The 57671-nt window shown below is 71.8% G+C and carries 44 protein-coding genes and 1 pseudogene (2 of these 45 cut by a window edge); 18 read left to right on the top strand and 27 right to left on the bottom strand.

The genetic code is table 11. From position 1 onward, the window contains the following. Positions 1–31 carry the end of a hypothetical protein gene (locus GA0070564_RS25150; RefSeq protein WP_091614003.1) on the top strand. The gene continues 356 nt to the left of window position 1, outside the view, so the window shows 31 of its 387 coding nt (coding positions 357–387); its start codon lies beyond the left edge, outside the window; it ends in the stop codon at positions 29–31. Between the two features lie 64 nt (positions 32–95). Here the strand turns inward: GA0070564_RS25150 and GA0070564_RS25145 are convergent, their stop codons facing one another. Together GA0070564_RS25145 and GA0070564_RS25140 are read right to left on the bottom strand one after the other, a co-directional pair. Next, the gene (locus GA0070564_RS25145; protein WP_091614000.1) at positions 96–1175 is read right to left on the bottom strand and encodes an inositol-3-phosphate synthase; all 1080 of its coding nucleotides are present in this window, start codon (positions 1173–1175) and stop codon (positions 96–98) included. A gap of 23 nt (positions 1176–1198) precedes the next feature. Next, a complete protein-coding gene (locus GA0070564_RS25140; RefSeq protein WP_088969018.1) occupies positions 1199–1837 on the bottom strand; it encodes a PadR family transcriptional regulator in 639 nt (212 codons plus the stop codon). A gap of 176 nt (positions 1838–2013) precedes the next feature. On the opposite strand from GA0070564_RS25140, the gene GA0070564_RS25135 reads away from it, so the two are divergent. Together GA0070564_RS25135 and GA0070564_RS25130 are read left to right on the top strand one after the other, a co-directional pair. Further along, positions 2014–2463, top strand: a complete 450-nt coding sequence (locus GA0070564_RS25135; protein WP_091613996.1) for a DUF5318 domain-containing protein — start codon at positions 2014–2016, stop codon at positions 2461–2463. Between the two features lie 197 nt (positions 2464–2660). Continuing rightward, on the top strand, positions 2661–5486 hold the full coding sequence (locus GA0070564_RS25130; protein ID WP_091613992.1) for a transglycosylase domain-containing protein: 2826 nt from the start codon (positions 2661–2663) through the stop codon (positions 5484–5486). 170 nt (positions 5487–5656) lie between these two features. Here the strand turns inward: GA0070564_RS25130 and GA0070564_RS25125 are convergent, their stop codons facing one another. The 4 genes from GA0070564_RS25125 to GA0070564_RS25110 form a co-directional block, all read right to left on the bottom strand. Continuing rightward, on the bottom strand, positions 5657–5920 hold the full coding sequence (locus GA0070564_RS25125) for a hypothetical protein (protein ID WP_091613989.1): 264 nt from the start codon (positions 5918–5920) through the stop codon (positions 5657–5659). A 14-nt stretch (positions 5921–5934) separates the two neighbouring features. After that, on the bottom strand, positions 5935–10248 hold the full coding sequence (locus GA0070564_RS25120; RefSeq protein WP_091613986.1) for a golvesin C-terminal-like domain-containing protein: 4314 nt from the start codon (positions 10246–10248) through the stop codon (positions 5935–5937). A 316-nt stretch (positions 10249–10564) separates the two neighbouring features. Then, on the bottom strand, positions 10565–13534 hold the full coding sequence (locus GA0070564_RS25115; protein WP_091613982.1) for a golvesin C-terminal-like domain-containing protein: 2970 nt from the start codon (positions 13532–13534) through the stop codon (positions 10565–10567). A gap of 4 nt (positions 13535–13538) precedes the next feature. Then, a complete protein-coding gene (locus GA0070564_RS25110) occupies positions 13539–15104 on the bottom strand; it encodes a chymotrypsin family serine protease (RefSeq protein WP_091613977.1) in 1566 nt (521 codons plus the stop codon). A 267-nt stretch (positions 15105–15371) separates the two neighbouring features. Here GA0070564_RS25110 and GA0070564_RS25105 point away from each other — a divergent pair, with 267 nt between their 5' ends. Further along, positions 15372–16895, top strand: a complete 1524-nt coding sequence (locus tag GA0070564_RS25105) for a glycosyltransferase family 87 protein (RefSeq protein WP_091613974.1) — start codon at positions 15372–15374, stop codon at positions 16893–16895. Positions 16896–16971: 76 nt separating this feature from the next. On the opposite strand, the gene GA0070564_RS25100 is transcribed toward GA0070564_RS25105, so the two are convergent. The 4 genes from GA0070564_RS25100 to GA0070564_RS25085 all read right to left on the bottom strand — a co-directional run bounded on the left by GA0070564_RS25100 (position 16972) and on the right by GA0070564_RS25085 (position 21660). Further along, on the bottom strand, positions 16972–17412 hold the full coding sequence (locus GA0070564_RS25100; RefSeq protein WP_176730833.1) for a DUF2690 domain-containing protein: 441 nt from the start codon (positions 17410–17412) through the stop codon (positions 16972–16974). 315 nt (positions 17413–17727) lie between these two features. Beyond that, entirely contained in the window at positions 17728–18483 is a 756-nt protein-coding gene (locus GA0070564_RS25095; protein ID WP_176730832.1) for an AfsR/SARP family transcriptional regulator, read from the bottom strand. Positions 18484–18787: 304 nt separating this feature from the next. After that, a complete protein-coding gene (locus GA0070564_RS25090; RefSeq protein WP_091613958.1) occupies positions 18788–20872 on the bottom strand; it encodes a hypothetical protein in 2085 nt (694 codons plus the stop codon). Continuing rightward, a complete protein-coding gene (locus tag GA0070564_RS25085) occupies positions 20869–21660 on the bottom strand; it encodes a deoxyribonuclease IV (protein WP_091613954.1) in 792 nt (263 codons plus the stop codon). The genes GA0070564_RS25090 and GA0070564_RS25085 overlap by 4 nt, the downstream gene beginning before the upstream one ends. 582 nt (positions 21661–22242) lie before the next feature. Between GA0070564_RS25085 and rpsF the strand changes: the two genes are divergently transcribed. From rpsF to rplI, 4 genes are all read left to right on the top strand, one after another. Further along, a complete protein-coding gene (gene rpsF, locus GA0070564_RS25080) occupies positions 22243–22533 on the top strand; it encodes a 30S ribosomal protein S6 (protein ID WP_088643630.1) in 291 nt (96 codons plus the stop codon). A 78-nt stretch (positions 22534–22611) separates the two neighbouring features. After that, positions 22612–23145 carry a single-stranded DNA-binding protein gene (locus GA0070564_RS25075; RefSeq protein WP_172880362.1) on the top strand — a complete coding sequence of 178 codons (534 nt, stop codon included), beginning with the start codon at positions 22612–22614 and terminating at the stop codon, positions 23143–23145. Positions 23146–23186: 41 nt separating this feature from the next. Next, complete coding sequence (gene rpsR, locus GA0070564_RS25070; RefSeq protein WP_007073789.1) at positions 23187–23426, top strand: 30S ribosomal protein S18; 240 nt, start codon at positions 23187–23189, stop codon at positions 23424–23426. Positions 23427–23440: 14 nt separating this feature from the next. After that, positions 23441–23887, top strand: a complete 447-nt coding sequence (rplI, locus tag GA0070564_RS25065) for a 50S ribosomal protein L9 (RefSeq protein ID WP_091613952.1) — start codon at positions 23441–23443, stop codon at positions 23885–23887. A gap of 158 nt (positions 23888–24045) precedes the next feature. On the opposite strand, the gene GA0070564_RS25060 is transcribed toward rplI, so the two are convergent. Next, positions 24046–25692, bottom strand: coding sequence for a hypothetical protein (locus GA0070564_RS25060; RefSeq protein ID WP_091613949.1), 1647 nt, complete (start codon positions 25690–25692; stop codon positions 24046–24048). A gap of 415 nt (positions 25693–26107) precedes the next feature. Between GA0070564_RS25060 and GA0070564_RS25055 the strand changes: the two genes are divergently transcribed. Then, positions 26108–28795, top strand: coding sequence for a replicative DNA helicase (locus GA0070564_RS25055; protein WP_141714866.1), 2688 nt, complete (start codon positions 26108–26110; stop codon positions 28793–28795). A gap of 5 nt (positions 28796–28800) precedes the next feature. Here the strand turns inward: GA0070564_RS25055 and GA0070564_RS25050 are convergent, their stop codons facing one another. The 5 genes from GA0070564_RS25050 to GA0070564_RS25030 form a co-directional block, all read right to left on the bottom strand. Further along, complete coding sequence (locus GA0070564_RS25050; RefSeq protein ID WP_091614230.1) at positions 28801–29490, bottom strand: maleylpyruvate isomerase N-terminal domain-containing protein; 690 nt, start codon at positions 29488–29490, stop codon at positions 28801–28803. A gap of 137 nt (positions 29491–29627) precedes the next feature. Further along, positions 29628–30035 (bottom strand): TFIIB-type zinc ribbon-containing protein, encoded by a 408-nt coding sequence (locus GA0070564_RS25045; protein WP_091613940.1) that lies wholly within the window; start codon positions 30033–30035, stop codon positions 29628–29630. 19 nt (positions 30036–30054) lie between these two features. Beyond that, positions 30055–30687 carry a phosphoribosyltransferase gene (locus GA0070564_RS25040; RefSeq protein WP_091613936.1) on the bottom strand — a complete coding sequence of 211 codons (633 nt, stop codon included), beginning with the start codon at positions 30685–30687 and terminating at the stop codon, positions 30055–30057. Between the two features lie 10 nt (positions 30688–30697). Beyond that, positions 30698–32017, bottom strand: a complete 1320-nt coding sequence (locus GA0070564_RS25035) for a glycosyltransferase 87 family protein (protein WP_091613933.1) — start codon at positions 32015–32017, stop codon at positions 30698–30700. Positions 32018–32105: 88 nt separating this feature from the next. After that, positions 32106–34628 carry a putative bifunctional diguanylate cyclase/phosphodiesterase gene (locus tag GA0070564_RS25030; protein WP_176730831.1) on the bottom strand — a complete coding sequence of 841 codons (2523 nt, stop codon included), beginning with the start codon at positions 34626–34628 and terminating at the stop codon, positions 32106–32108. 541 nt (positions 34629–35169) lie between these two features. Here GA0070564_RS25030 and GA0070564_RS25025 point away from each other — a divergent pair. The 5 genes and pseudogenes from GA0070564_RS25025 (at position 35170) to GA0070564_RS25005 (ending at position 41317) form a co-directional block, all read left to right on the top strand. Then, the gene (locus tag GA0070564_RS25025; protein WP_091613925.1) at positions 35170–38214 is read left to right on the top strand and encodes an AfsR/SARP family transcriptional regulator; all 3045 of its coding nucleotides are present in this window, start codon (positions 35170–35172) and stop codon (positions 38212–38214) included. 278 nt (positions 38215–38492) lie between these two features. Then, the gene (gene moaC / locus GA0070564_RS25020; protein ID WP_091613921.1) at positions 38493–38984 is read left to right on the top strand and encodes a cyclic pyranopterin monophosphate synthase MoaC; all 492 of its coding nucleotides are present in this window, start codon (positions 38493–38495) and stop codon (positions 38982–38984) included. Continuing rightward, positions 38981–39448: pseudogene (locus GA0070564_RS25015) on the top strand (MogA/MoaB family molybdenum cofactor biosynthesis protein); the annotation flags it as partial. The gene moaC and the pseudogene GA0070564_RS25015, both read left to right, overlap by 4 nt. A gap of 136 nt (positions 39449–39584) precedes the next feature. Continuing rightward, the gene (locus GA0070564_RS25010; RefSeq protein WP_091613916.1) at positions 39585–40847 is read left to right on the top strand and encodes a molybdopterin molybdotransferase MoeA; all 1263 of its coding nucleotides are present in this window, start codon (positions 39585–39587) and stop codon (positions 40845–40847) included. Positions 40848–40879: 32 nt separating this feature from the next. Beyond that, positions 40880–41317, top strand: a complete 438-nt coding sequence (locus tag GA0070564_RS25005; protein ID WP_091614223.1) for a molybdenum cofactor biosynthesis protein MoaE — start codon at positions 40880–40882, stop codon at positions 41315–41317. A 25-nt stretch (positions 41318–41342) separates the two neighbouring features. Here GA0070564_RS25005 and GA0070564_RS25000 read toward each other — a convergent pair whose 3' ends face one another. Both GA0070564_RS25000 and GA0070564_RS24995 read right to left on the bottom strand, forming a co-directional pair. Then, on the bottom strand, positions 41343–42716 hold the full coding sequence (locus tag GA0070564_RS25000; RefSeq protein WP_091614220.1) for a glycosyltransferase 87 family protein: 1374 nt from the start codon (positions 42714–42716) through the stop codon (positions 41343–41345). Positions 42717–42966: 250 nt separating this feature from the next. Continuing rightward, the gene (locus GA0070564_RS24995; RefSeq protein WP_091613913.1) at positions 42967–43533 is read right to left on the bottom strand and encodes a DoxX family protein; all 567 of its coding nucleotides are present in this window, start codon (positions 43531–43533) and stop codon (positions 42967–42969) included. A 135-nt stretch (positions 43534–43668) separates the two neighbouring features. On the opposite strand from GA0070564_RS24995, the gene GA0070564_RS24990 reads away from it, so the two are divergent. After that, positions 43669–44214, top strand: coding sequence for a GNAT family N-acetyltransferase (locus GA0070564_RS24990; protein ID WP_091613910.1), 546 nt, complete (start codon positions 43669–43671; stop codon positions 44212–44214). 19 nt (positions 44215–44233) lie between these two features. Here GA0070564_RS24990 and GA0070564_RS24985 read toward each other — a convergent pair whose 3' ends face one another. From GA0070564_RS24985 to GA0070564_RS30535, 3 genes are all read right to left on the bottom strand, one after another. Further along, positions 44234–45472 carry an ATP-binding protein gene (locus GA0070564_RS24985; protein WP_091613907.1) on the bottom strand — a complete coding sequence of 413 codons (1239 nt, stop codon included), beginning with the start codon at positions 45470–45472 and terminating at the stop codon, positions 44234–44236. Positions 45473–45614: 142 nt separating this feature from the next. Further along, entirely contained in the window at positions 45615–46490 is an 876-nt protein-coding gene (locus GA0070564_RS30025) for an LppU/SCO3897 family protein (protein WP_245670218.1), read from the bottom strand. A gap of 46 nt (positions 46491–46536) precedes the next feature. Further along, positions 46537–47016 (bottom strand): LppU/SCO3897 family protein, encoded by a 480-nt coding sequence (locus tag GA0070564_RS30535; protein WP_176730837.1) that lies wholly within the window; start codon positions 47014–47016, stop codon positions 46537–46539. Positions 47017–47546: 530 nt separating this feature from the next. On the opposite strand from GA0070564_RS30535, the gene GA0070564_RS24970 reads away from it, so the two are divergent. Beyond that, positions 47547–48401 (top strand): EamA family transporter, encoded by an 855-nt coding sequence (locus GA0070564_RS24970; protein WP_245670216.1) that lies wholly within the window; start codon positions 47547–47549, stop codon positions 48399–48401. 37 nt (positions 48402–48438) lie between these two features. Here GA0070564_RS24970 and GA0070564_RS24965 read toward each other — a convergent pair whose 3' ends face one another. The 5 genes from GA0070564_RS24965 to GA0070564_RS24945 all read right to left on the bottom strand — a co-directional run bounded on the left by GA0070564_RS24965 (position 48439) and on the right by GA0070564_RS24945 (position 55216). After that, on the bottom strand, positions 48439–51630 hold the full coding sequence (locus GA0070564_RS24965; RefSeq protein WP_091613897.1) for a UvrD-helicase domain-containing protein: 3192 nt from the start codon (positions 51628–51630) through the stop codon (positions 48439–48441). Between the two features lie 157 nt (positions 51631–51787). After that, positions 51788–53032 carry a metallophosphoesterase gene (locus GA0070564_RS24960; protein ID WP_091613892.1) on the bottom strand — a complete coding sequence of 415 codons (1245 nt, stop codon included), beginning with the start codon at positions 53030–53032 and terminating at the stop codon, positions 51788–51790. Positions 53033–53045: 13 nt separating this feature from the next. Beyond that, entirely contained in the window at positions 53046–53288 is a 243-nt protein-coding gene (locus GA0070564_RS24955) for a MoaD/ThiS family protein (RefSeq protein WP_091613888.1), read from the bottom strand. Positions 53289–53291: 3 nt separating this feature from the next. Then, positions 53292–54305: a GTP 3',8-cyclase MoaA gene (gene moaA, locus GA0070564_RS24950; protein WP_091613884.1), complete on the bottom strand. Its 1014-nt coding sequence runs from the start codon at positions 54303–54305 to the stop codon at positions 53292–53294. After that, on the bottom strand, positions 54302–55216 hold the full coding sequence (locus GA0070564_RS24945; RefSeq protein ID WP_091613880.1) for a fructosamine kinase family protein: 915 nt from the start codon (positions 55214–55216) through the stop codon (positions 54302–54304). Before GA0070564_RS24945 ends, moaA begins: the two co-directional genes overlap by 4 nt. A gap of 173 nt (positions 55217–55389) precedes the next feature. On the opposite strand from GA0070564_RS24945, the gene GA0070564_RS24940 reads away from it, so the two are divergent. Next, positions 55390–56511 carry a DUF4192 domain-containing protein gene (locus GA0070564_RS24940; RefSeq protein WP_091613877.1) on the top strand — a complete coding sequence of 374 codons (1122 nt, stop codon included), beginning with the start codon at positions 55390–55392 and terminating at the stop codon, positions 56509–56511. An 80-nt stretch (positions 56512–56591) separates the two neighbouring features. Here the strand turns inward: GA0070564_RS24940 and fdhD are convergent, their stop codons facing one another. Then, complete coding sequence (fdhD, locus tag GA0070564_RS24935; RefSeq protein WP_091613873.1) at positions 56592–57452, bottom strand: formate dehydrogenase accessory sulfurtransferase FdhD; 861 nt, start codon at positions 57450–57452, stop codon at positions 56592–56594. Positions 57453–57642: 190 nt separating this feature from the next. Here fdhD and mobA point away from each other — a divergent pair, with 190 nt between their 5' ends. Next, a protein-coding gene (mobA, locus tag GA0070564_RS24930) for a molybdenum cofactor guanylyltransferase (protein ID WP_091613870.1) crosses the window boundary here: on the top strand, positions 57643–57671 show its 5' portion. The gene runs 571 nt beyond the window's last position; the window shows 29 of its 600 coding nt (coding positions 1–29); the start codon lies at positions 57643–57645; its stop codon lies off the right edge, out of view.

Raw genomic sequence — 57671 nt, 5'->3', positions numbered from 1 at the left:
GCTGTCGCCGTACCTGGAGATGTCGGCCTGAATCGATGGCGAGGGCCGGGTCCGTGCGGACCCGGCCCTCGCCGGTGGTGCGGGTGTTCAGCGCGTCAGCGCTCGACCTCGCCGGCGATGAAGGCCTCGACGGCGGCGTGCGCGTCGTGGTCGGCGTACTGCTTCGGCGGGGACTTCATGAAGTACGAGGAGGCCGAGAGGATCGGGCCACCGATCTTGCGGTCCAGCGCGATCTTCGCGGCCCGGACGGCGTCGATGATCACACCGGCCGAGTTCGGCGAGTCCCACACCTCGAGCTTGAGCTCGGCGTTGAGCGGGGTGTCACCGAAGGAGCGGCCCTCCAGGCGGATGTACGCCCACTTGCGGTCGTCGAGCCACGGCACGTGGTCCGACGGGCCGATGTGCACGTCGCTCTTGCTCATCTCGTGCGGGATCTGCGAGGTGACCGACTGGGTCTTCGAGATCTTCTTCGAGACCAGGCGGGTGCGCTCCAGCATGTTCATGAAGTCCATGTTGCCGCCGAAGTTGAGCTGGTACGTGCGCAGCAGCTCGACACCGCGGTCCTCGAAGAGCTTCGCCAGGGCGCGGTGCACGATGGTGGCGCCGACCTGGCTCTTGATGTCGTCACCGACGATCGGCAGGCCCGCGTCCTCGAACTTCTTGGCCCACTCCGGGTCGGAGGCGATGAAGACCGGCAGGGCGTTCACGAACGCGCAACCGGCGTCGATCGCGGCCTGGGCGTAGTACTTGGCGGCCTGCTCGGAGCCGACCGGCAGGTAGCAGACGACCACGTCGACCTGCGCGTCGCGCAGCGCCTGCGCCACGTCGACGGCCTCGGCGTCCGACTCCTCGACGATCTCACGGTAGTACTGGCCCAGACCGTCGAAGGTCGGGCCGCGCTGCACGGTGACGCCGGTCGGCGGCACGTCGCAGAGCTTGATGGTGTTGTTCTCGCTGGCGACGATCGCCTCCGCGAGGTCCATGCCCACCTTCTTGGCGTCCACGTCGAACGCCGCGACGAACTCCACGGAGTTGACGTGGTAGTCGCCGAAGGTGACGTGCATGAGACCCGGGACGCGGTCGTTCGGGTCGGCGTTGCGGTAGTACTCAACGCCCTGCACGAGGGACGAGGCGCAGTTACCCACACCGACGATGGCGACGCGGACGGAGCCCATAGCGTCTGCCTCCTTCTTCTTCATCACGGCCGCTCTGTCCTGGACTCTCCAGGCGGGGGCGGGCTGTTGTCATCTCGTCGGCCGCCGGCCGTCCCTAGTTGCGGGACCGTCGGGGCCCGGCCGGAGCGCTCGTTGGCGATGAGCTCCTCCAGCCAGCGGACCTCGCGCTCACAGGCGTCGAGCCCGTGGCGTTGCAGTTCCAGGGTGTACGCGTCGAGGCGCTCGGCAGCTCGGCCCAGCACGTCGCGTAGCCCTTCGCGACGTTCCTCGATCGTGCGGCGACGCCCCTCCAGAATGCGGAGGCGGGTCGCCTGGTCCGTGCGGGAAAAGAACGCGAAGTGCACGCCGAATCCCGTGTCGTCGTACGTCTCGGGACCGGCCTGCGCGATCAGTTGGGCGAAGCGTTCCTTGCCCTCCGCTGTGATCTTGTAGACCACCCGACCTCGCCGACTGGTCAGCGCGGGAACCTCCTCGGCGGTCGCGGGCGTCTCGGCCGCTTCGGTGATCCAGCCCGCCGCCTGCAACCTGCGCAGGGTCGGGTAGAGCGAGCCGTAGCTGATCGCCGCCCGGATGGCACCGAGTTTGGCGGTCAGCTCCTTGCGCAGCTCATAGCCGTGCATCGGAGACTCCTGCAGGAGGCCCAGGATGGCGAGCTCGAGCACGGGCCACCCCTTCTTTACCCTCCGGCGCGGAGTGGTAACCGCCGCGATGTATCGGACCGATACATCGCAACTTAGTGCCTCTCCTATGATCAGGGCAAACCCTCTTTACGCGACACCGGGGTAACGCATTGTGACCATGGTCGCCTCGCGCGCCGCGACCGCGTACCCTTTCCCGCATGCGTACGTCTCGCCAGGTCGTCGACTACTCGCTCCAGAAGCGAGCAGTGCTGCGTGAGCTGCTCGCCTCCCGGGTGGGCACGTACGACGTCTGCGACGCCTCGCCGTACCTGAAGAACGCCGCCCGCTTCCACGGCGAGCCGACCGATCAGCGGTGCCCGATCTGCCGCAGCGAGAACCTGATCCACGTCCACTACATTTACGGCGACGAACTTAAGCAGTCCGCCGGCCAGGCCCGCAGCCGGGCCGAGCTGTCGGTGCTGGCGATGACGCTGCGTGAGTTCCAGGTCTTCGTGGTGGAGGTGTGCCCCGGTTGTGACTGGAACCATCTCGTCGAGCAGTTCCTGCTCGGCCGGGACGGGCTGGCCGGCGGCGCGGAGGACCATGCCGAGCAGGCTGACGCGGTCGCCGGTGCGACCCATCGACGGAGGCGAGAGGCGCAACGGTGACCCCCGCTGATCCGGTCGATCCCGGTACCGTGCATGTCGGGCGGGGAGATCGACGGGTCCGGTGCCTGATTGGTCCGATTAGTTCAGACAGGACGTCCCGGGTCGGGTGGTCACCGACCAGGGCTTCCGGTGTTTCAACTCACGGCAAACCGGTGGTGGCGCGCCCGCGTCCCACCGCGACCGGCAGGGTGTGAGGAATGAGTTCGTACGGCGATCCCAGTTCGCAGCGTGGGCGGGCGCAGGTTCCCGCTGCCAACGGTGACCAGCGGTCCGGCGGCGGCTGGTCCTCCGGACCGGAGGGCGCGGGACCCAGCGGCCGTGCCTCGGTGGGAGCACGTGCCTCCGTCGGCGGTGCCGCCGGCCGTGCCGGCGGTGGCCGGGCGACCGTTCCGGTCTCCCCGGCGCCCGGTGCGACCCCGGGCCGAGCCTCGGTGCCGGTCTCGCCGGCCCCCGGTGGGCGCGCCTCGGTCCCCGCGCAGCCCGGCGGCCGGGCCTCCGTGCCGGTCTCGCCGGCGCCCGCGGGCCGGGCCTCGGTCGGCGTCGGCTCCGCCGGTCGCGCCTCGGTCGGTGTCGGCTCGGCGGGCCGGGCGAGCGTCGGTTCGGCGGCGGTGGGTGGCCCCGCAGGTCGGGCGACCGTCGGTCGGGCCGGGGTCTCCCCGCTCGGTGGCAGTCCCGGCGGACCTGGCGGGCCGGACGGTCCCGGTGGCAGTGGCCCGGGTCGCGGCCACGGCGGCAACCCGGACGCGGTGGCCCGGGCGAAGAAGCGGCGCCGGATCAACCTGCTGATCGCCGCCTTCGCCGTCTTCATCATGCTGGCCGGTGTCGGTGTCGTGGGCTTCACCTACTACTCGACCACCGTGGTGCTGCCCAGCGCCATCCCGCTGCCGCTCTCCACCACGATCTACATGAGCGACGGCAAGAAGGTGGCGGCCAAGCTCGGCAACGAGAACCGCCAGCTCATCAAGATCAACCAGATTCCGGAGCACGTCCAGCACGCCGTCGCCGCCGCCGAGGACCGGAACTTCTACCGGCACTCCGGCGTCGACTACAAGGGCATCGCCCGGGCCGCCTGGAACAACTTCACCGGCGGCGACAAGCAGGGCGCCTCGACGATCACCCAGCAGTACGCCCGCAACGCCTACGAGAACCTCAAGGACGACTCCTACGCCCGGAAGGTCAAGGAGGCGATCCTCGCCTCCAAGCTGAACGACAGGTACTCGAAGTCGGAAATCATGGAGCACTACCTCAACACGATCTACTTCGGTCGTGGGGCGTACGGCATCGAGGCGGCGGCGCAGACCTACTTCGGCGTGCCGGCGAAGAAGCTCACCGTGGCCCAGGGCGCGGTGCTCGCGGCGCTGATCAAGCAGCCGGTCGCGAGCAAGACCCACAAGGGCTACGACCCGGCGGTCAACCTGCCCGACGCCCAGCAGCGCTGGACCTACGTCCTGGACGGCATGGTCACCGAGAACTGGCTGACCGAGGCCACCCGGCCGAAGGTGTATCCGAAGGTGCTCCCGCCGAGCAAGGCCGGCTCGGCGTCGTTCGGTGTGAAGACCCCCAAGGGCAACGTGATCAACTATGTCCGCAAGGAGATGGAGCAGTGGGGCATCTGCACCAACTCCGGCGCGGCGGGCAAGACCAGCTGCGTCGACGCGCTCCGCGACGGCGGCTACCGGATCACCACCACCCTCGACCCGAAGCTCCAGCGGTACGCCGAGGAGGCCGCGCGGCCGGGCCTGAAGGGCTCGGAGCTCTACGGCCAGCCCTCGAACCTGATGTCCGCGCTGGTCTCGATCGATCCGCGCAACGGTCGGGTGCTCGCCTACTACGGCGGCGACAGCGGCGCCGACTTCGACTACGCCGGCCTGAACACCGACAAGAACGGCGACCCCACCGGTGGGCACCCGCCGGGCTCGTCTTTCAAGATCTACACCCTGGCCGCCGCGATCGACGCGGGCGTCTCGGTGAACTCGCACTGGGACGCCACCCCGTTCAAGCCGGACGGCAAGAACGAGATCGGCAACGCCCGCCGCGGCGCCGGCGTCTGTGGCAAGTGGTGCACGCTGGAACAGTCGACGATCAAGTCGTACAACGTGCCCTTCTACCACGTCGCCGCCGACAAGGAGGTCGGCATCGGCGTCCCCAAGGTGCTGGACATCGCCCGTAGGGCCGGCATCACGATGATGTGGACCGTCGCCGACAACAAGATGCACGACCTCCGGAAGGAGACGCCGGAGAAGGCGGCCGCCGCCGGGCTCGACGGTTGGACGGCGTTCGGCAAGTACCCGGTTACCGTGCTCGACCACGCCAACGGCCTGGCCACGCTGGCCAACCGAGGCGTCTACAACAAGGCCCACTTCGTCCTGCGGATCCAGCAGCAGAACCGGGAAACCGGCCTCTGGCAGAATGTTCCCGGCACCGGGGAGAAGCGCGACCCGAAGCAGCTGCTGAACCCGCAGGTGACCGACGAGGTGACCGGCGTGCTCAAGCAGATCCCCGGGCCCAACCACGCCGCCTTGGATGACGGCCGGGAGGCCGCCGGCAAGACCGGCACCTGGGAGGCGCGCGACGGCAGCAGGGCCAACGGGCACGCCTGGATGGTCGGCTACACCCCGGAGATCGCCACCGCGGTCTGGATCGGCAGCCGGGACCCGAAGCGGCCCGAGCTGATCGACAAGGACAAGGAGAACATCGGCGGTAGCGGCCTGCCCGCCAAGATCTGGAAGCGCTACATGGACGAGGCGCTCCAGGGTCAGCCCAAGGACAAGCTGCCGGACGTCACCGGCATGGGCAACGACAAGACCGGCAACGGTGTGGAGCCGGCGAAGCCCGCCCCGCCGCCGAACCCCTGCGCCGCCGACCCGCTGAACCCGTTCTGCCCGCAGCAGCCCCAACAGCCGCAGCAGCCGACCTTCCCGGGCTTCCCGGGCGGGCCGGGCGGCGGCAACGGCAACGGCAACGGGGGTGGCGGTGGTGGCGGCATTTTGCCGACCACACCACCCCGCTCCAGCCCGTACTGATCGCCTCAGCACCGCCGACGGCGGCCGGAGATCCGGCCGCCGTCGCTGAGTTGCTGGCCACACTGTGACGGCTCCCGGCGCACGCGGACGTCTTGAGGATCTTTCGGTGAGCCTGTGCGGGCAGGAGAAACAGGCAAGCGGGGAGCAGAACCCCATCACAGATGTGTTGGTCAATCCCCGCTGGGGCGGGGGACAGGCAGTCCAAGGGCCCGGTACGCCATAATGAGCAGCCGGACCACAGCCACCAGCAGGCCCGGGCCGAAGACCATGGCCTCCAATTGCCACGGACCGTTCAGCTCCGCCATCACCGCCACCGAGACCGCGACGTGGACCGTGAGCAGGGCGCAACGCAGCCGTGCCGACCGCAGTGGCAGTGCTGCCACCACGGTCGACACGACGGCGATCAACCCGAGGAGCAGGAAGAGTACGATCACCGATAGACCTTAGGTCAGTTGCTGTGCGAGGGGTCGCCCGGCAGGTTCTTGTCCAGGCAGAAGTGCCCACTGTCCGGGTTGTACCCCGCCCCCTGGCGTGGGTCCGCAGCCGACATGTTCCACGGATTGGCGGAGCGTTCGGTCGCCACATCGCACGGACCGAACGGGTTCGGCCAAGCCGGGAAGTTGTTGCTCGGGTCGGGCGAGTTGCTGAACTTCTGGAAGTCGCCCTGCAGGGCCGGTTGGTTGCTGGTGGTGCTGGCACCGGTCATGGTCATCGCCTGACCGTTGTGGTAGAGGTACTGGTCCGGCATCCAGCTGGACCGCAGGATGGGCAGTCCGTTGTTCTGCTGGATCGAACCGTCCGCACAGGCTTTGAAGTGTAGCTCCTGCCAGATCGGTGGGGCGACCTTCATCGGGCTCGCATCCAGGCCGGGCAGGATGCCGCTGTTGAAGAACATCTCCCGGATGTCCTCCACGACAGCCCGTAGCGGGTACGGCTTGTCGGCCAGCTTGTCTTCCCAGGCCGACATCCCCGCGTCCGGGCCGTCCGCGCTCAGCATCGGCCGGTAGCCGATCGATCCACCGGCGGTGACGAGCGACGCCACGCAGGTCGCGTCGGTCGTCGACGGGTTGCCACTGGCATCCACCGCGACCGGTGCCCTTCCGACATGGGCGTACTCCCGGCCGGGCAGGATCCCTCCGTTCATCGTCGGGCTGACGCTCGTGTACAACCCGTCATGGGCGTTCAGGTCGCGGATCCGGTACTCCAGGTCGGGCTTCGCGATGCCGTAGCTCGCCGCGACCGCGTCGAAGAGATCGAGGACGAACCTCGGTAGGTGGGTGTTCCCGGTGCGGTGCTCGTACTCCGCGTATTCGCTGCCCGCGACGATCTTCCCGGCACCGTCGACGAGGAACGAGACAGTGGCCTTGGTGCGGCCCTTGGTCCGATCGTCGTCGTCGAAGTGCGCCGGCCGGGTACTGCTGGTCGGTCGGTCGGTGTACGGCTGGGCGAAGCCGATCCAGCGACCCATGCTGTTGCCGAGCGGATGGTCGACCGGGTCGGTGCCGGCCAGGAGGACCTCGTTCTTCCAGGTCCCCGCCCACGTACGCAGAGGTGCCGGCGCGCACCCGAGCGATGACGGGCAGTCCGGGAGCTGGGTGATCGCGTCCGCCCTGGCGAGGGCCCAGTCGTACAGGTCCTGCCGGCTGCTGAGCGGACCGGCGAGCCACGAGGAGGGCCAAGAGGTGTCGATGTTCTCGTTCTCGTCGAAGACCGCTACCGCCTCGAGCGCCTCCTCGCGGAAGGTGCCGGTCGTCGGCACGAAGGCCATCGCGTCGAAGGCGAGGTCCTGCGTCCCGTCGCCGTTCGGCGTCACCGAGCTGAGGCTGACCTCGGGGACACCGTTGAACATGAAGGCGCCGAGCGACACCCAGCGGTTCCCCTGGCCCGGCTGTTTGATGACGCGCGTCCGGTCGCCGGCCGCCGTCTTGACGACATACCTGGCGGACTGGACGTGTGCGCCGTGATCCGGTAGGGCTGCATAGATCACCATTGGACCATTGCGGGTCGTGTCGAGCTTCCAGGTCGCCTTGACCTCGAGCTTTCCACCCTCGTCGGCGGCCGTCCTGGTGTGGGTGAACCAGAAGTGTCCGCCGAATCCACCGCCGATCTGATGGGTGTCGATCTTGCCCGGGTACTGGCCCGACCCGTCGGGCTTGTAGGTGAACGCAAAGGTGCCCGCGTTGGTCCACGGTCGACCGCAGTTGGGCCGGACCGACGGTGTGCCGTCCGGAACGTCGTCCACGATCTGGGCGTTGCTCGGCAGGCCGTCCAGCGTGCAGCGGGGCGGGTACGCGGTCCCGTCGTCCTGGTAGGCGTAGCCGGGGTCGAACCGCAGCACCTCGTTGCCGCAGCTGAAGCTGCAGTCCGGCTTCCACGTGCTCGGCTGGTTGTACCAACACTTGAGGTCATAGTTGCCGAGGCTGTTCTTGTGGGCGCAGGGGCCGGCCGGCTCGCCGGCGACCGACGGGTCGTTCGGGACGTACTTGCCGCCCGGCACGCAGTTGTTGGTGGTGTCGCAGAACTGCGTCACCGGAGGCTTGACCCGGGACCGGTTCTGCAACCCGACCGTCCCGTCACCGTTCCACCACGCCGCCCGGTATCCGGCCACCAGGGTGCCCGGGCTCTCCAGGATCTCGACCGGGTGTCCCGCCCAGCCCATCACCTTCTCCGGGTAGGGCCAGTCCTGCGGATGGGCCGCGTCCTCATAGCTGACGTCCAGGAAGGCGGTGCGATTCGCCGGGTACTTGGGGTTGACGGGATTGTTGGCCCAGCCGACGCCCCACGCTCCGCCGTTCGCGCCGGCCTCCGCCTGGGGGTAGAAACCCGAGTTGTACGCCCAGACCGCGAAGAACCAGTTCTCGATCTTGGAGGCGTCGCCGTTGTTGACGATGAGACCGGCACTGCGGGTCTGGTTCCATTTGTCCTGGAGGACCCGCAGGCCACCGGCCACGTTCGCGGCGAAGTCCAGCGCCACCGCCCGCTGCGTGTCGTACGGGAGGGCCGTCTCACCGGGCTTGGTCCGGCCGGCCAGCCGCATGCCGTCGGTCAACTGGGTGACGCCGTAACCGCAGTCCGCGTCCGACCACCGGATGGTCCAGTCGTCGGCGGTCGTGCTGTTGTACACGTTGATCCCGTAGTAGTTGCCGATCAACGGGTTCGCCGTCACTCCGGGCACCGCGAACCGGGCCGCCTGCCAGAGGTTCGACTCCTGCGCCGTGATGCCGAGCATCACCTGTGCCGGCACGTAGCCCCCGGCGGACAGGGTGCGCGAGGGGAAGAGCCCCTGCGGGGTGTAGGCCGGCATGCCCAGGTTTTTCCAGTTCGCCGGCCGGCTCACGGTGAGCACCCCCCGCACGGCCTGGTCGACCGCCCACTCCACCTGTCGTGGCTTGGGCTGCATCGCCTGGTTGCGGGGGTCGTTGCGGGGCACCGAGCAGTAGCGGTCGGCGAAGTCGGCCGGGCTGCCCGGGTCGCCGAGGGTCCGCGCCCCCGCCTTCGCCGCGCCGGCACCGAGCGCGGGGCTGACGGTCCGACCCGAGGCAGGCCCCTGGTCGTCCTGGGCCGTGTCGCCCGACCCGGCGGAGAAGGTGAGCGCCTTTCCGTTGCCGACGGCCTCGGCCGAGATGGTCAACGGCTGCTCGGCGGCGACCGGCTGATCCGGTTGCGCCGGATCCGGGCGGGCGGGCGCACCGATCGAGGACACGGCCAGCCGACCGTGGGTGGAGACCCGGCTGCCCTTCGCCACGGCGAGCATCAACACGCTGCCGACGCCCGTACCCCGGGCCTGGGTGGCCCCGGCCTGGGCGGCGCCGGTCACGTACACCCGGCCGCCCCGGCCGGAGGTCACGTCGAACTCGGCCAGACCGCCGGTGGCCAGCGTGCTCACCGTGCCGAGGGAAGACCCCGCGCGCTGCCCCGACCCGGCCCGGATCGCGGCGGGCACCGTGGTCCGGCGGACTGCCACCCGGTCTCGGCCCACCTGCTCCAGGAAGACGACACCGCCGTCAGCGTCCGCGGCGAGCTTGAACGGCACCCCGCGCGCCGGGGCGATCACCTGGCGGGTGCCGTCGGCCGCCACCCGGACCAGCGCGCCATTGTCGGCGGCGACGATCCCGCCGGCCGTCGGCACCGCCGCACCGAGCTGACCGGGTACGACGACGCGCTCCTTCAGCTTGCGGGCCGCCGCGTCCACGCGGATGAGCCGTGTGCGCCCCCGTCTCTCGTCGAACTGCGCCAGGAGGGCCTGCTCACCCGCGCCACAACCGGGGTTGAAGTAGGCCAGCGAGGTCTGGATCGGCAGTTTCGTCACGGCGCCGCTGCGCATGTCGACCGTGGCCGTGAAACCACCCCGGTCGAACAGGTCGGTCTTGTTGGTGAACGTCCTCGGGGCGTAGACCACTACGAGGGTACGGCCCGAACCGGTGAGGCAGGCGTTGCCGATCCACCGGTCGGCCTCGAACCCCGGCTCCGCCAGGGTGGCCAGGGTCCGCCAGCGGTAGCCGCCCGCGGCATCGGCGATCAGGATGTGGAAGCCGGTCGAGTCACCGCTGGTGAACCAGGCCCGGTCCGGCGACGACTTCCAGTCGGCACCGAGCACGGCGGTCCGCTCGGCCTCCGGCACCGCCGCCGGTGCGGGTGGTCGGGGCGGTTGTGCCGGACGGTCGGGGTGCGGTGCGGCTTGCGCCACCGCCGTCCCCGACGTCGCCAGCAGCGCCGCTGCGAGGGAAACCCCCGCAGCCGTACGCCATCGATGACTGTGCACTCTCTACCTCCTCGTGCGCGTGGACGCCACGCAGGCCAGGTTGGGCCGGTGGGGAGAACGTGAGGTGCGGCCGACCGGTGCCGGGCTTGTTCGCCGGGCAAGTCTCGCGGGGACGGCCATCGATGTTCCATCGATCGATCATCGACCGACAATGGGGCGCCTCGGTACGGCCGACCGTTGGGTCGTCGGAGCATGCCCACCACGCTCATGTGCGAGGAGACCCTCGCCGGTCACCTGGGCGAGACGGGCTGGTGCTCGGACTGAACGCGGACGACGGGCCGCCGGAGTGATCCGGCGGCCCGTCCCGGTTTTCCGCCTAGGACCCTCCCCCCGGCACGAACCCAATCGCGTCGAAGCCGATCGTCTTCTCCGACGGCGCCGGCTTGAACGAGTCGAGCGTGACGCTCGACCCGGAGCGGAGCTGGTAGTTACCGAGGAACACCCAGGAATTGCGGTGGAACTCCTGATCCACCGTCACGTGCCGGATCCGGCCGTCCCCCGTCTTAATGTCGTACACCACGTCCGGCGCGCGAGCCCCGGTCTGCGGGATGTACGCGTAGATCCCAGTCCACCCGGCGTACGCCACCGGCGGGCTCCACGTGGCGATCACCTGGTTCTTGTACGACGCCCGGGCCCGGGTGAACCAGTGGTGCCCCCCCATGCCGTTGTCGAGCTGATGGAAGTCGATCTTCGAGGTGTACTCGCCCGGCCAGCCGGCCTTGAACTCCAACTGCGCCGTCCCGTCATTTCTCGGTGTGACGCCCGGACAGCGTGGCGTGCTCGCCCCGGCCCGGATGAAGTCCACGACGATCGCGTTGCTGGGCAGTTGGCTCGCCGTGCACTTCGGCGGGTTGTGGGTGCCGTCCGTCGGCTCCGAGTAGTTCATCGGCACGTCGTACCGAATGCCCTCGAAGCCGCAACTGTCGATGCAGTCGTCCTTCCAGATGACCGGCAGGTGGAACCAGCACTTCAGGTCGTACTGGCCGGCACTGTTCTTGTGCAGGCACGGGCCGGGCTTCTCGGTCTCCATGCCCGGCGCGTTCGGCTGGACCGACTGCATCGGGTCACAGGTGTTGGTGAAGTTGCAGAACTTGAGGAAGGGTGGGGTCTGCGCGGTCCGGCGCAGCCGGGCCTGCAGGGGATCGCCGAGCCACCACGCGGTCCGGAACCCGACCCCGTCGTCGCCGGTGTCGATGGACTGGGCCGCCCAGCCGATGACCTTCTCCTGGTACGGCCAGTCCTGCGGGTGGGCGGCGTCGCTGAACACCGGCACGTTGTCGTTCACGTTGTACGGGTCCGCGACGTCCAGGAACGGGTGCCGCGCCGGGTCGTACCGGGGGTTGATGGGGTTATTGCCCCAGCCCACGCCCCACGGCGAGCCGTCACCCTTGTCCGGGTAGAAGCCGCTGTTGTACGCCCACGCCGCGAAGTACCAGTTCTCGATTCGGGTCGGGTCGGCGTTGTTGATCCGCAGGTTGGCGTTGTAGGTCTGGTTCCACTTGTCCTGGAGGATCTGCAATGCCGCCGCGATGTTCGCCGCGTAGTCCAAGGCGATGGCCCGCTGGTGGTCCGCCGGCCGCGCCGTCTCGCCAGGCTTCTCCTTGCCGGCCTTGCGCATGCCGTCGGTGACCTGCCCGACGCCGTAGCCGCAGTCCGCCTCGTCCCAGTGGATCCGCCAGTCGTCGCTGGTGTCCGCGTCGTAGTAGTGCCGCCCGTAGTAGTTGCCGATCAGCGGGTTGCCGTACTCGCCGGACTGGGTCTGCGACGCCTGCCACAGGTTCGACTCTTGCGCCAAGATGCCCAGCATGATCTGCGCGGCCACGTGCTTGCCGCCGGCCAGCGTCCGCGGCGGGAACATCCCCTGCGGGGAGTACGCCGGCAGACCGAAGCCCCGGAAGTTGGCCGGGCGGGTCTGGGCGAGGGCGCCGAAGATGGCGTAGTCCACCGCCCACTCGATTTGCCGGGGGCGCGGGTGGTAGGCCTGCGTCGCCATGTCGTTGCGCGGCACCGCACACCAAGGATCGGGGTCCTGCGGCGTGTACGGCTCAAACAGGTCGCCGGTGGTGGCCTCCGCCGTCGCCGTCCGGGACTGCGGCCCGGCGGCCGTGGCGGGACGGGAGACGCCGAGCGCGGGGGTGGCCGCCGCTGGCGTGGTGGCCGTCGGCGTGACCTGGAAGGCAACCGTGTCCCCCGTGGCCGGAACCTGGGCGTCCAACTGGACCGGCGCCTTCGCGTCGGCCGGGGTGGCGGCACCGGGAAGGGTCTCCTGCGCCGTCATCTTCCGCTGGAAGGCCAACCCGCCGGTCGTGGAGACCTCGGCCGAGGCCGACACCGCCAACCGGGTGACCGGGGCCGGCAGCCGCTTGACGGCAGCGGGTCGGCCGGTCAGGAACACCCGCCCGGCCGCGCCGCGCTCCAGGTCGAAGGCGCCCATCTTTCCCTCCGCCAGGGTGGTGACCTTCGACTTCGTCAGTCGACGAGCCCGCATCGTGCCGCCCGCCGACTCCAGGAAGTTCACCCCGCCGTCGCGGTCGGGGCGGATCGCGAACGGGACGCCCCGGCTGGCCGCCAGATTGCGTACGCCGCCCTTCGCATCGACCGAAGCCAACCGGTCGCCGAGCGCGCCGACGAAGCCGTCCCCGCTCGGCACGGCCGAGGTGAACTGGCCCTTCAGTTGCACCTTGCGGCCCACCTCAGCCCGTTCGGCGTCCAGGCGCAACAGCCGGGTGCCGGGCTGCTCCTCGTCACCCTCCTGGGTCAGCGCCACCGACTCGCCAGCCCCGCAACCCGGGTTGAAGTAGGCGAGGCTGGTGGTGACGGGCAGCTTGGTGACCGCGCCGGTGGACAGGTCGACCACGGCGGTGAAGCCACCCCGGGCGCTCAGCTCCGCCTTGTTGGTGAAGGTGCGTGGGGCGTACACGACGACGGCCCGGCGGCCGGACGAGGTGACGCAGGCGTTGCCGATCCACCGGTCGGTGTCGAATCCGGCCTCGCGCAGCGTCGCCGCCGTACGCCAGGCGTACCCGTCGGCCGCGTCGGCGACCAGCACGTGGAAGCCGTCGGCATCGCCGGCGGTGGTCCAGGCCCGGTCGGTGGAGCCGCGCCAGCTCCGGCCGAGCACCCGGTCCCGGTCGGCGGCGGCCACCGTGCCCACCCGGGGCTGCTGCGTCGGTTGCGGCTCCGGCCGGGCCTGGGCCATCGGGCCCTGAAGCAGGCTGACAGTCACCGCGCCGGTGGTCAGCAGGGCGAGGCGGCGTCTGGAAACGTTGAGCGCAGTCATCTTCATCCCCTCACTTCCGGTCGTTCGCGGCGGTGAGCGGGACCACGCTCGGGAAGGCGGTCTGGATCTCGTTGGTGCCGACCATGCTCAGATGCCAGAAACTGTCGTTGGGGTTGTCGTTGTGGACCCGGGCGATCATGCCCTTGATGATCACGCCGGTCTGCGGGCCCTGGCCAGGCAGAACGTAGACCGCTGCGCCCATGTCACCGGGAAGGAACGTCAGATTCGGACACTGGGTGGAGTCAATATCGGAGAAGAACTCGTACCCGTTGCAGGGGCTACCGTCCTTGAGCGTCCACACCCGTTTGTTGGGGTCGATGGGACTGCCGGTCGGGTGGGAGTAGAGCATCGTCATGCCGCTGACCTGGTCTGACCCACCCTGTGCATTGGCGAGCCAAGCGGTCTGGTTGCCGACGAATTCGCTGACCGTCACCTCGCAGTAGGTGCCGGTCTCCGCACCCGCGATACACACCTGCTGACCGGTAATGGGCGCCTCCCAACCGGCGATCTGCCAGCCGTCCTGACCCCAGCTTCCTCCGTCATAGATGAACGGCTCCGCGCCGCCCTTGGGTCTGGTCAGAATCACTCCGCGGCCCGGTTGGTACCAGGCCGAGCTCACCCCGGCCGTCTCGTTGACGACGTCACCGCTCGGGTCGACGTAGGTGTTGCCGGGCGTCCCGCAGGTCGCCGCACCTACCATCAGCTCGGTGTTCGTCGTGCTGTCGAGCACTGGGAAGCCGGAGGTGCAGTGCCACTTGGTGTCCGCGTCGGCGATATTGCCGTCGGCCAGCCGTACCAGCCAGCCGTGGTTGCCACCGGTCGCGTTGGTATTGATCAGGTGGGCCCCGCCCCAAGCCGGTGTCGTGTCGTCCTGCCGGCTCGGGTCCGGCCAGGTGACCCCCGCGAGGGTGCCGGTCGCCGACGCGCTGTCCGTGCCCGTCGCCGCTGCAGCTGCCGGCTTCCTCGCCGGGGATCCGCCGCGACCCGACGCGCCGGCCGGGTCCGTTTCCTCGACCACCGTGACCGGGACGCCCACGTCCGGCAGGGCGGCCGGCGTCTTCCCGCCGTCCGCCACTGTGGCGGTGAGGCCGTCGCCCCGGATACTCCACCGCAGCGAGGTCACCGAGCGCAGGGTGCCGGCCCGGGCCTTGTCCGCCCGCACGCGGCCGGCGAGGGCCGTGGCGGCACCGGACATCTCGCTGGCGGACCAGGCGGCCTGCCGTACCGTGACCGGCACCTTGCGGCCCTCGTCGTCCAGCATCCGCTGCATGTCGGTGGGCACGTCGCCCTTCCAGTACACCGTGACGGCACCGTCGCGCAGCTCCACCCCGGCGAAGCCCGAGGGTTTCGCCACGGCCGCCGTACGGATGCGGGCCGCGACCTTCGCCAGCGGCGCCTCGGCCGCCATCCGGGCCCGTTGCGCCGGGGTGGCGCTGTGGCCGTCGGCGGCACCCGCTCTGTCGGTGGCGGCCGGGGCCGCGGGCGCGGGCTCCGGCTTCGCCTTGGTGCTGCCCGCCGCTCCGGCAGCCAACGGCTGCAGCGCGAGCGCGGCTGTGGTGAGGCCGGCGGCGAGCAACCAGCTGCGGCGTCTCCTCGAACCCTTCAACCCGATCTCCGTTCTCGACGACAGCCCCGTCGTGAGACAGCAGAAGCGGTCTACGACGCGACCCGATGGCCTGCAGGTTCGTCGGCCGCGTCATCGATCGCGCACCGTTGCGCCATCGCCACCGAAGGAAGTGCAGGACCGGCGGCGTGCCGAGCCGGCGGACGGTCGGCGACGCATGCTGGGACCGTCGGGTCGCCGGCGAGACGCAAACGCCCGGCGTACGGCAGGATGACCCCCATGAGCACCGAGTCGACGCGCGCCCCGCACGGGGTCGGGCCCAGCGACCAACCGTCCCGCTCTGACGGCTTCGTCCGGGGTGGCAGCGAGCTGATCGGCGGCCCGCTCGGCGACCACGCCGCGCCTCTGGACAGGCCTGCGGCGGGCCACGGACGGTTCTGGACAGCGGCCCGGATCGTGTTGGCGCTCGCCTGCCTCACCCTCGCCCTGCACTGGGTGCAGAAGTCGCCCTGCCAGGACGGAGCCTGGCAGAACAACGTCCAGTACACCCGGCTGTGCTACACCGACGTGCTGGCGCTCTACTACGCCGAAGGGCTCAACGAGGGCAAGGTGCCCTACGCCGACCACCCCGTCGAATACCCGGTGCTCACCGGCTACTTCATGGGCGCGCTCGGCCTGCCGGTGCACGCGATCGGCGTCGACAACCCGGGAATCAACCAGGGACAGTGGTTCTACAACCTGAACGCGCTGGTGCTCAGCGTGCTGGCGGTGGCCACAATGGCCGTGATCCTCGCCCTGCGCCGCCGCCGACCCTGGGATGCCGCGCTCTTCGCGCTGTCCCCCGCGCTGCTGCTCACTGCCACCGTCAACTGGGACCTGCTCGCCATCGGGCTGGCCGCGTTCGGGCTGCTGGCCTGGGCGCGCGCCGGTACGAGTCGGCGGGGCGTGCCGATGGTCATTCTGGCAGGGGCGCTGATCGGGCTCGGCGGTGCGGCGAAGATGTGGCCGCTGTTCCTGCTCGGGCCGCTCCTGGTGCTGGCGCTGCGTGCCGGCCGTACGCGGGCTGCCCTCCTGTCCGTCGCGGCGGCCGTGTTCACCGTGACGCTGGTGAACCTCCCAGTCGCGATTCCCTACCGGGAGAGCTGGAACCGGTTCTTCGAGTTGAACAACGACCGGCCGATCGACTGGGGCACCCTCTGGTACGTCGGTCGCTACCTGGACGGCCGGATCGGCTCATCCACGGGAGGGCCGTTCCAGTGGCTCAACGCCAACATCCCCACCCTGAACTGGGTATCGTATGCCCTCTTCGCACTGGCGTGTGCCGGCGTGGCCGCGCTGGCGTTGCTGGCGCCCCGCCGGCCCCGGGTGGCCCAGCTCGCGTTCCTCGTGGTGGCCGCGTTCCTGATCTTCAGCAAGGTGTGGTCGCAGCAGTTCGTGCTCTGGCTGCTGCCGCTGGTGGTGCTGGCCCGGCCCCGCTGGGGTGCCTTCCTGGCCTGGCAGGTCGCCGAGGTCTGCTACTTCGCCGCGTTCTACGGCGAACTGCTCGGTGCCGCCAAGGGTCAGCCGGTCTTTCCCGAGGGTGTGTTCGTGCTGGCCTCGACATTGCGGCTGTGCACCGTGGTACTGCTCTGCGTGCTCGTGATCCGGGAGATCCTGCACCCGGAGCTCGACGCGGTCCGCCGCACCTATCCCGATGATCCCGACGGGGGCGTCCTCGACGGTGCGCCCGATGCACCGTGGCACCGCCGCTGGCGTCACCGCGAGCCCACGCCCGAACCGACTCCTGTCCGGGCCGCAGCCTGAGGCCGACGGCGGTCGGAGATCCCACCGCCGCCGACCGTTTGGCACGCCGGTCAACCTCGCAGGACGCCGCGCATCCTCAGTACCAGGAGGTGCAGGTGTAGCCGCTCATCGGACCCTGGTTGGCCATGCAGGCCCGGGCCTGAAGACCGGCGTCGTTGAGCATCGCCGTCCAGGGCGAAGCGCCTTGCCACTTGTCGACGCCGGCGACCGCCCGGGTGGTGCCGTTGGAGTAGCGGCTCTCCACCTTGATGTACGCATAGTCGTAGTAGGTGGTGCGCGCCCAGGCAGTCCGGCAGCGCGGGCTGTACCGCAGCTGGATCGACGCGCCCGAGTTGCGGATGTCGTAGCTCGTCGTCGGGGTCGGGGTGATCGCGTCGTCGGCGCAGTAGTGGTAGCACGTCGAGCAGCCGCTGTAGTAGATCTTGTAGGAGGCGGGGTCCTTGTAGTCGCAGGCGCTTCCGCAGCCGGTGGTCACCAGTGTGGTCTCCGAGAGGTAGGTGCTGTTCTCGGTGGACATTTGATGCATCGTGAGCTCGCCGGCGACCGCTGGCGCCGCTGGTTGCCGGGCCGCCGCGGACGCCGAAGCGGGTTCGATGGCCATGGAAAGCGTGAGAGCAAGGACCGCTCCCACGACGCTGAGCACTTTCCGCATTGTTCTCCCCTCGCGTGTGGACGGCTCCACCCTGCCTGTCGGTGCCACCCTGTGGTCATCGCACCGGCACTCTCGCGGCGCGTGATCGTGGCCGCGCGATGGAGAGCGCTGCGGCGTTCGTCGAGCCGCAATCGATGCGGACGGGCGGGGAGGATGGGAGATCTCGAGAGCCGGCCAGCCCTACACCCGAGCAAGGGCCTCGGTGAGGATGCCGAGTGCGCGGGTGGTCTCGGTGAGCGCCTGGTGCAGCGCCTCGGCCGCCCGGCGGTCCATCTGCACGGCACCGGCGGGCGCCTCCTCCTTGCCGACGAGGATCCGCCGCTCCAGTTCGGCGACCTCCGGTCCGGGGGCGACTGCCAGCTCCTGGTCGAGTTGATGACGCAGGCGACGGATGACGGCCAGTGCCTCCGCCGTCCTGCCGGCCGCGTGCAGAGCCTCCGACAGGCGGCAGTGCAAGCCCTCGTGGTACGGATGTCGGGCCACCCAGGGCTGCAACTCGGCGATGGTGGCGGCAGTGTTGCCCTGCGCGAACTCCAGGTCGACCAGGCTCTCGATCACTCGCAGCCGGGACTCCTCCCAGTGGGCCACGTCGGCGTACAGGGCGGGTGAGTCGACGTCCTGCATGGCGTTCCCGCGCCACAGCGCCAGGCTGTCGCGAAGCAGTCCGGTGGCCAGGTCCGACCGGCCCTGCTGCCGGGCGATCTCCGCTTCCGCGCAGAGCCGCCGGAACCGCAGGCCGTCGATGTGCTCGTCGGTCGCCTCCAGCACGTAACAGTTGCCCTGCCGGACGAGCCGCAGGGACGACGTGCCACGCAGGAGCAGCGACCGCAGCCTGCCCAACCGGTTCTGGATCTGCTGGCGGGCAGTCGCCGGAGGGTACTCGTCCCAGACGATGTCGATGAGTCGATCGACCGGGACGCTCTGGTTCGCCTCCACGACTAGGCCCGCTATCAGCCTGCGGTTGCGCTTGCCGGACAAAGGGATGGGGGCCTCATCTGATCGCATCGTCAGCGGACCTAGAAACCGAAACTCCACAATCGCCTCTCACCGTGGAGACCACCGCTGGCCCCACTGGGCCGACAGTGGGCTCCCGCATCGACCGGCCCGCCAGGCGGGCCGGTGCCCCGTACCGTTGCCGAGAAGTTACCAAACGCGACGATAAGAAATCGATAAGTAGAGATTGGCAACTGAAATCGGCCGCGAGCCCGGCGGAAGCCGGTATCCGACTCCCAGCAGGGGATCAGAGACGGAACACCACCACACCGGCGGCCTCCTCGCGGGCGATGCCGAGCTGGTGGACAGGCGTGTCCACAACCCGCTCCCAGGGAGTCCCGGCGAGCTGGTCGCGAAGCAGCACCACGTTGCGTACGCCGAGGTCGCGCAGCTGCTGGACGCTCGCCGCGTCCGGGAAGTTGAGCGTCAGCCCCCGGACCCGGTCGAGCTGGTCAGGGGTGAAGCCACTGCCCCCGTTGACCACCTGCTGGAACTTCGTGGTCGTCCAGAGCATCACCGGCTGGTCCAGGTTCTGGCTGCTCGGCAGCACCAGCAGCGGCCCCTCCACCGAACGCAGCGCCGCCGGTTGGGCCGGCACCACCGGATGCGGGGTGGAGTTCAGGCCCTCGACCGCCACCAGCAGCAGCGGGACCAGCGTTGCCAGCCGCAGCCACGGTCCCGGACGGTACGGCGGCCGTTCGGCGGCGATCTCGCGTACCCGCTCGCCGAAGGCGCTGACCGCGCCCGCCGCCAGCAGGCCCAGCAGCAGCGTCGCCCAGAGCATCATCCGCCCCGGCGTCCGCAGGCCGTTCCAGCCGGGCAGGTGGTCGAAGAGCGGCACGTAGGTGAAGGTGCCGTCGAAGAGCCGGGTGCCCATCGCCAGCGCCATGGTCACCACCACCCCGGCCAGCAGCAGCAGCCGGTGGCGCAGCCGCCACACCGAGAAGAAGAGGCCGCCGAGGGCCAGGGCGTAGAGCACGAAGCCCGGCAGCAGGGTCATCTCCGGTGGCCAGGGCAGAGCCGCCCGGGCACCCTCGTGCAGGCTGCCCCAGATCCGGGACTCACCCGGCGCGGTGAAGAAGCCGCTCACCGGCGGTGAGTAGATGGCGATGTCGCCGATGGTCCGCTGCGCGTTCGGGTGCAGCTCCGCCACCTTGAAGTACGGGATGGAGAGCAGCGCGCCGACCGCGGCGAAGACCGCCCCGCCGATCAGGTCCGCGAGGAGCAGCCGGGCGCCGAACACCGGCCGGCGCGCGACCCACAGCACGGCCGCGACCAGCACGACCCCCGCCATCAGGTACGCGAACGGCAGGCCGATGCCGAAGCCGAGGCTGAGCTGCCAGGCGGCGACCAGCCAGCCGGCGTACGCCCAGCCGGTGCGGCGACGCTCGGGACGGTAGCCGTGCCGCAACGACCAGCCGTGCCCCCGGGCCAGCATGGCCAACGCCAGTGGGATGCCGCCGTTGGAGACGATGTGCAGGTGACCCGCCTGGGCCAGCAGCCACGGGGCGTACGTGTAGCTGACGCCGGCCACCGCCGCGCCGACCCGCCCCGACCCCAGCTGCCGGGCCAGCGCGTACGCCCCGAAGGTGGCCAGCGCGTGGGCCAGCACGAAGACGATGTTGTAGCGCAGGACGGCCGCCTCGGGCCCGGTGCCGATCAGGCCGGCCGGCGCGTAGCCGAGCAGCATGTCGGAGAAGGCGAAGCTCCAGGGCTCGGGGAAGAACGTGTTGGACTGGAACAGCCCGGCCGGGTCGGTCAGCAGGGCGTGCCCGGACCAGGCCATCTGCCAGGACTGGAGGCTCGGGTCCCAGTAGTCCTGCGGCAGGGTGTAGAGCGGATAGCGCAACGTCGGCCAGGTCAGCAGCACGGCCAGGGCGAGCGACCCGAGGGCCGCCAACGTCCACTCGTGCCCCGCGAACCGGCCGAGCCGCCGCCGGACCCGGTCCAGCCGGGTGGGCTGCCGCTCGGGCACCGGGCCGAAGGCCTCCCACCGGTCCGGGTCGGGCCTGGTGGGCGTACTCCCGGCGGGTTCACCGTCCGGGGACGCGGCCGGACCGCCGGTCGTGGCGGCGGTGGGCTTCGCTGTCGCGGTGACCGGCTCACCGGTCGTGGTGCCGGCCGGCTTCCCGGCCGCGGCGTCGGCGGGCGGCGACCCGGTGGCAGTCGCTCCGGCCCGCTCCGGCTCACCCGGCCCCGACTGCTCGGGGTCCGTGCGGCCCGTGACGGGCGCGCCGGTGCCCGTGCTGTCGGCCGCGCCGCCCTCGGCGGTCGTCCGGTCGTCGCCGGCCGGGCCGGTCCCGCCCGGCGCGTCGGACTGGTCGGTCGTCATGCCGCCCGGCCCTCCGGACCGAGCTGGTCGCGCAGGAAGGCGATGTCGGCGCCCTGGCCGGTCGCCCCACCGGGCGTCTCGACGATCACCGGGGCACCGGCCGCGCGGATGACCGCGACCACCAGGTCCGGGTCGATGGTCCCGCCGCCGAGGTTGTCGTGCCGGTCCTGGCCGGAGTTGAACGCGCCCTTGGAGTTGTTGGCGTGCACCAGGTCGATCCGGCCGGTGATCGCCTTGACCCGGTCGACCAGGCCGAGCAGCTCCTCACCCCCGGCGTGGGCGTGGCAGGTGTCGAGGCAGAACCCCACGTCGTAGCCGCCGACGGCGTCCCAGAGCCGGGCCAGCGCGTCGAGCCGGCGGGCGCAGGCGTTGTCGCCGCCGGCGGTGTTCTCGATCAGGACGGGAAGCTTGAAGCCGCCCGAATCCGCGGCGTACGCGAAGGTCTTGCGCCAGTTGTCGAAGCCGACCGCCAGGTCGTCGCCGGCGTTGACGTGCCCACCGTGCACGATCAGGCCCTTCGCGCCGATCGCCGCCGCCGCGTCCGCGTGTCCCAGCAGCAGCTTGCGGCTGGGGATCCGGATCCGGTTGTTCAGGGTGGCGACGTTGATGACGTACGGCGCGTGCACGTAGAGGTCGACGGCGGCGGAGCTGAGCCGCTCCGCGTCCTCCCGGGGTTTCGGCGTCTTCCACCCCTGCGGGTCGGAGAGGAAGAACTGGATGGTGTCGGCGCTGCGGGCGGCTGCCTCCGCCAACGGGTCGGTCGAGTCGACGTGAGCTCCGATACGCATGAAGGCGAGCCTACGTCCCACCCCTGACGCCCGGTGCGCACGCCTGCGGGCGGGTCGGCGAGCCGGAGGCGGCCGGGTTCCGGTGCGGTCGGCGTCACCCGGCCGACGTCGGGTCGTTGACCGGGATGGATGCGCCGGGCCCAATCAGGTGGGGGAACGGGCGCACCGGACGCGGAAGTGGGCGGCGATCCGGTAAGGACCGGGGTGAATTTCCCAAAAGCCCCGAGAAGTGACCGAAGCCGCTGTAGCGTCACATAACAACACGATAAAGCTCCGCGGGGCGTCTCCGGTCCAACCTCATCGGTGTGGTCGTTCCTCCCCAGGTCCCACCCAAGGAATGCGGACGGGACGCCCCGCGGCCTCGTGGACGGGGGTCCGGTTCCGGCGCTTCGACGCCGGGCCGGGCCCCCGTCACCGTGTCCGGACGGTCGCCCCGACCTGCCCGGGCATGATCGTCGGGACCGGGTATTCTGGTCCGGTTGTCCGCGTCCGGCCGGGTCCCCCCGGTGCGAGCGGGCCACGACGCAGACCTCCTGCCACGGAAGGACCGTGGCCGCATAGCCCACAGGAGGTGAGCACGTCTTGCGTCATTACGAAGTAATGGTGATCCTCGACCCCAGCCTCGAGGAGCGCACCGTCGCCCCGTCGCTCGACACGTACCTGAACGTGATCCGGACCGCGGGTGGCTCGGTGGAGAAGACCGACGTGTGGGGCCGCCGGCGCCTCGCGTACGAGATCAACAAGAAGGCCGAGGGCATCTACGCCGTCGTTGACCTTCAGGCGACGCCGGAGGCGGTGGCCGAACTCGACCGCCAGCTGCGGCTGAACGAGTCCGTGCTGCGTACCAAGGTCATCCGGCCGGAGATGCGCTAAGCATTCAACCCCGGTTCGCCCGGATCAGCCTCATCGGCACTGTCGTACGGCTCTGAGAGCCTGGGACGGAACTGATGAGTGCGCGAGGAGTTGGTCATGGCAGGAGACACCACCATCACGGTCATCGGCAATCTGACCGATGACCCCGAGTTGCGGTTCACCCCGTCCGGCGCGGCGGTCGCCAAGTTCCGGGTCGCTTCCACGCCCCGGTTCATGGACAAGGCCTCCGGCGAGTGGAAGGACGGCGAGCCACTCTTCCTGGCGTGCACGGTGTGGCGGCAGGCGGCGGAGCACGTCGCCGAGTCGCTGCAGCGGGGCGCCCGCGTGATCGTCTCGGGTCGGCTGCGTCAGCGGTCCTACGAGACCCGCGAGGGTGAGAAGCGCACCGTCATCGAGCTCGAGGTCGACGAGATCGGCCCGTCTCTGCGCTACGCCACGGCGAAGGTGCAGAAGATGTCTCGCTCCGGCGGTGGTGGCGGCGGCTTCGGCTCCGGTGGTGGTGGCAACCAGGGTGGCGGCGGAGGCAACTTCGACGACCCCTGGGCCTCGGCCGCACCCAGTCCCTCCCGCTCCGGTTCGGGCGGCAACTTCGACGAGGAGCCTCCGTTCTAATGGCGCCGAGCGCCCGCGATCGCAAACCAGGAGCAAGGTCAATGGCCAAGGCTGCGGCCCTTCGCAAGCCAAAGAAGAAGGTGAACCCGCTCGACAAGGACGGGATCACCTATATCGATTACAAGGACACCGCGCTGCTGCGCAAGTTCATCTCCGACCGCGGCAAGATCCGCGCTCGGCGGGTGACCGGCGTCACCTCGCAGCAGCAGCGGCAGATCGCCCGTGCGGTCAAGAACGCCCGTGAGATGGCGCTCCTGCCGTACACCGCCACGGCTCGCTGAGAGGGGGCACCGACATGAAGATCATCCTGACTCAGGAGGTGTCCGGCCTCGGCACCCCGGGCGACATCGTCGAGGTGAAGAACGGCTACGGCCGTAACTACCTGCTGCCGCAGGGCTTCGCCATCGCCTGGACCAAGGGCGCGGAGAAGCAGGTCACCCTGATCAAGCGGGCCCGTGGGGCCCGCGAGATCCGCGACCTGGACCACGCCAACGAGGTCAAGGCCCAGCTCGAGGGCCTCAAGGTCAGCCTGAAGGTGCGCGCCGGCGACGGTGGTCGGCTCTTCGGCTCGGTCACCCCGGCCGAGATCGTCGACGCCGTCAAGACCGCCGGTGGCCCGGTCCTCGACCGCCGCCGGCTGGAGGTGCCCGGTCACATCAAGTCGACCGGCACCTACCCGGTCAGCGTCAAGCTGCACCCCGAGGTGTCCGCCAAGTTCGACCTCAACGTCGTCCAGGGCTGACCCACACCGCACGACGGAAAGGCCCGCACCGGTGATCCGGTGCGGGCCTTTCCGCGTCTTCGCGCTGATCTCCGGCTCCGGGTCGGAGGCCCCGACCCAGGCTGGCGACGCACCCGGACGCTCGCCCGCCGGTCCGACGCCCCGCCGCGACCGGCCGGTCAGCCGATCGGTTGACCGGTCACCGCGCTGATCATCACCGTGGAGAGACCCCCACCGACCACCGCCGCGGCCAACGCCACCGTCGCCGACCGCCACGTCGTACCCACCCGACGCAGCACGACCGCCACGACCAGGCTGCTCACCAGCGCCAGCCCGAAGCGCGGCGCGCCCGCCAGCAGCGACCCGAGGGCATGCGCCTGCGGCGAGTCGCAGCCGCCACCACTGATGTCGGTCACGCAACCCGCAGGCGCCTGCCCGTCCAGGGTCAACAGCCAGAGGAAGACCAGTACCGCCGGCACCAGGTAACAGGCCACCGTGTAGACCAGCGGACGCAGCGGACCACCGGGATCCGGATCCAACAGGTCGTCCTCCAGGCGGCGTCCCCAACCCCCGCCGGCCACCGGATCCGTCCGCTGCCGCAACGACCAGGGCTCCGCCGACCCGACGGCCCGACCGACCTGTGCCGTCGGTCGCGCACCGGCCCTCGGTCGGGGCGCCGTGTACGCCACCACCGGCGACCGGGGCGCCGACGACGGCGGGTCCATCCACCGGGGATCGTCACCGGCCAACCGGGTGCCGGTCCAGAACTCCTCCGGCTGCTCGGGCCAGGTCCAGCCCTCACCGGTGGTCGGCTCCGCCGCCCGCGCCGGGTCCGTCCGGTGCCACCGCTCCGCCTCCGAGCGGTCCCGCCGGGCCTCCAGGGACCGGCTCTCCTCCCCGGCCTGACTCCGACGGCTCGCCCTCGGCCCTTCCGATCGACCCGAACCGGCATCGTCGCCCGTCCAGTCACCCGGGCCGGGGCCGGCCCGGTCCCGAACGTCGGCCCGTACGCCACGACCGGCTCGGTCCCACTCCCAGCCGTCGGTCGACTCGCCGGCGTCGGCGTAGCCCGCCCACTGACCGGTGTGCTCGCCCTGGTCCCAGCGCATGGCCGCGCCGGACGGGTCGGACCCCTGCCAGGCGTGTACGCCCGACGCGTCCCACGGGTCCACCGCGGCCGTCTGCTCCGGCTCCACCTCGGCGGTACGACTCCACGGGTCGACGGCCGGCAGGGACTCCGCCGCGGCGCGCCGGGCCCGTCGCGTCCGGCGCTCCGGCTCCGGATCGTCCGGTTCCTCGCCCCCCGACCAGGTCACCTGTGGACGTCGGGAGGCCGAGCGGCGCGGCCGAGCCGTCGGCACCGCCCCGGAGACCGGCTCGTCGGCCGGTTCGGCGCGACGACTGCCGACGTACCCCTGCTCCTGCGGGCGGTCGAAGGTCCACTCGCTGGTGTGCTCCGACTCGGGCCCGGCGCCGATCGCCCGCAGCCCTCCCAGGGTCGGCTCCGCGCGGCGGTCGTATCCGCCGTGCCAGCCCGACCCCGAGGCCGGGCGGTCGTCGCCCTCACCCTCGTCGTCCGGCGCGGCGTGCCGCCCGCGGCCGTCCGGATGGGCGATGCCCGACTCCACGGCCCAGCGGGGCAGGTAGGAATCGACCGCCTCCCGGGGGCCGCGGTCGAGGGCCCGCCGTCGGGCCGGAGCGCGGCGAACATCCGGGTCGACGGAGTACGGGTCGGCCGGGAGCGTCTCGCGGGGGTCGTCCCAGCCGGCGATCGGCTGACGCGCGCGCGGGCTGCCCTCCCCGCGCTCCCAGTCCCGGTAACTCACGGCCGGAGCGTGACCCTTCTCAACCGAAAGCGCAATCCGCTGTCCAGGTGTAACCGATCGTAGGAGATAGTACGGGAAAACCTGCCGGGCAGCTTCACCAGAAAATCCTCATCCACAGGGTGGGGATCAAGTTTTCCCAGCTCAAAGGCGATGTGGACAGAATTCCCCCAAGGTTTTCCACAAGCTGTGCACATCCTGCGCACATGCTTGTGCACCGGCATCCACAGGTTGTCCCGAGGCTCGTCCACCGGTGTGGTTGGGCTCTGACCTCGGGTTCCGTATCGTGGGGCACCGACCGGTCGCGCGATGGCCCCCGATCGACCGGACCGGTCCGGATCGGAAGTTGTCGCACCCGAGCGGTAGAGCTGGTAGTCGACGTTGCAGTGGAGGGGGATCCGTGTCGGTCACCGACGACATGCGGGCGGAGCCCCGGGGTGGCGGACAGTCGGCCGCCCCCGCACCCCGCGACGGCCAGTTCGAGCCACGTGAAGGTCAGTTCGAGAAGACCCCGCCGCAGGACGTCGCCGCCGAGCAGTGCGTGCTCGGCGGCATGCTGCTCTCCAAGGACGCCATCGCCGACGTCGTCGAGATCCTGAAGACCACCGACTTCTACCGGCCGGCGCACGCCACCATCTTCGACAAGATCCTCGACATCTACGGTCGGGGCGAGCCGGCCGACGCGATCACCGTGGCGGCGGCCCTGGCCGACTCCGGCGACCTCGCCCGGATCGGCGGCGCGCCCTACCTGCACACCTGCATGTCCGCCGTGCCGACCGCGGCGAACGCCTCCTACTACGCCCGGATCGTCGCCGAGCGCGCCGTGCTGCGCCGGCTGGTCGAGGCCGGCACCCGGATCGTCCAGCTCGGCTACGGCACCGCGGCCGGTGGCAGTCGGGACGTCGACGACGTCGTCGACCTGGCCCAGCAGGCGGTCTACGAGATCACCGAGAAGCGGGTCAGCGAGGACTTCGCCGTCCTGGCGGACATGCTCCAGCCGACCCTGGACGAGATCGAGGCGGTCGGTGCGCAGGGTGGGGTGATGACCGGCGTGCCGACCGGCTTCACCGACCTGGACCGGCTGCTCAACGGCCTGCACCCGGGTCAGTTGATCATCGTGGCGGGCCGGCCTGGTTTGGGCAAAAGTACGGCAAGTATGGACTTTGCCCGAAATGCGGCTATCAGAGCCAACCAGGCGGCGGCGATCTTCTCGCTGGAAATGAGCAAGGTCGAGATCGTCATGCGACTCCTCTCGGCCGAGGCGCGGGTGCCGCTGCACGTGCTGCGCAGTGGTCAGCTCTCCGACGACGACTGGACCAAGCTGGCCCGATGCATGGGCGAGATCAGCGAAGCGCCGCTCTTCGTCGACGACACGCCGAGCATGAACCTGATGGAGATCCGGGCCAAGGCGCGCCGGCTCAAGCAGAAGCACGACCTCAAGATGATCGTGGTCGATTATCTCCAGCTGATGACCTCGCCGAAGCGCACCGAGAGCCGACAGCAGGAGGTCGCCGACCTGTCTCGTGGCCTGAAGCTGCTGGCCAAGGAGGTCGAGTGCCCGGTGATCGCGGTCAGCCAGCTGAACCGTGGCCCGGAGCAGCGCACCGACAAGCGACCCCAGCTGTCCGACCTGCGGGAGTCTGGCTGCCTTACTGCGGAGACGAGGCTGATCCGGGCGGACAACAACTCGGAGATCACGCTCGGGGAACTGCTCGCGACCGGGGCCAAGGAGATTCCGGTCTGGGCGCTCGACGAGAATCTTCGTTACGCCCCGCGAACCATGACCCATGTCTTCCCCAGTGGAACCAAGGAAACCTTCCGGATGACACTTGCGTCCGGCAAGCAGATCGACGCGACGGCCAATCACCCGTTCCTGACCTTCGGGGGCTGGGTTCCGCTCGGGGAGCTGGCGCCAGGTGCCCGACTGGCCACCCCGAGACACATTCCGCCACCCATGATGGTTCGCCCCTGGGCAGAGCCGGAGGTGGTGATGCTCGCGCACCTGCTCGGCGACGGGTCGTTCGTCCGACGGCAACCCATCCGCTACGCCAGTTGCGACGAGGAGAACCTGCGGGCCGTCACCGAGGCCGCGAAGCACTGGGGGATCACCCCCATTCGCGATGACTATGCGGCCGCCCGCGTGACAACGCTGCGACTCCCTGCCCCCTACCGGCTGGCTCGTGGACGACGTAATCCGATCGCCGAATGGCTCGACGGGCTGGGGCTGTTTGGCCTGCGGTCGCACGAGAAGTTCCTCCCCCAATCCATCTTCAGCTTGCCAAAGGAGCAGGTGACGATCTTCCTTCGGCATCTCTGGGCCACGGACGGTTCAGTCTGTGTGAACAAGTCGGGTCGGGGCGGTCGGGTGTACTTCTCGTCGACCAGTCGACGGATGCTGGAGGACATCTCCCGACTCCTGCTCCGATACGGGATCACCGCTCGACTCAAGGTCGTGCCGGTCGAGCGTCACCGGCCGCAGTACACCCTCGACATCTCCGGGCGGGACGATCAGCTGCGGTTCCTGCGGGAGATCGGCGTCCACGGCGAGCGCGGGAGCAACTGCACCACACTTCTCGCGTCCTTGGAGTCGATGGAGAGCAACACCAACGTGGATACCGTTCCCACCGATGTGTGGACCCGCGTCCGCGAGATTCTCGTCGAGCAGGGCATGAGCCATCGTGAGTTCGCGAAGGCGATCGGGACTCAGTTCTGTGGTGGCACCCTGTGGAAGCACGCGCCCAGCCGGTCCCGCTTGGCGCGGATCGCCGCTGTACTCGATGCAGCTGACCTTGACCTGCACGCCACGAACGACATCTTCTGGGATGAGGTCGTCTCGATCGAGTCCCTGGGCGAGCGGGACGTCTTCGACGCGACGGTGCTCGGCAAGCACAACTTCATCGCCAACGGGATCGCCACCCACAACTCGATCGAGCAGGACGCCGACGTGGTGATTCTGCTGCACCGGGACGACTACTACGACAAGGAATCCCCCAGAGCGGGCGAAGCGGACTTCATTGTTGCTAAGCACAGAAATGGTCCGACCGATAGCATTACGGTTGCGGCTCAGCTGCACTTGTCCCGGTTCGTTGACATGGCGATCGTCTGACCTGCTCAGCCGAGCAGGGGGAACCAGCCGGCCGCCTCGCCCAACTCCACCCGGTCCCGCTCGCCGAGCGGTTCCCGCCCAGTGGCCTTGAGCAGATACTCCACGTCGTCCCACCCGCAGGGTCGGACCGCGTCGTCGCTGAGCAGCCCGTCCATGGTGGCCACGGCCACCGCGGTGGCCAGCTGCCCGGGCATGGGCGCGTCCGGCAGGTCGAGCACCAGGTCGAGATGGTGCACGACCGCCTCGGTGGTCAGCGTGGCCAGGAAGTCCGGCACTCGCAGCACGTGCCCCTGGGTGGTGACGCAGCCCGTCGGGTCGGGGCCGTGCACGATCGCAGCGGCGGCGCGTACGGCGGCCGGGGCGGTGTCGGTCCAGAGCCGGACGATTCCGCTCGGCCGGTCGAAGGCGGCGGCCGACCGGCGGACCCACCAGGCGTGCCGGGCACCGTCGTCGCTGCGGGGTGGAAAGGACCGCCAGTAGCTGACGTCGTCGACGTCGGGTGGCCCGTCGGCGGGGCTGGCCAGGGTGACCAGGGCCCGCTGCGCGTCACACAGCAGGTGGAACAGCAGGTCGGCGACGACCCAGCCCCGACAGCGGGTCGGTCGTTGCAGGTCGGCGTCGTCGAGGTCGGCGACCACCCGGATGATCCCGTCGTAGGCCTGTGCCAGCCTGATGTGCTGCCCCTGCGGCGTCATGCGCAGCAGCGTCGCACGGCGGAGCCCGGCCGGCACGCCGACGATCCGAGCGGAGGCCGTCGGCCCGCCAACCATCAGGACACGAGTCGGCAAGCCGGGCGCGGGCCGGGCGTGGAGCCCGACCCGCGCGGGAGTGGTCAGCCGAACATCTCGTCGAGGAAGCTCTTGTGCTTCTTGCGCTTGTAGTGGCCGTGGTAGCCGTAGTGCTGCTGCTGCCCGTGGCCGCCGTACGCCGGCTGCGGCGGGTAGCCGTGACCGGGCGGCGGCGGGGGCGGGGGCGGCACCGCCCCGTAGCCCGGCTGGTGTGCCGGCGGCGGTGGCGGCGCGTACCCGCCCTGGGTGTGGGTGTGCTGGCCGGGTGCGGGCTGCGCGGGCGGCTGGCCGGGCTGCTGCTGGTTCCAGTTGGCCTCGGCCTCGAACAGCTTCTCGAGTTCACCGCGGTCGAGGAAGATCCCCCGGCACTCGGTGCACTGGTCGATGACGACTCCGCTGCGCTCGTACTGGCGCATGTCTCCGTGACACTTGGGACAGGTGAGCTGCATTATCCGAAGGTACCCGGCCGGGTCACCCGACTGCCGCCAGCGCGTCGGTCACCTCGTCGTCGGAGACCTCGTGGAAGTCGTCGTAGTAGGCGCTGACCGCGCCGAACTCGGGGGGCTTTTGGGCGCAGACGACCTGGTCGGCCTCGGCGGCGAGCATCTCGTACGCCTCCTGGGCGCCGACCGGCACGGCGACGATGACCCGGTGGGCGCCGAGTTGCCGGGCCACCTCGACGGCAGCGCGGGCGGTGGCGCCGGTGGCGAGCCCGTCGTCGACGATGACGGCGGTGCGGCCGGTGAGGTCGAGGGGTGGGCGGCCGGCCCGGTAGCGCGCCTCACGGCGGTCCAGCTCGGCCTGCTCGCGGCGCTGCACGTCGGCGATGGTGTCGGCGTCGAGCCGGGCGGCGACCAGGTCGTTGAGGACGCGTACGCCACCGGGGCCGAGTGCGCCGAAGGCCACCTCGGGCGCCCAGGGCATGCCCAGTTTGCGGACGACGAGGATGTCGAGCGGGGCACCGAGCCGCTCGGCCACCACCCGGGCGACGGGTACGCCGCCGCGGACCAGGCCGAGCACGATGACGTCGGACTGCCCGGTGAGGGCGGTGAGCCGGTCGGCGAGCTGGTTGCCGGCGTCCTCACGATCGCGGTAGGTGCTCATGTCTCCAGGTCTACGCCCTGTGGCCGCTGCGTGCCTCCGAGTCGGGGGAACCGGCGGCCGGCTCGCGGGCCAGGGCGGGTGCCCAGGCCAGCAGGGCGAGCGGATAGAGCAGGTAGCCGAATCGCGTGGAGGGCATCAGCAGGATCGCGGCGAGCAGACCGTACCCGCAGATGAGGGCGGCGGCCGTGGCCGTGCGGGGCGGGCGGCGGACGAGCCGGACGGCGATGGCCGCTCCGGCGGCGACCAGCAGCACCGCGGCGACGACCCGGCCGGCGGGCAGCGCGCTGGCGATCAGGTGGCCGGGGAAGGGGGAGGCGGCGGGGCTGGTCACCAGACCGTGGCCGAGGGGGAAGCGGAGCACGTTCTCCACCAGGGCGTCGCGGTCGACGAGCAGGGGCGGGACCAGGGCGATCAGCGGCAGGCCGAGGGCGCCGACGGTGAACCGGCCGGCGGATCGGCGGGTGGCGGCCCAGCAGAGCAGGACCACGGCGACCGGCCAGGCGAAGAGCTTCAGGGCGCCGGCCACACCGACGGCCACGCCGGCCGCGCCGGGCCGGCCGGTGGCGGCGTAGGCCAGGGCCAGCAGGCAGAGCGCGAGGACGGGCAGGTCGTCGCCGCCGGTGGCAAGGGTGAGCGCGCAGATCGGCAGGACGGTTGCGGCCTGCACCCCGCGCAGCAGCAGGTCGCCGCCGGGCCGGTCCACCGGTCGGCCGGTGTGTCTCAGGATGACCACCGCCAGGGCGAGGACCACGGCCGTGACCAGTGCGAACCAGACCCGCGAGTCGGTCCACCAGGCGTCGACGGCGGCCCGGGGCAGCCCGAACAGGGCCATGCCCGGCTGGTAGGGCGTGTAGCCGAGGAGCCGTTCGTCGGCGGGGAGCGCGGCGATGGCGTCGTGCCCGAGGTAGGGAGTGCCGTGCGTGGTGAGCCGGTCGCCGGCGTGCTCGACGACCAGCACCTCCTCCTGTGCGCGGTCGGTGCGCCCGGCGGCCCGTTGGACGCTCTGCACGACCAGGGGCAGCAGGGCGGTGGCCGCCCAGGCGACTGCGGTGACCGCCCAACGGGCCCGGCCGCCGACCGGTGGCGACCCGGGGTGGCGCCGGTGGAGCAGCAGTTGACCGGCGGCGACCAGCGCCACGACCAGGTAGCCGGCGGTGGCGACGGCGCCCCAGGCCCGGTGCGGCGGGAGCGTGGAGGTCGCGGCGGTGACCGCGGCGAAGGCGGCGGAGACCGCGTAGAGAGTGAGGTCGAGGGCGAGACCGCCGCCAGCGGAATCGAGCCGCCGCCAACGGTCCGGGCCGGCGACGGGTTGGGTGGGGGCGACGGTCACGCGGGCAAGTCTGGCAGACGGCCCCGACGCCACCGTCCATGATCAGCCCGATCCGCGGCAACCGGGGAATCTGGTGGACGAGCCCGGTTCAGGCGGGGAGGTTCGGGGTGCCGGCCGCCCGGTTCCGGGGACCGCCGGGCCGCCGCCCGGGCAGGCGGATCACCGCGCCGGCGTCGTGCAGTGGCCGGGCCAGCAGGCCCGGCCGACCGCCGGAGCCGCGGCGCAGCGCGGCGAGCAGCGCGCCGGCGGGCAGCGGCCGGGCGAAGAGATGTCCCTGTCCGGCGACGCAACCCAGCTCCCAGAGCGCGTGCCGCTGCGGTTCGTTCTCCACCCCCTCGGCGACCACGTCCAGGTGCAGGCTGCGGCCGAGGTCGAGGGTCGAGCGAATCACGGCGGCCGCCTCGGTGGAGGTCGCCATCGCGTCCACGAAGCTGCGGTCGATCTTGAGTTCGTGCACCGGGATGCGGGAGAGCAGCGACAGGGAGGAGTAGCCGGTGCCGAAGTCGTCGAGGGCGAGCCGCACCCCGGCGTCCCGCAACCGGCTGAGCACCCGGTCGACCACGTCCAGCTGGCTGAGCGTCAGCGTCTCGGTCAACTCCAGCACCAGCCGGTCGGGGGGCAGGTCGTGGGCCCGCAGCCGGGCCAGCACCGCGCCCGGGAACCGGGCGTCGAGCAGGCTGCGCGGCGACACGTTCACCGACACCGGCAGGTCGAACCCGGCGTCCCGCCAGCTGCGGGCGGCGGTCAGCGCCTGGTCGAGGATCGCCTCCGCGAACGCCGGCAACAACCCGGAGCGTTCCACCGCCTCCAGGAACCGCAGCGGGTCGATCAGCCCGTGCGTGGGGTGGTGCCAGCGGGCCAGCGCCTCCGCGCCGGTCACCTCGCCGCTGCCCAGGTCGACGATCGGCTGGAAGTTGACGGTGAACTCGTGGTCGGCCACCGCCCGCGGCAACTCGCCGCCCAGGGTGAGCCGGCCCAGGTCGGCGGTGTCCCGGGTCGGGGCGTACGTGGCGATCCGCTGCCCGGCCCGCTTGGCCTGGTACATCGCGACGTCCGCGCGGCGCAGCAGCTCCGGCATGCCGCCGCTGGCCGGCGCGGCGGCGATGCCGCCGCTGGCCTCCACGCTGATCCGCATGCCGTCCAGGTCGAACGGCTCGTGCAGGGCCGCCAGCAGCGTCTCGGCCCGGTGCGCGGCCACCGCGGGGGCCGGCAGAACCCGCAGGAGTACGGCGAACTCGTCGCCACCCAGCCGGGCCACCAGGTCCTCGGGGCGGGTGGCGGCGCGCAACCGCTCGGCGACCTGGATCAGCACCTGGTCACCGGCCGAGTGCCCGAGGGTGTCGTTGACCTCCTTGAAGTGGTTGAGGTCGATCAGCACCAGGGCGGTCACCCCCTCGGCGTGCCGGTTGCCGAGCTGTTCGGTGCCCTGCTCCAGCAGGTGCCGGCGGTTCGACAGGCCGGTCAACGCGTCGTGGGTGGCGGCGTGCGCGTGGGCCTCGGCCACCCGGGCCAGCTCAGCGTACGCCTGCGCGTTGCGGACGGCCGTGCAGAGCGCGGAGGCGAACGTCCGCAGGGTGTACTGCTCCCGTTCGGAGAGCTCGACCGGCCCGCGGAACCGCAGCCGCAGGACGCCCACGTCCGCGCTGCCGTCGTGCCCCTCCAGGGCGGCCGGGATGACCATCCCGGTGACCTCGCTGGCCTCCTCGCCGGAGCCGTCGTAGCCGAGGGCGTCGGCGGTGCCGCGGACCACCCGGCCGCCGTCGCGCAGCTCGATCTCCACCTCGTCGGCGGAGAAGAGCGCCGCGGCCTGGGTGACGGCCGTGGTCAGGACCTTGTCCAGGTCGACCACGTTGAGGGCGTCGGTGGTACGGGCCAGGCGCTGCCACGCCTGCTGCTCGGTGCGGGTGCGGATCCGGGTGGAGTAGGCGAGGTGCAGGCTGAGCACCAGCGGGGGGACGGCGAGGAGCAGGCGGGGGTCAGACCGTAGCAGTATCAAGGAACTGGCGGCCACGATGAATCGCACCGCGAAACCGGCGAGCCGGAGGTCCAGGTTGCTTCGGAATTGTTGCGAGATTCTGCCGCCCGACGCCAACGCGATGACCGGAATGGCCAGTACCTCATCGAGCACGGTTGCGACCAGATAAGCGACGCCCAGAACACCGATGGTCCGGGGAATGTCCGCGCTTTGTGTCCAGTGCAGAGCCGCAAGCGTCGTTCCAGCACCGAACGCCACGATGATGTTCTTGCTTACGCCGAAGGCGATCTTGACCGGTGCAAGGCGGAGCGAGGCCAGGGCGACGCCGACACCGGTGCACAGAAGCACCCAGGGCGTGGGCGCGAGGGCCGCTCCTACCACGATCGCTGTCTCGTTCCAGCTGATCAGGTGGACGGCGGAGCGGATGCGGATGCGGGCCTTGACGAACGTTCCCAGTGAGATCAGAAGGACGAGCCCCAGGATCATCGTGGCCGAGTCCAGGGAAGGGTGTACAAGATCCCTGCGAACAGTCCAGAGCGCCGCGACCGCAAGGCAGGAGGCGAGAACGACGACGAGACCGACGAGCAGCCGAAGCCGCTGGTCGGTCTCATTTTCGCGTCGCCCGGTAAGAGTCACAGCACTCCCGGTCAGCTAAGTCGCCTGACCGCAGCCTAGCGTGTAAAAGCTGCAGGTCCTATGCCGGATTTCAGCCCCAGTCATTGCCGCGCATATCCCTGCCTCCTCCGCCCCCGGATGCCTGTCGTTCGCGCGACATGCACCGCTTCGTCAGTGAATGCGAGCTTAGGCTAGAGTCAGACTAGTTGGTGAGGATATATGTTACAATATTCAACATTAGCGAATAGATTAGCTGTCGGTCACTTTCCGTTGACGCGACAGTGCGCAGGGCATTCAAGTCCCCACTTTCCGTGCCCGTCTCACTGCAGATCGCTGCGATCTCTGATTACTCGAGGCGCTCCATCAGTCTCGCGGCTGTTCGACGATGGCCTCATCCCTTCTTCAGTCGAAGCTCCGCGCGGGGTTAGCGGGAAGCACGGCTGAAAAGTGGACCTGCTATCCGGTGGTGGGTGGTGTGTAGGCGTCGCTGACGGATCCATCCGGTGATCGCTAGACTTCACTGGTAGTCACCTGGCCCCGACCCTCCGGAGTTGCTGCCGTCATGGAGATACAGGTTCTCGGGGGCCTTGCGGCGCGGACGAATGGCATCACTCTCCGTCTCGGTACGCCCAAGCAGCAGGCTGTGCTTGGCATGCTGGCGGTCCATGCGGGGAGACTGATCACCACGCCCCAGTTGGTGGACGAGTTGTGGCCCGATGACCCACCCCGGTCCGCAGTGGCGAACCTGCGCACCTATGCCGCGAGTCTCCGGCGTACCTTCAGATCGGCAGGGGCAGCCGAAGGGTCTCTCGTCAGGGAGGGCGACGGTTATCGCCTCTCCATCGACAAGGTCTCCGTCGATGTGGTTCGAGTAGTGCAGGGGCACGCCGAAGCCCGGGAGTTGATTCGCGCGGGGCGCCCGGAGAAGGCCGTCGAGGTGCTGACCCGCGCCCTACGGTCATGGCACCACCCTCTCCTCGCCGGTGTGCGGGTGGGACCGCTTCTGTCGGCACGGCGAGAGGCGGTCGCGCAGGAGCGGCTAGCGGCGATTGAGCTGCTCACTGAGTTGCACATCAAGTCCGGTCGGTCCGACCTGGCTCTGCTGCTGCTCCGGCCTGAGGCTGGGGAGCAGCCGGTCCGCGAGCGATTACAGGCACTTCTCATGCGGGCTCTGGTCGAAACCGACGACCTTGCCGGCGCTCGCGCCGTCTACGACGAGACGCGCCGGGCTCTCGAAGACCAATTGGGCGTGACTCCCGGAGCGGAGCTTGAGCAGCTTTACCGCTCGATCATGGAAGGTCGACGGGCCCAGTCGCCGCTCGCTCTGAGCCGCGATGGTCTGCTCGCGGCGCCTGCTGCCGGAGGAAGGACCGCGGGCGCCGCCGCCTGGCTGCCCCGGTCCATCACCGACTTCGTCGGACGCACGGGGGTGATTGGCGCTCTCCTCAGGGACATCGACCGGTCACGGTCGAGTGCACCGGTGGTCCGAGTAATCGACGGCATGGCGGGCTGCGGTAAGACCACCCTCGCCGTACATCTCGCGCGCCTGCTGCTCCCGCAGTACCCGGACGCCCAGCTCTTCATCGATTTGCGGGGGCACGGCGGTGCCACTCCGCTGTCCCCTGCCGTAGCACTTCTGACCCTGCTTCGGCAGCTAGGTGTGCCCGCAGGTCGGATCCCGACCGATCTCGAAGGTCGTATCGAGCTGTGGCGGCGCGAGCTGAGCCGCGGCCGAGTGATCATCATCTTGGACAACGCAGCTGATAGTCAGCAGATCATTCCGCTGATGCCGACCGAGGTCGGCTCGGTCGTACTCGTGACCACCCGACGGAAGCTCTTCATGCCCGAGGCCGGGCCGCCGGAATCGCTGGCCGTGCTCACGCCTGCCGAGGCGGTGGAGTTGCTTGCCGTGACGGCGGGCCGTGAAAGGGTGGCCGCAGAACCAGCAGCAGCTGCCGAGGTGGTCCGGTTCTGTGGTCACCTGCCACTGGCGATCCGTCTGGCGGGGGCCCGATTGGCGCACAGGGGAGCCTGGCGGGTGGCGGATCTGGCGCGGCAGCTCTCTTCCGGCAGGGGAGCGATCGACCATCTGGCGGTGGAGGACCGGACGGTGGCAGGTGCCTTCGCTGCCTCTTATCAGCCGTTGAGCAGGAAGACCAAATGCACCTTCCGAATGATCGCCCTCCATCCCGGCAGCGATTTCAGTTTGCCGATGGCAGCGGCGCTCGCGGATCTCCCGCTCGATGAGACATCTGACTCACTGGATGAACTACTCGACCGGCACCTGTTGGAGGAAGTTGGCGACGGGCGGTTCCGCCTACACGATCTGATGCGGCGGTACGCGTCGGAGCTATCTCAGCAGGTAGATCCGCCGTCGGTGCGAACCGAGGCGGCTGATCGCCTTCTCGATCTCTGCGTACGGGCGGCGCTGGTCGTCGCTGAAACACTGGAGCCCCGCCCGGCGTCACTCCAGCTGTTGCCCGGCCTACCCCCACGCCCAGACCTGATCGAGGAACTTGGACCCCTGGGGGTGGAGTGGCTCGAGCGAGAGAGGCTGAACCTGACGATGATGGTTCGGTTCGCCGAGAGCGCCGGCAGGGATGAGTACGCGTGGCGACTGGCCAGGGCCATCTGGCGCTTTTGTTACATGCGCAGTTACTTCGACGACATACTTACCACGCATCAATTCGGCCTAGCTGCTGCCGAGCGGTCCGGCGATCGAGCCGCGGTCGCCCTGATGCAGAACTACCTGGCATCAGCTTATGTGCGGACCAGCAACTACCCGATGGCACAACGGCTGGTCGAGTCCGCCATCGCGGCTTACACCGCGCTCGGTGATGCGCAGAATCTTGCTCGTTTCCGAGGAAACCTTTCGGCGATCTACTGGCTGACCGGCGAGATCGGGGCGGCGATCCGACTGAGTAGAGCCCTCGTCGAGGAGGAGAAGCGTGAGCCGGCGCTGGACCTGACCCTCATACTGCCCAATCTCGGCATCGCACTGTGCGTAGCTGGCCGGTACCAGGAGTCGCTCGAAGTTCATCGCCTCCATCTCTGGCTCTCCCGAGTCAGAGCAGACGATTTTCACCGGTTGAACGCCCTTGCCCACCTAGGGACGGTCAAGATCCGTCTAGGGCAGTTCGAGTCCGCGGTACGTCTGCTGAGGGCCTCCCTGAACCTGCGGCGCAGGACCGGTCATCGATATGGCGAGCCAGAGGTTCGAGCGGATCTTGGTGCTGCCCTCAGAGGGCTCGGCCAACTGCGAGAAGCGCGCCATGAGCACGAAACGGCCCTGGAGTTGGCGAGAGACTACGGTGAGCGCCACGCGGAGTGTGTGGCACTGAACGAGTTGGGCCGCACCCTCGAGGCTGAAGGTGGGGCGGAGTCGGCGCTGCGCGCCCACCAGCAGGCGCTGAAGTTGGCAACTCGGATCGATCATCGGTTCGAGCAGGGGCGAGCCTTGGCGGGAATCGCCGAACTTGTCGCAGCCACACACTCCGATGAGGCGCGCCGGCACTGGCTGCGGTCGCTGGCGATCTTCGAACGGATGGGCGTCCCGGAGCGCTTCGAGGTCCAGCGCCGCCTCGACCAGTTCCCCACACGTCGCTGAGCTGCATGAACAGTCTTATCGATTTCTTATCGCGCCGCTCGGTACCGTTCCCACGATCGGTCAACGGGGGAGGTCCTGGTCCGGGGGTGGACCGGGCCGACGAGACGCCCGCCGCTGGTTTCCCCAGCGATCGGCAGCGGGTGACAGAGGGAGGGGCGCCGCTCAGCACCCCGCGGCGCTCCTCCCTCCCACGTCGGCCTTCCGGGATGACACGACATGGGCGCAACCGTCACGGCGGGCACCGCGGCTGGTCGTACCCGAGGGATAGGCTCGCGGCCGTGACCGATCCCGTGCAGCTCACCCACGTCGACACCGCAGGCGCGGCCCGCATGGTCGACGTCTCCGCCAAGCCGGTCTCCGGCCGGCTGGCGGTCGCCGCCGGCCGGCTCCGCACCACTTCCGAGGTGGTGGAGCTGCTCCGCCGGGACGGGCTGCCCAAGGGCGATGCGCTCGCGGTGGGCCGGCTGGCCGGCATCATGGGCGCCAAGCGCACCCCCGACCTCATTCCGCTCTGCCACCCGATCGCCCTGCACGGGGTCACCGTCGACCTGCGCCTCACCGCCGACACGGTGGAGATCACCGCGACGGCGCGTACCGCCGACCGGACGGGCGTCGAGATGGAGGCCCTGACCGCGGTGGCGGTGGCCGGGCTGGCCCTGGTCGACATGGTCAAGGCGGTCGACCCGGCGGCCTCGGTGGACGCGGTGCGGGTGCTCCGCAAGGAGGGCGGCAAGACCGGCGAGTGGGTCCGCCCGGAGGACCGGCCGTGATCCGCGCCCGGGTGGTCGTCGCCTCCAACCGGGCCTCCGCCGGGGTCTACGAGGACACCAGCGGCCCGTTGCTCGTCGCCGGCCTGCGGGAGCTGGGCTGTCAGGTGGACGAGCCGGTGGTGGTGCCCGACGGCGAGCCCGTCGGCGCGGCGCTGCGGGCCGCCCTGGCCGACGGGGTCGACGTGGTGCTGACCAGTGGCGGCACCGGCATCAACCCGACCGACCGGACGCCCGAGGTGACCCGCGCGCTGCTCGACCACGAGGTTCCGGGCATCGCCGAGGCGATCCGGGCCCACAGCCGGGAGCGGGTGCCGACCTCGGCGCTGTCCCGGGGGCTGGCCGGGGTGGTCGGCCGGATGCTGGTGGTCAACCTGCCCGGTTCCCGGGGCGGCGCCAGGGACGGTCTCGCGGTGCTCGGGCCGATCCTCGCCCACGCCGTCGACCAGCTCCGCGGCGGCGACCACCAGCCCTCGCCGCCACCGACGACGGAGGCCGGGCCGGTGACCGCGGAGGCCGGGGCGGAGGCCACGGAGGCAGACCCGGCGACCGGTGGTGACCAGTGACCGGGCGGGCCGACCGGGCCGGCGATAGGCTCGCCGGATGAGCACGGAAACCGCCGCCCAGGCGGAGGATCGGGCGACCGCGCCGCCGCCGGCCGGTTGGGAGGAGGCGCGCGCCCGGGTGTACGCGGTCGGGCTCTCCGCCGCCCTGCCCGCGGTCAGCCGGTCGCTCGCCGACCTCGACGGGCACACCCTGGCCGAGCCGTTGACCACGCGTACGGACCTGCCGGCGTTCCCCACCTCCAGCGTGGACGGCTGGGCGGTGCGCGGCGAGGGCCCCTGGCGGGTGGTCGGCCGGGTGCTCGCCGGCAACCGGCCGGCGCCGCTGACCGAGGAGGGCAGCACGGTCGAGATCGCCACCGGGGCGATGGTCCCGGAGGGCACCACGGCGATCCTGCGGGTGGAGGAGTCGACGCGGACCGGCGACGGCCGGGTCGACGGCACGCCCCGGCCGACCCCGGAGTGGCGGGAACCGGGCGAGGAGGCGTACTCGGGTGAGGAACTGCTCCCGGCCGGCACCCCGGTCGACCCGGCGCTGATCGGGCTGGCCGCCTCCTGCGGACACGACACCCTGCGGGTCCGGCGGGCGCCCCGCGCGGCGCTGCTGGTCTTCGGTGACGAGCTGCTGACCAAGGGCCCGCCGGCGGCCGGCCGGGTCCGCGACGCGCTCGGCCCGGCGGTGCCGGCCTGGCTACGCCGGTACGGCTGCCAGGTGCGCCCCTCCGACGTCGTGGGTCCGGTGGCGGACACGCTGCCCGCGCACGTGGCCGCCGTCCGGTCGGCGCTGGCCGGCGCGGACCTGGTCTGCACCACCGGTGGCACGATGCACGGCCCGGTGGACCACCTGCATCCGACGCTGGCGGCGCTCGGCGCGGACTACGTGGTGAACACCGTGGCGGTCCGGCCCGGCTTCCCGATGCTGCTCGCCCGGTTGGTCTCCGACGACGGCCGGGTCCGGTTCGTCGCCGGCCTGCCCGGCAACCCGCAGTCCGCGATCGTGGCCCTGGTGTCGCTGGTGGCGCCCCTGCTCGCCGGGTTGCAGGGCCGCCCGATGCCGGTGCTGCCGCACGCCACGCTGGCCGAGCCGATCGCCGGCCGGGGCGACTACACCCACCTGGCCCTGGTCCGGCTGGACCGGGCCGCCGGCACCGCCCACCCGGTGCGGCACGTCGGCTCGGCGATGCTGCGCGGCCTGGCCGGCGCCGACGGGTTCGCGGTCGTCCGGCCGGGTACCACGGGTGCGGTGGGCGACCGGGTGCCGATCGTGCCGCTGCCGCTGCTGCCCGGGGAACGGTCCTGGTGACCACGCCGGCCGACACCCGCGAGGAGGGCCCGATGTCCGCGTCCACGACCGCGCCGGTCAGCTTCGGCACCGTCACCGACCGGCCCCTGGACCTGGCCGCGCACGAGGCGGCGGTCGCCGACCGCCGGGCCGGCGCGGTGGTCTCCTTCCAGGGCGTGGTCCGCGATCACGACCACGGTCGCTCGGTCACCACCCTGGAATACGAGGGCCATCCGAGCGCCGAGGCGGTCCTGAAGGAGGTCGCCGCCGAGGTCGCCGCCGACCCCGACGTGTACGCGGTGGCGGTCTCGCACCGGATCGGCCCGCTGGAGATCGGTGACGCGGCCCTGGTGGCGGCGGTGAGCACCGCCCACCGGGCCGCCGCGTTCGCCGCCTGCGCCCGCCTGGTCGACGAGGTCAAGGCCCGGCTGCCGATCTGGAAGCGGCAGGTCTTCGCCGACGGCACCGAGGAGTGGGTGAACTGCCCCTGACCCGACCGGCCCGGCGGGCGGCGGCTCAGCGGCGGGCGGCGAACTGGTTGGTCCGGGCCGGTCGCTGGTTGTAGAACGCCGGTTCGGCGCCGGGCCGCCAGGGCAGTGCGGCGACCAGCGCGATCAGGGCGATGGCCAGCGAGTTCTCCATCAGCGCACCGAACAGCCCGTCCTGGTAGTGCGACACCTCCGGCAGTTGGTGCTCGTACGGCCAGATCGGGGAGACCAGGAAGAGCAGGTAGAGCCCGACGGCGGCCACGCCGTGGCGCATCCCGGTCAGGGTGGGGTACCAGATCGGCGGGCGCAGCCCGGTCACCGCGGGCGGCCCCCCGTACGCCGGATGTGTCCCGGTGCGTGCCGCCGGTCCCCGGCTGGCCTCCCGCCGACGGACGGCGGCGTCGGCGAGGACCAGGATCGCCGGGATGACCCAGACCAGGTGGTGCGACCAGGAGATCGGGCTGATCACGTTGGCGGTGAGCCCGACCAGGGTGAACGCGGTCAGCTCGTCGCCGTCGGCGTGGGCGGCGGCGGCCCGGGACAGCCCGAGCGCCAGGACCAGCATGGAGAAGGTCACCCAGAGCAGGCCGGGCGCCTCGATGGCGTCGTAGAGCCGGGCCAGCAGGCCGGCCAGGGACTGGTTGGCCGTCATGTCGGCCGCCCCTACCCGCTGCGTCTGCCAGAGCACGGTGCCGAAGTAGGCCCGGGACTCCTCGCCGACGATCAGGAACGTCCCCGCGGTCACCGCGACGGTGGTGCCGATGGCGGTGGCCGCCGCCCGCCACTGCCGGGTGACCAGCAGGTAGCCGATGAAGAGCGCGGGGGTCAGCTTGATCGCGGTGGCCAGGCCGATGCCGACGCCCGCCCAGGCGCCGCCGAACGCGAAGCGGGCCAGCGGTCCGGTCCCCACCAGGCGGGCCAGCCGGCCGGTCGCCGCCGGACGGGTGCCGCGCCGGGACCGCCGGCGCAGACCGACCAGGTCGGCGATGACCAGCGCGAAGAGGAACAGGTTCACCTGGCCGTAGCCGAGGGTCTCCCGGACCGGTTCGATGGCCACCGCCATCGGCACCGCCACGCCGACGCTGAACCAGAGCGGCCGGCCGAGCCGGTCGACGAGCGGGCGCAGCAGGGCGATCATGGCGACGGTGAGCGCGGCGACGCTGGCCGCCGCGTTCAGCCAGCCGGCCACCACCACCGGCACCCGGGCCATCGGCAGCATGGCCAGCGCCGCGAACGGCGGGTAGGTGAAACCCAGGGTGGTCGCGGGGGCGATGAAGTCGTACAGCTCGTGGCCGCTCGCCCACCACACCACCGCGCCGTGGTAGATCCGCATGTCGAAGAAGGCGTACGGCCGGCCGAACGCGCCGATGGCCAACCAGGCGGCGTACCCGGCGGCGGCGATGACACCTACCCGGACCAGCAGGAGCCGGTCCCGATCGCTGATCCGCGGGCGGGCGGGGAGGGGCGGCTCCCCGTCGGGCCGGTAGCGGCGCCTCACCTCGCCCCCTCCCCCTCCTGCGACCGAATGCGGTTCCACTGATCCCGGATGGTTCTCGACATGCACACCGCGTTAACGCCTGCCGGAGCGGTCAGGTGATTCGCGGCCGGGGGTGGAGGTGGCCGGTGGAGGGGACGGGACGGGACGGGACGGGTCAGCCGGGCAGTCGCCGGGCGGTGGCGGCCGAGCGCACGGCGATCCGGGCCTCCCGCTTGGCGGTCCGGACCGCCCGCTGCACCGAACGCCCGGAGCGCTGCACGGAGCGCCTGGAGTGGCCGATCCGGTGACCGGCCCGCCAGCGCAGGCCCGGCTTGCCCTCGGTGTCGGCGGCGGCGAGCAGGAGCCCGCCGAACAGGCCGAGGTTCTTCAGGAAGTGGATCTGGTTGTTGTTCCGGGCGGCCGGGTCGTCGTTGTTCCAGAAGGGATGCCCGGCCAGCGTGGTCGGCACCAGCGTGCCGGCGAGCACCAGGGCGGCCGGGCGGGCCAGTTTCCCGGTGGCCAGCATCAGCCCGGCGGCGACCTGGGTGGCCGCGTTGATCCGGATCAGCGACTCGGTGTCCGTGGGGACCTGGGGGGCGTTCTTCTCGATCAGGGGCGTGATCCGGTCGGTCACCGGCTTCGCCGCGGTGACCAGGCGGCCGGGGTTCTGAAAGTTGCGGGCACCGCTGACCACGAAGATGCCGCTCAACATGATTCGGGCGAGGGAGCGCACGGGTTTCATGGATCAGTCATACCCCTTGAAACGGATCGCTACCCCTGCAACGGCCGGATCCCGACCGGCCGTGGCGGGCGCCGCGCCACGCCGATCCGAGCGACCGTCGCTGATGGACGGGCGACGGAGGGTAACGTCGCGCGGGTGACGACCCTGCGGCTGCGACCCGAGGGGCCGGCGGACGCCGGGCCGGTGCGGCGGGTGCTCGCCGCCGCCTTCGCCCGCCCGGACGTGGCCTCCCCGCCGGAGGTGGGGTTGGTCGACGAGCTGCGGGACAGCGACGCCTGGATCCCTGAGCTGGCGATGGTCACCGAGTACGGCGGCGAGGTGGTCGGCTACGCCCTGCTCACCCGGGTGCGGGTCCGGGGCGACGCCGGGGTCGCGCCGGCGTTGGCCCTGGGGCCGGTGGCGGTGGCGCCGCACCGGCAGCGGGTGGGGCACGGCGCCGCCGTGGTGCAGGCCGCCCTGGAGGCGGCCACCGAGTTGGGCGAGCGGCTGGTGGTGGTGCTCGGCAACCCGGCGTACTACCGGCGGTTCGGCTTCGACCGGGCCGACCGGATGGGGTTGACCAGCCCGTGGTCCGGGCTGGGCGAGCCGTGGCAGGCGTTGGCGTTGCCCCCGACGGTCAGTGGCGAGGGCCCGCTGCCCCGCGGCGAGGTGGTCTTCCCGCCGCCCTGGTCGCGGGTCTGACGGCCGGGCCGCCCGCCGGTCAGGCCGGTTGGGTACGCAGGTAGCGACCGAAGTGCGGGACGGTGAAGGCGACCGTGCCGCGCTCGCCGGAATAGATCAGCCCCTTCTTGATCAGGGCGTCCCGGGCCGGGGAGAGGCTGGCCGGTTTCCGGCCGAGCGAGCGGGCGATCTCGGCGGTCGGCACCGCGGCGTCCATGTCGTCGCGCCCGCCGCCCTCCTCCCCCTCCACCAGGGAGAGGGTCGCCATTGCCCGCATGTACTCCCGCTCCGCCGGGGTGGCCCGCTCGAATCGGGAGCCGAAGAAGCCAACCGCCAGTTCGGCCTCCGCCTCGGGCGCGGCCACCCGGACGTCCGCCGCGGTGATCGGCGAGCGCGGCGCGTGGTCCCAGGTCGCCTTCCCGTACGCCTGGACGAAGTACGGGTAGCCGCCGGACTTCTCGTAGAGCAGGTCGAGCGCCTTGGCCTCGTACTCGACCTCCTCCCGCTCGGCCGGCGCGCAGAGCGCCTGGTCGGCGGCGATCCGGTCGAGCCGGTCGATCCGTTGGTAGCGGAAGAGCCGTTCGGAGTACGACTTGGCCGCGCTGAGCACGGCCGGCAGGTGCGGCAGCCCGGCGCCGACCACGATCAGCGGGGCGCCGAGCTGGGACAGCTCGTGGCAGGCGGCGCAGAGCGCGGAGACGTCCTCCGCGCCGAGGTCCTGCATCTCGTCGATGAAGATCGCGATGCCGGTGCCCACGTCGGTCGCCACGGCCGCCGCGTCGGTGAGCAGCTCGACCAGGTCGATCTCGATGTCACCGGAGTCCGCCCGCCCGCTGCTGGCCGGTACGTCGATGCCGGGCTGCCAGCGGTCCCGCAGTTTTGGGGCGACGCCGCCGCGCCCGGGCGGCGTCGAGCGCTGGGCGAACGCCTTCAGCACACCGAGGAAGCCGTCGATCCGGTCCGGCGCCCGGTGTCGGGGGGCCAGTTCGCGGACCGCCATGTGCAGGGCGGCGGCCACCGGGCGGCGCAGCGACTGGTCCGGTCGGGCCTCGATCTTGCCGGTGCCCCAGAGGTGGGTGATGGCCTGCGAGCGGAGGGTGTTGAGCAGCACCGTCTTGCCGACGCCGCGCAGGCCGGTGAGCATCAGGCTGCGTTCGGGGCGGCCCCGGGCGATCCGTTCCAGGACCACGTCGAAGACGTCCAGCTCCCGCCCCCGTCCGGCGAGCTCGGGTGGGCGCTGCCCCGCGCCCGGGGCGTACGGATTGCGGACCGGATCCACGCATCGCAGAGTATCGGCCCCTCTAGCCGCGGAGCTAGAGATGGATAGACGGGGCTACCGGCGTGTTGCTTCGAGGCGAAACTAGGGCTGTCTAGCGTTGATGCTAGACAGCCCTAGTTTTGTCTATCGGGGATGGTCGGGGTCAGCGGGCCCGGCGCAGGCAGAGCACGAAGTCCTGCTCGGCCAGTGGGCCGTCGGAGACGTAGTTCGCCGTGGCCTGCGGTGCCAACCGGGCGCACCGGTCCCCCTCGGCGGTGCCGGGGATCCGCAGCAGCACCTCGAAGGCGCCCGGCCCACACGGCACCTTGCGCAGCGCGGCCGCCTGGCTCGTACCGTCGTTGACCACGCAGTCGCCCTTGGCGAAGTCCTGCCCGCCGGGCGCGGGAGGCTCCCCGGTCGGCTCCTCGGTGGGTTCGTCGGTCGGCTCCTCGGTCGGGTCGACGGGGACCGCCGTCGACGGCGCGGACGACCGGTCGTCGTCGCCGGAAGGGAGGACCAGCCACCCGGCCAGGACCAGGCACGGGCAGAGCAGGGCGACCAGCACCGCCCCGACGATCAGGGCGACCTTGCGACCCGACCGCCGCGGCGGCGGCACCGGATATCCGGGCGGCGCCCCCCACTGACCGCCACCCCCACCCGCCGGGTACGGCACCGGTGGGTACGCGGCCGTCGGCTCCCCCGGCGGGTACGGCACCGGTGGGTACGCGGCCGTCGGCTCCCCCGGCTGGTACGGGCCGGGCGGGTAGGCGGCCGTCGGGTCGCCGGACGAATAGGGCCCGGCCGGCGGTGGGAACGGACCGCTGGGCGGGTACGGGCCGGGCACCGGCGCGGTCGGTGGCTCCGCCCCGGCCAGCGGCATGGTGGGCGAGTCGTCGTGACCGGCCGGCGGGCCGGCCCAGCCCGGCAGCGGTGCCGTCGGCGGCTCCCCGCCGCCCGGCGGGCGGGCCCACGGCGACGGTTCGTCGTCGCCGTGACCTGCGGGTGGGCGGGGGTACGGGTCGTCGTCGGGACGGGACATCGGCTTCCCCCGGGGTCGAGGCGGCTCAGCGCTGCGCCGGTCCGGCTCAGCGCTGCTTCAGGCAGAGGACGAAGTCGAGGGTGTCCAGCTCACTGTCGAAGAAGAACCAGTTGGTGTAGCCGGGCACCTTCGCGCACTTCGCCTCCGCGTCCTTCTCACCACTCGTGGGGCCGTCGAAACGGCGGACCACCTCGTAGCTGCTCGGCTCACAGGTGCTGATCAACAACTTCGGCTTGCCACCGGCCGGTCCCTCGTTGCGGACGCACTGCCCCTCCTTGACGAACCGGGGGTCGGCCGTGGACTGCGGGGCGGGAGCGGTCGGGACCGCCGAGGCGGCGGCGCTCGCCGGTGCGGCGGGCGCGCCCGACGCCGCATCGGGCGCCGGCGTGACCTGCTCCGCCCCGCCGCCGAACAGCAGCCAGGCCAGGGTGCCGGCGGCGGCCAGCAGGGCCACCGACAGGACGGCCAGCACGGCGATCAGGGGGCCCTTGCCGCGCCGGGGCACCGGCTGCCCGTCGTACGACACCGGGCCCGGGCCGCCCGGGCGGTAGGGGTCGGCGCCGTCCGGGTCCGGGTAGTCGTCGGGGCCGATCGGGCGGCTGCGCGGGACGGCGGGCGGCTCCGCCGCCTCCACGGCCGCCGGCCAGCCCGGCGAGGGATGGTACGCCGACCGGTCGGGTCGGCCGGGCAGCGTCTCGCCCCACCCGGTCCCGGTCCGGGGCGCGGAGCCGGCGTCGAACCCGTCGTCCGGTCGACGCCCGTCCCACGGGTCCGGGTCGCCGTCCCCCGGGGAGCCGTAGTTCGCCATGCACGCCCTCCTGCGTACCAGTGGTGAGAGGCCGGCCACCCTCGGGCGGCGCGGACACCGTCGTCACCGTAGCGTGATCCAACGATGACCTCACCCACTCCGCGTCCTTCGTCACCCCGGCGGCCGCCGAACCCGGTCCGACCCCCGGGCGGCCCTCCGGCGCCCGCCACCCGGCCGGCCCTGGTCTGGTCTGGACCGCGCTCGGCCTCGTCTACGTCCTGTGGGGATCGACCTACCTGGGCATCCGGGTGGCCGTCGAGTCGATGCCGTCGCTGCTCTCTGCGGCGCTGCGGTTCGCCGCGGCCGCGGTGGTGCTCGCCGTGGCGCTGCGGCTGCGCGGCGGCCGGGGCGCGCTCCGCGTCGACCGGCGTCAGCTCGGCTCCGCCGCGCTCGTCGGGGCGCTGCTGCTGGCCGGCGGGAACGGTCTCGTGGTGCTCGCCGAGTCCGGACCGCCCGGTAGGGCCCTGCCGTCCGGCGTCGCGGCGCTGCTGGTGGCGACGGTCCCGCTGCTGGTGGTGCTGCTGCGCGCGGTCACCGGGGACCCGCCCCGGGCCTGGGCCCTCGTCGGTGTCACGCTCGGCTTCGTCGGGCTGGTCCTGCTGGTGCTCCCCGGCGGGTCCGGGGCGGTGCCGTTGGCCGGTGCGCTCACCGTGGTCGCCGGGGCGACCAGCTGGTCGGTCGGCTCGTTCCTCGCCGGCAGGTTGCCGATGCCGGCCGACCCGTTCGTCGCCACGGTCTACGAGATGATCGCCGGTTCCGCCGTGCTCGCGGTGCTCGGCGCCGGCCGGGGCGAGCTGACCGGCCTGGACCCGGCGGCGATCACCACCCGGTCGTGGCTCGCGCTGGGCTACCTGACGGTGGCCGGCTCGCTGGTCGCCTTCACCGCGTACGTCTGGCTGCTCCAGCACGCGCCGATCTCGCTGGTCTCCACGTACGCCTACGTCAACCCGGCGGTGGCGGTGGCGCTCGGCGCGCTGCTCGTGGCCGAGCCGGTCACCCCGCCGGTGCTGCTCGGTGGCGCGGTCATCGTGGCCGGGGTGGCCCTGGTGGTGACCACCGAACGTCCCCGCCGCCCGGCCGTCGCCGACGAACCCACCGGCTGAGCCGGCCCGACGTCGGCCCGGGTCAGCCGGCGTCGGCTCAGATCAGCCGGAGCTGGCGGTCCCGGGGCCGGCGCGGTTCGCTGTCACCGAACCGTTCGAACAGTCCCGCGTCGATGTCGGCCAGGAACGGCGACGGGACCACCTCCCGCTCCGCGCCGTGCCGGGCCCGCCGGGCGGCGTGGCTGACGTACAGCCGGTCCTGCGCCCGGGTCAGCCCGACGAAGAAGAGCCGGCGTTCCTCGGCCACCTGGTCGTCGTCGGGGCTGCTGCCCGGCCAGCGCAGCGGCAGCAGTCCGTCCTCCGCGCCGACCAGGAAGACCACCGGGAACTCCAGCCCCTTGGCGGCGTGCAGGGTGAGCAGGGTGACCGCCTCGGCGCGCGGGTCCAGGGCGTCCACCTCCGCGCCGGTGGCCAGCTGGGACAGGAACAGCTCGAGGTCGTCGCCGCAGCGCCGGGCCAGCGGGGTGAGCAGGTCCACCGCGCCGCGGACGTCCTCGGGGCGTACCGCGCCGGTGCCGTCGAGGGTGGGGACGGCGAAGCGCTCGGCCACCACCTGCCCGGCCAGCCGGACCCGGGCGGCCAGCGGACCGTCGAGGCCGGCGTTGCGCAGCTCGCGGGCGATCGCCAGCACCCCGGGCCGGTCACGCAGCCGGTCGTGCGAGCGCTTCTGCACCGGGATGTTCGCCCGGGACAGGGCGTCCAGGATCGGCCCGGCCTGCGCGTCGGTGCGGTAGAGCACCGCGATGTCGGAGAAGGACAGGGTGGTCGACCGGCCGTCGATCCGGCCGGTGTCCAGCGAACGGTGGGAGAGGCCGCCGACCAGCTCGTCGACGGTGCGTACCACGAAGTCGGCCTCGTCGGCGACGGACGCCGCGGCGTACCGGCCGACCAGCGGGGCCTCCGGGTCCAACCGGGCCGGGTCCAGCCGCCGGCCCCGGACCAGCGACGACGGTGCGATCGCCTGCACGGCGGCGGCCAGGATCGGTGCCGACGAGCGGTAGTTGCGGTTCAGCCGGACCAGGCGGGCGTCGGTGAAGTCCTGCGAGAAGCGCAGGAAGTAGCCGACGTCGGCGCCCCGGAACGAGTAGATCGCCTGGTCGGGGTCGCCGATCGCGCAGAGGTTCCCGTCGGCGGGGGAGAGCAGCCGCAGCAGGTCGTACTGGACCGCGTCGACGTCCTGGTACTCGTCGACGAAGATCCACTTCCACCGCTCGCGGTACTCCCGGACCAGCTTCCGGTCGCCCTTGAACAGCGCCACCGGCAGGGTGAGCAGCTCGTCCAGGTCCACCAGGTCCCGCTTGCGCAGCAGCGCCGCGTAGCGGGCGTCGTCGTCACCGGCCTCGGCGCGGGCCGCCGCACGGTCCGCGTCGTCGGCGATCCGGAAGTCCGCCGGCAGGCCCGCCGCCACGGCGTTCTCCCGCAGGATGGTCAGGCCCAGCGAGTGGAACGTGCCGACCGTGACGTCCTCGGCGACCGGCCCGAGCAGCCCGTCGAGGCGGTGCCGCAGCTCCTCGGCCGCCCGCCGGGTGAAGGTGATCGCCAGGCACTGGTCGGGGAAGACGTTCAGCTCCGCGCAGAGGTACGCGATGCGGTGGGTCAACGTCCGGGTCTTGCCGGTGCCCGGGCCGGCCACGATCAGCAGCGGCCCACCGGGCGCCGACGCGGCCACCCGCTGCATGGCGTCCAACCGGTCCAGCAGGCCGGTTCCGACCTCCTCCATGCCGGCGAGCATCGGCTCGAATGGCTCGTGCGGGGAGGGCGCCGACGCGATCGGCGGCGGGGGTGGGGCGGTCGGCTTCCGCTTCGGCTCGGCCTTCACCGCCGCCGGACGCCGGGCCCTCGGCCTCGGCGCCGGCTCCGCGGGCCGTCGCTGCGCCGGCACGGGTACGTCGAACAGGGTCTCCTGCCCGGTCCCCTCCGTGGCCGAACCCAGTTCGTCGGCGTCGAAGAGGGTGATCACGCCGTACTCCCCGTCGTAGCCCGGCACCCGGCGGACGTCGCCCCGCCGCAACCGGCCGATCCCCTCGGCCAGCAGCTCACCGCCGACCCGACCGATCTCGTCCAGCGGTGCCCGGGTGAGGATCTCCAGCTCGGGGCCGAGCGCGGCGACCAGCTCGTTGAGCTTCCCCTCGACCTTCTTCGACCGGGCGCCCACCTTGTTGATCTCGCCGAGGATCTCGGCCAGCGGCACCAGGTGGGTGACCTCGCGGGCGTGCGCCGGGCGGTGTCCCGCCGGCCGGTCGGCCAGCTCCTCGACCCGGCTCAGCACCCCCACGGTCAGCGGCTTGCCGCACTCCGGGCAGCGACCGCCCGCCTCCCGGGTGCGCTCCGGCGCCCAGTTCACCCCGCAGAGCCGGTGCCCGTCGGCGTGGTACTTCCCCTCCTCGGGGAAGAACTCGATGGTCCCGGCGAGCCCGTCGCCGGTACGCAGCGCCTCCCGGACGGCGAAGTAGTCCAGCGGGGCGCGGAACACGGTCGCCTCCCGGGCCAGCGCCGGCGGGGAGTGCGCGTCGGAGTTCGACACCAGCTGGTAGCCGTCCAGGCTGCCGACCCGCCAGTTCATCTCCGGGTCGGAGGAGAGGCCGGTCTCCACCGCGAAGATGTGCTCCGCCAGGTCGGCGTAGCAGTCGGCGATCGCGTCGAAGCCGGACTTCGAACCGAGCGCCGAGAACCACGGCGTCCAGATGTGCGCCGGGACGAGATAGCCGTCCGGGCTGGCCTCCAGGGTGATCTCCAGCAGGTCCCGGGAGTCCAGGCCGAGGATCGGCCGGCCGTCGGAACCGAGGTTGCCGATCCTCCCCAACGCCGCGTTGAACCGGCCCACCGCGTCCAGGTCCGGCAGGTAGATCAGGTGGTGCACCTTGCGGGTCCGGTCGTCCCGCTTGTAGATCGTGGAGATCTCCACGCTCAGCATGAACCGGACCGGGTCCGTCTCCGCCTCGCTGGCCAGCCGGGGCGGCAACCGGCGGGCGATGTCCCGCTCCGCCTCCGGACCGAGCCGGTAGAGGCCGGGCTCCGCCGGGTGCAGGGTCTCCCGCAGGTGGTCGTACCAGGCGGGGTGGGTGAAGTCTCCGGTGCCGAGCAGGCCGATGCCCTTGCGCCGCGCCCACCAGCCGAGGTTGGGCAGGGTGAGGTCGCGGCTGCACGCGCGCGAATACTTCGAGTGGATGTGCAGGTCCGCGACGAGCGGCGGAGAGCCGCCGGGGGGTACGGCGCTGAACGGGGGCACGCCGCATCCTGTCACGGCCGCTGCGGTACCCGCCCCCCGCCACGCTCACGCGTGACCTGAGCAATCCGGTGCTGGACCGGCTGCCCCGCCCGGGGTATAAGGGCCACAAACCCGGCCTGACCTGCGATGATCATGGCCGGGAGCGGTGGCCGGCCGGTCAGGCGCTGCGCAGCTCGACCAGGCTGATCTGCGGATCCGCGCCCACCCGCACCGGTGGACCCCAGAACCCGGCGCCGTTGGTGACGTACACCTTGGTGCCGTCCACCTCGCCGAGGCCGGAGACGACCGGCTGGGCGAGCCCGACGGCGAGATTGAACGGCACCATCTGGCCGCCGTGGGTGTGCCCGGACAGTTGCAGGTCCACGCCGTACTTCGCGGCCTCCTCCACGGCCACCGGCTGGTGGGCCAGCAGCACCACCGGCCGGCTCGGGTCCCGGTCGCCGAGCGCCGCCGCGTAGTCCGCCGGCGCGGCCAGCCCCGTCCCGTCGGCGGTGACGTCGTTCACCCCGGCCAGGTCCAGGATCCCGCCGGGGGTTCGGATCTCCTGGCGCACGTTCTGCAACACCCGCAGGCCCAGCCGGTCCACCTCCCGCACCCACTCCTCCACCCCGGAGTAGTACTCGTGGTTGCCGGTGACGAAGAAGCTGCCGTACCGCGAGCGCAGGTCACGCAGCGGCTCGGCCGCCCTGCCCAGCTCGGCGACGGAGCCGTCGACCAGGTCCCCGACGACCGCCACCAGGTCGGCGTCCAGCCGGTTGATCATCGAGACGATCCGCTCGGTGTGCGCCCGGCCGCGCAGCGGACCGAGGTGGATGTCCGAGACGGTGGCGATCCGCAGGCCGTCCATCCGGCGCGGCAGCTTCGCCAGCGGGATCCGCACCCGGTCCAGCCGGGGCGGGCCGAGGGCGTTACGGACGCCGTACCCGGTGACGCCGACCGCGGTGAGACCGGCGAAGATGGCCGCCCCCCGGGCCAGCAGCAGCCGGCGGTCCCGGTCGTGGTCCGGCTGGTCGACCGCCGCGGCGGCCGGCGGGTCGGCGGGCCCCGCCGCACCCACCAGCGCCGGCTCCGGCGCCGCCGTGGTCGGCTCGGCGACCGCCGACCGGCGGCGCAGCACCAGCCGCGCCACCGCCATCGGCACCTCCAGCAGCACGAGTACGACCAGCAGGTAGAACATCACCGCCAGCCAGAGGTAACCGGGCCAGGCGAGCCAGTACAGGCCCATCTGGGTGCCGAGCACGGTGACCGGCACCAGCAGGGCGAACGCCAGGGCGACGATCGCGCCGATCCGACGCAGCCGTCCCCGGTGCGTGGTGTCCCGGACCAGCCGGCGCCACAGGTAGTAGTGGATCAACCCGGCGAGCAGGGCCTGCACCCCGACGAACGCCACGATCGGCAACACGCGTCAACCTCTCTCAGCCACCGGCGAACGGAGGCAGCACGTCGATCGTCGCTCCGGCCGGCAGCGGTGTCGAACGATCATGACAGGCGACGCCGTCGACCAGGAAACTTGCCGCCGTCAGCACCCGGGCCAGTGAGTTGCCGTGCCGCTGGGCCAGCTCGGCGGTCAGCTCGTCGAGCGAACGGCCGGCGGGCACGGTCTCCGCGGACCGGCCGGCGGCGGCCCGGGCCCCGGCGAAGTAGCGGACGGTCAGCACTGCTCAGCCACCGATCGCCGACATCGGCCGGGCCGGCTGGAGGAACGTCGGATCGTCGATGCCGTGCCCGGCCCGCTTGCCCCACATCGCCGTACGCCAGCGTCGGGCCAGCTCCTCGTCGTCCGCCCCGGCCCGCAGCGCGCCCCGCAGGTCGGACTCCTCCGTGGCGAACAGGCACGCCCGCACCTGGCCGTCGGCGGTGAGTCGGGTGCGGTCGCAGTCCCCGCAGAACGGCCGGGTCACGCTTCCGATCACCCCGACGCGGGCCGGCCCCCCGTCGACCAGCCAGGTCTCGGCGGGCGCCGCGCCCCGCTCGGCGGGATCGGGGGTCAGGTCGAACTCGCTGCCGAGCGCGGCCAGGATCTCGTCGGCCGTGACCATCGTGGCCCGGTCCCAGCCGTGCTGGGCGTCCAGCGGCATCTGCTCGATGATCCGCAGCTCGTAGCCGTGCTCCAGGGCGAACCGCAGCAGCGCCGGCGCCTCGTCCTCGTTGACGCCGCGCATCAGCACCGAGTTGAGCTTCACCGGGCTCAACCCGGCCGCCGCTGCGCCGGCCAGGCCGGCCAGCACGTCCGCCAGCCGGTCCCGGCGGGTCAGCGTGGCGAACCGGGCGCGGTCCAGGGTGTCCAGCGAGACGTTCACCCGGTCCAGGCCGGCGGCGCGCAGCGTGGGCGCCAGCCGCTCCAGCCCGATGCCGTTGGTGGTCAGCGAGATCCTCGGCCGGGGCCGCAGGTCGGCCACCGCGGCCACGATGCCCGGCAGGCCGGGGCGGATCAGCGGCTCGCCGCCGGTGAAGCGCACCTCGGTCACCCCGAGCCGCTCGACGGCCACCCGGATCAGCCGGACGATCTCGTCGTCGCCGAGCAGTTGCGGCCCGGCCAGCCAGGGCAGCCCCTCGGCCGGCATGCAGTACGTGCACCGCAGGTTGCACTTGTCGGTCAGCGATACCCGCAGGTCCTTCGCGACCCGGCCGTACCGGTCGGCGAGGACGCCCGGGGTCGTCGGTGCGGCGGTCACCTGTCGACCGTAGCGCGTCCGGCGCCCCGCAGCGCGGCACGGGCCGCCGCGCCCACCGCCTCCCGGTACGCCGCACCGAAGAGCGCGGTGTGCACCAGCAGCAGGTGCAGCTGGTGCAGCGGCACCCGCTCGCGCCAGCCGTCGGCCAACGGCCACTCCTCGTCGTACCCGGCCAGGATGCGGTCCAGGTGCGGCGGGCCACCGAAGAGGGCCAGCTGGGCCAGGTCGGTCTCCCGGTGGCCGCCGTGCGCCGCCGGGTCGACCAGCCACACCCGGTCTCCCGCGCCCCACAGCAGGTTGCCCGGCCACAGGTCGCCGTGGATCCGGGCCGGCGGCTCGTCGCCGCCGAACTCCCCGATCCGCTCGACCAGCTCCTCCACCGGGGCGGTCTCGGCGGCGGTCAGCGCCCCGTTGGACACCGACATCGCCAGGTACGGCGCCAGCCGGGTCCGCGCGAACCACCCCGACCACGGGCCCGGGTCCGGGGTGTTGTCCTGCGGGAGCGCCCCGATGAACCCCGGCCATTGCGCGCCGAACGCCGGCGCGCCGGCCCGGTGCATCCCGGCCAGCTCCCGACCGAAGCGTTCGGCCGCCTCCGGCGTCGGCTCGTCGGTCTCCACCCAGTCGAGCACCAGCAGCTCCGGCACCGCCACCAGCACCTCGGGCACGGCCACCGTGCCGGCGTCGCGCAGCCAGCGCAGCCCGGCCGCCTCGGTGGCGAAGAAGCCCTCCGGCACCGGCCGGGAGGTCGTCTCCGGCCAGCTCTTGGCGAAGACGGAGTGACCGTCGTCGAGGGTCAGCCGGGAGGCGGCGCAGATGTCGCCACCCTTGACCGGGGTCTCCCGGATCCGCTGGTGGGTCAGGAAGGTCGGCAGGTGTTCCGGATGTGCCCGCAGGTAGGCCAGGTCCATCTGCGCAAGGTAGCCCCTCCGCGGGCCGGGCGCGGGCCGGTGCGCGCTCCGCTCCGTCCGTACTCGGTGCAGTTCTCCGCCGACCAGGGAAAATACGGAGGGTGACTGTGGATAACCGGAGTGTCGTCCACAGGGCCTGTCGGCGCGTGCCGGAGCCGCGCAGGCTGCCTCGCATGACGCAGCTCGACCGGGCCCGCCTCGCCGTCCGCTCACCCGCCGACCTGATCGCCGCCGTGCCCTACCTGCTCGGATTCCATCCCAGCGACAGCGTGGTGGTGGTCGCCCTGCGCGGCCGGCGGATCATCTTCGCCGCCCGGGCAGACCTGCCCGACCGGGGCGCCGACCCCGCTCCACCCGCCCGGCACCTGGCCGAGGTGATCGTCCGGCAGCGCGCCGAGTCGGCCACCGTGGTCGGGTACGGGCCGGCCGAGCGGGTCACCACCGCCGTCGACGCGGTCCGTGGGGCGCTGGCCGGGGTCGGGCTGGTGGTGCTGGACGCCCTCCGGGTGACCGACGGGCGCTACTGGTCCTACCTCTGCACCGAGGCCGGGTGCTGCCCACCCGACGGCACCCCGTACGACCCGGGGGCCAGCGAGGTCAGCGCGGCTGCCGTCTTCGCCGGCCAGGTCGCCCTGCCCGACCGGGCGGCCCTGGCCGCCCTGGTCGCCCCGCTGGACGGCCCGGTCCGGGTGGCCATGCGCAGGGCCACGGCGCGGGCCGGCCAGCGGCTGGCCCGGCTGCTCGGCCGTCCGGCCGGGACGGAACTGCCGCCGGGTGACCCGGTGCCCACCGCCACCGGCCCGGGAGGTCCCGCGGGCGGTCCGGTCGGCGTCGGGGACGACGGGGCGGTACGGGCCGCCGGGGTGGCGGCGGTGCGGGCCGCCCGCCGCCGGCACCGGCGCGGTGAGCGGCTGACCGACGACGAGGTGGCCTGGCTCAGCGTCCTGCTGACCCGGCTGACCGTCCGGGACCACGCCTGGGAACGCACCGACGGGCGGGACGAGGACATCGCCCTCTGGACCGACGTGCTGCGCCGGGCCCAACCGGGGCTGGCCGCCGCCCCGGCCAGCCTGTTGGCCTTCGCCGCGTGGCGTGCCGGGCAGGGGGCGCTGGCCGCGGTCGCCCTGGAACGGGCCCTGACCGAACACCCGGGCTACTCGCTGGCGCTGCTCCTCGACGACCTGCTCCGCCGGGGGGTGCCCCCGGCACAGCTCGACGGCTGGCCGGCGGTGGCGCCGCCCGGCGTGGTCCGGCGCCGCTCCCGCCGCCCCCGACCGCCCCGGCGGCGCAGTTGACCCCCGGGCCGGCCAGGAGGCACCCGGTCGGCGACGGGCACCGCCAGCAGATCCGAGGGTGCGGCTTCGACCTCGCCGGTTCAGGCGGTGACGGTCAGCCGGTGCGCGCCGGTGTAGACGTTCATGGTCCGGCCGCGCAGGAAGCCGACCAGGGTCATTCCCGCCTCGGCGGCCAGGTCGGCGGCGAGGGTGCTGGGCGCGGAGACCGCGGCGAGCAGCGGTACGCCGGCCATCCACGCCTTCTGGGTCAGCTCGAAGCTGGCCCGGCCGGAGACCAGCAGCAGGTGCCCGGCCAACGGCAGGAGCTGTTGGCGGACCGCCCAGCCGACCACCTTGTCCACCGCGTTGTGCCGGCCGACGTCCTCACGGAGCACGGCCAGCCCACCGTCGGCGGTGAAGAGGCCGGCCGCGTGCAGGCCGCCGGTCCGGTCGAAGGCCTTCTGCGCGGCCCGCAGCTTCTCCGGCAGCTCGGCGACCAGTTCGGCCGGCACGGTGAGCGGGTCCTCGGCGACCGAAAAGAGGGACCGGGTACGCACCGCGTCGATGCTCGCCTTGCCGCACACCCCGCAGGAGCTGGTGGTGTAGAAGTTGCGCGCCGGGTCGGTGGCCGGTTCCGGCACGCCCGGGGCCAGCACGATGTCCACCACGTTGTAGGTGTTCGGGGTCTCCGCCCCGGCGCAGAGCTGGGCGGTCTGCACGTCCTCGGCGGAGCGGATCAGCCCCTCGGTGAGCAGGAAGCCGATCGCCAGGTCGATGTCGTCGCCGGGGGTGCGCATGGTGATCGCCAGCGGCTTGCGCCGCCCCGGGCCGGCCGGACCGACCCGGATCTCCAGCGGTTCCTCCACCGAGAGGCTGTCCGGCCGGCGTACCGGGGCGCGACCCTGCGCCGCGGCGTCGAGGTCGATCCGGAGTACGCCACGTCGATCGGTTGCCCGTCCCATGCCGCCATCCTCCCCTCCCCGCCCCGCCGCCACACCTCACGGCCGTCTTCCGGCGCTGTGATCACCACGTCCTTCGGCATGTCGGCCTGTCCGGCCGGGGCATGGCCGCGGCGTGTCGGCCTGTCAGGTCGGGGGCGGGCTGGCTCGGCGGCGGGGAGCGGGCGTCGGTGGGTGGCGTTAGCGTGACGGGGTGGAGTCGTACGCGGCGGTGGTGCTGGC

It is taken from the genome of Micromonospora mirobrigensis (assembly GCF_900091555.1).
GTDB classification, from domain to species: domain Bacteria; phylum Actinomycetota; class Actinomycetes; order Mycobacteriales; family Micromonosporaceae; genus Micromonospora; species Micromonospora mirobrigensis.
Note: the sequence above shows the minus strand (reverse complement) of the source record. Positions and strands in the feature narration are given on the sequence as shown.

Excerpts from the sequence above, each read along its gene's own strand:
- GA0070564_RS25145 (WP_091614000.1), bottom strand. The coding sequence starts at position 1,175 with ATGGGCTCCGTCCGCGTCGCCATCGTCGGTGTGGGTAACTGCGCCTCG.
- GA0070564_RS25135 (WP_091613996.1), top strand. The coding sequence starts at position 2,014 with ATGCGTACGTCTCGCCAGGTCGTCGACTACTCGCTCCAGAAGCGAGCA.
- GA0070564_RS25130 (WP_091613992.1), top strand. The coding sequence starts at position 2,661 with ATGAGTTCGTACGGCGATCCCAGTTCGCAGCGTGGGCGGGCGCAGGTT.
- GA0070564_RS25115 (WP_091613982.1), bottom strand. The coding sequence starts at position 13,534 with ATGAAGATGACTGCGCTCAACGTTTCCAGACGCCGCCTCGCCCTGCTG.
- GA0070564_RS25105 (WP_091613974.1), top strand. The coding sequence starts at position 15,372 with ATGAGCACCGAGTCGACGCGCGCCCCGCACGGGGTCGGGCCCAGCGAC.
- GA0070564_RS25100 (WP_176730833.1), bottom strand. The coding sequence starts at position 17,412 with ATGTCCACCGAGAACAGCACCTACCTCTCGGAGACCACACTGGTGACC.
- GA0070564_RS25090 (WP_091613958.1), bottom strand. The coding sequence starts at position 20,872 with ATGACGACCGACCAGTCCGACGCGCCGGGCGGGACCGGCCCGGCCGGC.
- GA0070564_RS25085 (WP_091613954.1), bottom strand. The coding sequence starts at position 21,660 with ATGCGTATCGGAGCTCACGTCGACTCGACCGACCCGTTGGCGGAGGCA.
- rpsR (WP_007073789.1), top strand. The coding sequence starts at position 23,187 with ATGGCCAAGGCTGCGGCCCTTCGCAAGCCAAAGAAGAAGGTGAACCCG.
- rplI (WP_091613952.1), top strand. The coding sequence starts at position 23,441 with ATGAAGATCATCCTGACTCAGGAGGTGTCCGGCCTCGGCACCCCGGGC.
- GA0070564_RS25055 (WP_141714866.1), top strand. The coding sequence starts at position 26,108 with ATGCGGGCGGAGCCCCGGGGTGGCGGACAGTCGGCCGCCCCCGCACCC.
- GA0070564_RS25050 (WP_091614230.1), bottom strand. The coding sequence starts at position 29,490 with ATGACGCCGCAGGGGCAGCACATCAGGCTGGCACAGGCCTACGACGGG.
- GA0070564_RS25040 (WP_091613936.1), bottom strand. The coding sequence starts at position 30,687 with ATGAGCACCTACCGCGATCGTGAGGACGCCGGCAACCAGCTCGCCGAC.
- GA0070564_RS25025 (WP_091613925.1), top strand. The coding sequence starts at position 35,170 with ATGGAGATACAGGTTCTCGGGGGCCTTGCGGCGCGGACGAATGGCATC.
- GA0070564_RS25010 (WP_091613916.1), top strand. The coding sequence starts at position 39,585 with ATGAGCACGGAAACCGCCGCCCAGGCGGAGGATCGGGCGACCGCGCCG.
- GA0070564_RS25005 (WP_091614223.1), top strand. The coding sequence starts at position 40,880 with ATGTCCGCGTCCACGACCGCGCCGGTCAGCTTCGGCACCGTCACCGAC.
- GA0070564_RS24995 (WP_091613913.1), bottom strand. The coding sequence starts at position 43,533 with ATGAAACCCGTGCGCTCCCTCGCCCGAATCATGTTGAGCGGCATCTTC.
- GA0070564_RS30025 (WP_245670218.1), bottom strand. The coding sequence starts at position 46,490 with ATGTCCCGTCCCGACGACGACCCGTACCCCCGCCCACCCGCAGGTCAC.
- GA0070564_RS24945 (WP_091613880.1), bottom strand. The coding sequence starts at position 55,216 with ATGGACCTGGCCTACCTGCGGGCACATCCGGAACACCTGCCGACCTTC.
- GA0070564_RS24940 (WP_091613877.1), top strand. The coding sequence starts at position 55,390 with ATGACGCAGCTCGACCGGGCCCGCCTCGCCGTCCGCTCACCCGCCGAC.
- fdhD (WP_091613873.1), bottom strand. The coding sequence starts at position 57,452 with ATGGGACGGGCAACCGATCGACGTGGCGTACTCCGGATCGACCTCGAC.